60 protein-coding genes (1 of these 60 only partly in view) are annotated in these 54,438 nt (G+C 71.4%); 36 read left to right on the top strand and 24 right to left on the bottom strand.

Features of this window, described 5'->3' with window-relative positions; genetic code table 11:
* Nucleotides 1-669, bottom strand: the 5' portion of a protein-coding gene (locus BCF74_RS08745; RefSeq protein WP_245889278.1) for a carbohydrate ABC transporter permease. It extends 279 nt beyond the left edge of the window; only the first 669 of its 948 coding nucleotides appear in the window; it begins with the start codon at nt 667-669; the stop codon falls past the left edge of the window.
* Complete coding sequence (locus tag BCF74_RS08740) at nt 666-1,970, bottom strand: ABC transporter substrate-binding protein (RefSeq protein WP_170070189.1); 1,305 nt, start codon at nt 1,968-1,970, stop codon at nt 666-668. The genes BCF74_RS08745 and BCF74_RS08740 overlap by 4 nt, the downstream gene beginning before the upstream one ends.
* Before the next feature lie 180 nt (nt 1,971-2,150).
* On the opposite strand from BCF74_RS08740, the gene kduI reads away from it, so the two are divergent.
* Genes kduI through eda form a run of 4 tightly spaced genes read left to right on the top strand, consistent with a single transcriptional unit; the run spans nt 2,151 to nt 5,210 of the window.
* Nucleotides 2,151-2,978, top strand: a complete 828-nt coding sequence (kduI, locus tag BCF74_RS08735; protein ID WP_106297576.1) for a 5-dehydro-4-deoxy-D-glucuronate isomerase — start codon at nt 2,151-2,153, stop codon at nt 2,976-2,978.
* Nucleotides 2,975-3,754 (top strand): glucose 1-dehydrogenase, encoded by a 780-nt coding sequence (locus BCF74_RS08730; RefSeq protein WP_106297575.1) that lies wholly within the window; start codon nt 2,975-2,977, stop codon nt 3,752-3,754. The genes kduI and BCF74_RS08730 overlap by 4 nt, the downstream gene beginning before the upstream one ends.
* On the top strand, nt 3,751-4,536 hold the full coding sequence (locus BCF74_RS08725; RefSeq protein WP_170070188.1) for an IclR family transcriptional regulator: 786 nt from the start codon (nt 3,751-3,753) through the stop codon (nt 4,534-4,536). Before BCF74_RS08730 ends, BCF74_RS08725 begins: the two co-directional genes overlap by 4 nt.
* Nucleotides 4,533-5,210, top strand: coding sequence for a bifunctional 4-hydroxy-2-oxoglutarate aldolase/2-dehydro-3-deoxy-phosphogluconate aldolase (gene eda, locus BCF74_RS08720; RefSeq protein WP_106297573.1), 678 nt, complete (start codon nt 4,533-4,535; stop codon nt 5,208-5,210). Before BCF74_RS08725 ends, eda begins: the two co-directional genes overlap by 4 nt.
* On the opposite strand, the gene BCF74_RS08715 is transcribed toward eda, so the two are convergent.
* Nucleotides 5,196-5,561, bottom strand: a complete 366-nt coding sequence (locus tag BCF74_RS08715; protein ID WP_106297572.1) for a cupin domain-containing protein — start codon at nt 5,559-5,561, stop codon at nt 5,196-5,198. The genes eda and BCF74_RS08715 overlap by 15 nt on opposite strands.
* A 40-nt stretch (nt 5,562-5,601) precedes the next feature.
* Here BCF74_RS08715 and pyrE (BCF74_RS08710) point away from each other — a divergent pair, with 40 nt between their 5' ends.
* The 8 genes from pyrE (BCF74_RS08710) to BCF74_RS08675 all read left to right on the top strand — a co-directional run bounded on the left by pyrE (BCF74_RS08710) (nt 5,602) and on the right by BCF74_RS08675 (nt 12,524).
* Nucleotides 5,602-6,156 carry an orotate phosphoribosyltransferase gene (gene pyrE, locus BCF74_RS08710; protein WP_106297571.1) on the top strand — a complete coding sequence of 185 codons (555 nt, stop codon included), beginning with the start codon at nt 5,602-5,604 and terminating at the stop codon, nt 6,154-6,156.
* A 241-nt stretch (nt 6,157-6,397) separates the two neighbouring features.
* Nucleotides 6,398-7,219, top strand: coding sequence for a LemA family protein (locus BCF74_RS08705; RefSeq protein WP_245889277.1), 822 nt, complete (start codon nt 6,398-6,400; stop codon nt 7,217-7,219).
* Between the two features lie 11 nt (nt 7,220-7,230).
* Nucleotides 7,231-7,656 carry an FHA domain-containing protein gene (locus BCF74_RS08700; RefSeq protein ID WP_106297570.1) on the top strand — a complete coding sequence of 142 codons (426 nt, stop codon included), beginning with the start codon at nt 7,231-7,233 and terminating at the stop codon, nt 7,654-7,656.
* Between the two features lie 133 nt (nt 7,657-7,789).
* Complete coding sequence (locus BCF74_RS08695) at nt 7,790-8,866, top strand: alkaline phosphatase family protein (RefSeq protein ID WP_106297569.1); 1,077 nt, start codon at nt 7,790-7,792, stop codon at nt 8,864-8,866.
* A gap of 107 nt (nt 8,867-8,973) precedes the next feature.
* Nucleotides 8,974-9,855 carry an ABC transporter ATP-binding protein gene (locus tag BCF74_RS08690; RefSeq protein WP_106297568.1) on the top strand — a complete coding sequence of 294 codons (882 nt, stop codon included), beginning with the start codon at nt 8,974-8,976 and terminating at the stop codon, nt 9,853-9,855.
* The gene (locus tag BCF74_RS08685; protein ID WP_106297567.1) at nt 9,852-10,661 is read left to right on the top strand and encodes an ABC transporter permease; all 810 of its coding nucleotides are present in this window, start codon (nt 9,852-9,854) and stop codon (nt 10,659-10,661) included. The genes BCF74_RS08690 and BCF74_RS08685 overlap by 4 nt, the downstream gene beginning before the upstream one ends.
* A 7-nt stretch (nt 10,662-10,668) precedes the next feature.
* On the top strand, nt 10,669-11,883 hold the full coding sequence (locus BCF74_RS08680; RefSeq protein ID WP_146132911.1) for a sensor histidine kinase: 1,215 nt from the start codon (nt 10,669-10,671) through the stop codon (nt 11,881-11,883).
* Nucleotides 11,880-12,524 (top strand): response regulator, encoded by a 645-nt coding sequence (locus BCF74_RS08675; RefSeq protein WP_106297565.1) that lies wholly within the window; start codon nt 11,880-11,882, stop codon nt 12,522-12,524. Before BCF74_RS08680 ends, BCF74_RS08675 begins: the two co-directional genes overlap by 4 nt.
* Nucleotides 12,525-12,543: 19 nt before the next feature.
* Here the strand turns inward: BCF74_RS08675 and BCF74_RS08670 are convergent, their stop codons facing one another.
* A complete protein-coding gene (locus BCF74_RS08670) occupies nt 12,544-13,122 on the bottom strand; it encodes an ArsR/SmtB family transcription factor (RefSeq protein WP_106297564.1) in 579 nt (192 codons plus the stop codon).
* A 50-nt stretch (nt 13,123-13,172) separates the two neighbouring features.
* Here BCF74_RS08670 and BCF74_RS08665 point away from each other — a divergent pair, with 50 nt between their 5' ends.
* Nucleotides 13,173-14,546 (top strand): MFS transporter, encoded by a 1,374-nt coding sequence (locus tag BCF74_RS08665; RefSeq protein ID WP_106297563.1) that lies wholly within the window; start codon nt 13,173-13,175, stop codon nt 14,544-14,546.
* The gene (locus BCF74_RS08660) at nt 14,482-14,853 is read left to right on the top strand and encodes a hypothetical protein (RefSeq protein WP_170070187.1); all 372 of its coding nucleotides are present in this window, start codon (nt 14,482-14,484) and stop codon (nt 14,851-14,853) included. Before BCF74_RS08665 ends, BCF74_RS08660 begins: the two co-directional genes overlap by 65 nt.
* 19 nt (nt 14,854-14,872) lie before the next feature.
* Here the strand turns inward: BCF74_RS08660 and BCF74_RS08655 are convergent, their stop codons facing one another.
* Nucleotides 14,873-15,556: a VTT domain-containing protein gene (locus BCF74_RS08655; RefSeq protein WP_106297609.1), complete on the bottom strand. Its 684-nt coding sequence runs from the start codon at nt 15,554-15,556 to the stop codon at nt 14,873-14,875.
* A gap of 133 nt (nt 15,557-15,689) precedes the next feature.
* On the opposite strand from BCF74_RS08655, the gene BCF74_RS08650 reads away from it, so the two are divergent.
* Together BCF74_RS08650 and BCF74_RS08645 are read left to right on the top strand one after the other, a co-directional pair.
* On the top strand, nt 15,690-15,974 hold the full coding sequence (locus BCF74_RS08650; protein WP_106297561.1) for a DUF7218 family protein: 285 nt from the start codon (nt 15,690-15,692) through the stop codon (nt 15,972-15,974).
* Nucleotides 15,975-16,101: 127 nt separating this feature from the next.
* Nucleotides 16,102-16,752, top strand: coding sequence for a TrmH family RNA methyltransferase (locus tag BCF74_RS08645; protein WP_106297560.1), 651 nt, complete (start codon nt 16,102-16,104; stop codon nt 16,750-16,752).
* 23 nt (nt 16,753-16,775) lie between these two features.
* Here the strand turns inward: BCF74_RS08645 and BCF74_RS08640 are convergent, their stop codons facing one another.
* From BCF74_RS08640 to BCF74_RS08610, 8 genes are all read right to left on the bottom strand, one after another.
* Complete coding sequence (locus BCF74_RS08640; RefSeq protein WP_106297559.1) at nt 16,776-17,216, bottom strand: hypothetical protein; 441 nt, start codon at nt 17,214-17,216, stop codon at nt 16,776-16,778.
* On the bottom strand, nt 17,206-17,715 hold the full coding sequence (locus BCF74_RS08635) for a hypothetical protein (protein ID WP_218279229.1): 510 nt from the start codon (nt 17,713-17,715) through the stop codon (nt 17,206-17,208). The genes BCF74_RS08640 and BCF74_RS08635 overlap by 11 nt, the downstream gene beginning before the upstream one ends.
* Before the next feature lie 5 nt (nt 17,716-17,720).
* A complete protein-coding gene (locus tag BCF74_RS08630) occupies nt 17,721-18,344 on the bottom strand; it encodes an RNA polymerase sigma factor (RefSeq protein WP_106297557.1) in 624 nt (207 codons plus the stop codon).
* Entirely contained in the window at nt 18,341-18,955 is a 615-nt protein-coding gene (amaP, locus tag BCF74_RS08625; protein ID WP_106297556.1) for an alkaline shock response membrane anchor protein AmaP, read from the bottom strand. The genes BCF74_RS08630 and amaP overlap by 4 nt, the downstream gene beginning before the upstream one ends.
* A gap of 17 nt (nt 18,956-18,972) precedes the next feature.
* The gene (locus BCF74_RS08620) at nt 18,973-19,521 is read right to left on the bottom strand and encodes a DUF6286 domain-containing protein (protein WP_106297555.1); all 549 of its coding nucleotides are present in this window, start codon (nt 19,519-19,521) and stop codon (nt 18,973-18,975) included.
* Complete coding sequence (locus BCF74_RS08615) at nt 19,518-19,973, bottom strand: Asp23/Gls24 family envelope stress response protein (protein WP_106297554.1); 456 nt, start codon at nt 19,971-19,973, stop codon at nt 19,518-19,520. Before BCF74_RS08615 ends, BCF74_RS08620 begins: the two co-directional genes overlap by 4 nt.
* A gap of 2 nt (nt 19,974-19,975) precedes the next feature.
* A complete protein-coding gene (locus BCF74_RS17320; protein WP_170070186.1) occupies nt 19,976-20,152 on the bottom strand; it encodes a hypothetical protein in 177 nt (58 codons plus the stop codon).
* 67 nt (nt 20,153-20,219) lie between these two features.
* On the bottom strand, nt 20,220-20,771 hold the full coding sequence (locus BCF74_RS08610; RefSeq protein WP_106297553.1) for an Asp23/Gls24 family envelope stress response protein: 552 nt from the start codon (nt 20,769-20,771) through the stop codon (nt 20,220-20,222).
* A 184-nt stretch (nt 20,772-20,955) separates the two neighbouring features.
* On the opposite strand from BCF74_RS08610, the gene BCF74_RS08605 reads away from it, so the two are divergent.
* The 9 genes from BCF74_RS08605 to BCF74_RS08565 all read left to right on the top strand — a co-directional run bounded on the left by BCF74_RS08605 (nt 20,956) and on the right by BCF74_RS08565 (nt 30,847).
* Nucleotides 20,956-22,959, top strand: coding sequence for a HelD family protein (locus BCF74_RS08605; protein WP_106297552.1), 2,004 nt, complete (start codon nt 20,956-20,958; stop codon nt 22,957-22,959).
* Between the two features lie 133 nt (nt 22,960-23,092).
* Entirely contained in the window at nt 23,093-23,440 is a 348-nt protein-coding gene (locus tag BCF74_RS08600; RefSeq protein ID WP_106297551.1) for a YciI family protein, read from the top strand.
* A gap of 18 nt (nt 23,441-23,458) precedes the next feature.
* Nucleotides 23,459-23,848, top strand: coding sequence for a YciI family protein (locus BCF74_RS17465; protein WP_106297550.1), 390 nt, complete (start codon nt 23,459-23,461; stop codon nt 23,846-23,848).
* A 67-nt stretch (nt 23,849-23,915) separates the two neighbouring features.
* Nucleotides 23,916-25,148, top strand: coding sequence for an RNA polymerase sigma factor (locus BCF74_RS08590; RefSeq protein WP_106297549.1), 1,233 nt, complete (start codon nt 23,916-23,918; stop codon nt 25,146-25,148).
* A 94-nt stretch (nt 25,149-25,242) separates the two neighbouring features.
* On the top strand, nt 25,243-26,817 hold the full coding sequence (locus BCF74_RS08585) for an alkaline phosphatase D family protein (protein WP_106297548.1): 1,575 nt from the start codon (nt 25,243-25,245) through the stop codon (nt 26,815-26,817).
* A gap of 108 nt (nt 26,818-26,925) precedes the next feature.
* Nucleotides 26,926-27,954 (top strand): class II fructose-bisphosphate aldolase, encoded by a 1,029-nt coding sequence (gene fbaA, locus BCF74_RS08580; protein WP_106297547.1) that lies wholly within the window; start codon nt 26,926-26,928, stop codon nt 27,952-27,954.
* Nucleotides 27,955-27,971: 17 nt separating this feature from the next.
* On the top strand, nt 27,972-28,376 hold the full coding sequence (locus tag BCF74_RS08575) for a DUF3151 domain-containing protein (protein WP_106297546.1): 405 nt from the start codon (nt 27,972-27,974) through the stop codon (nt 28,374-28,376).
* Between the two features lie 242 nt (nt 28,377-28,618).
* Nucleotides 28,619-29,452, top strand: coding sequence for a helix-turn-helix domain-containing protein (locus tag BCF74_RS08570; RefSeq protein ID WP_146132910.1), 834 nt, complete (start codon nt 28,619-28,621; stop codon nt 29,450-29,452).
* A 96-nt stretch (nt 29,453-29,548) separates the two neighbouring features.
* The gene (locus BCF74_RS08565; protein WP_106297544.1) at nt 29,549-30,847 is read left to right on the top strand and encodes an adenylosuccinate synthase; all 1,299 of its coding nucleotides are present in this window, start codon (nt 29,549-29,551) and stop codon (nt 30,845-30,847) included.
* Between the two features lie 121 nt (nt 30,848-30,968).
* Here the strand turns inward: BCF74_RS08565 and BCF74_RS08560 are convergent, their stop codons facing one another.
* Nucleotides 30,969-33,185: a HelD family protein gene (locus BCF74_RS08560; RefSeq protein ID WP_106297543.1), complete on the bottom strand. Its 2,217-nt coding sequence runs from the start codon at nt 33,183-33,185 to the stop codon at nt 30,969-30,971.
* Nucleotides 33,186-33,276: 91 nt separating this feature from the next.
* Nucleotides 33,277-34,269: a helix-turn-helix transcriptional regulator gene (locus BCF74_RS08555; protein WP_106297542.1), complete on the bottom strand. Its 993-nt coding sequence runs from the start codon at nt 34,267-34,269 to the stop codon at nt 33,277-33,279.
* 300 nt (nt 34,270-34,569) lie between these two features.
* Between BCF74_RS08555 and purD the strand changes: the two genes are divergently transcribed.
* Complete coding sequence (purD, locus tag BCF74_RS08550; protein ID WP_106297541.1) at nt 34,570-35,850, top strand: phosphoribosylamine--glycine ligase; 1,281 nt, start codon at nt 34,570-34,572, stop codon at nt 35,848-35,850.
* A 15-nt stretch (nt 35,851-35,865) separates the two neighbouring features.
* On the opposite strand, the gene BCF74_RS08545 is transcribed toward purD, so the two are convergent.
* The 5 genes from BCF74_RS08545 to BCF74_RS08525 form a co-directional block, all read right to left on the bottom strand.
* Nucleotides 35,866-36,795, bottom strand: coding sequence for an LLM class F420-dependent oxidoreductase (locus tag BCF74_RS08545; protein ID WP_106297540.1), 930 nt, complete (start codon nt 36,793-36,795; stop codon nt 35,866-35,868).
* A gap of 25 nt (nt 36,796-36,820) precedes the next feature.
* Complete coding sequence (locus BCF74_RS08540) at nt 36,821-37,429, bottom strand: energy-coupling factor transporter transmembrane component T family protein (RefSeq protein ID WP_106297539.1); 609 nt, start codon at nt 37,427-37,429, stop codon at nt 36,821-36,823.
* Complete coding sequence (locus tag BCF74_RS08535; RefSeq protein WP_106297538.1) at nt 37,429-38,124, bottom strand: energy-coupling factor ABC transporter ATP-binding protein; 696 nt, start codon at nt 38,122-38,124, stop codon at nt 37,429-37,431. Before BCF74_RS08535 ends, BCF74_RS08540 begins: the two co-directional genes overlap by 1 nt.
* A 32-nt stretch (nt 38,125-38,156) precedes the next feature.
* Nucleotides 38,157-38,744 (bottom strand): biotin transporter BioY, encoded by a 588-nt coding sequence (locus BCF74_RS08530; RefSeq protein ID WP_106297537.1) that lies wholly within the window; start codon nt 38,742-38,744, stop codon nt 38,157-38,159.
* A gap of 84 nt (nt 38,745-38,828) precedes the next feature.
* Nucleotides 38,829-40,271 carry an MFS transporter gene (locus BCF74_RS08525; protein WP_106297536.1) on the bottom strand — a complete coding sequence of 481 codons (1,443 nt, stop codon included), beginning with the start codon at nt 40,269-40,271 and terminating at the stop codon, nt 38,829-38,831.
* Nucleotides 40,272-40,325: 54 nt separating this feature from the next.
* Between BCF74_RS08525 and soxR the strand changes: the two genes are divergently transcribed.
* From soxR to BCF74_RS08500, 5 genes are all read left to right on the top strand, one after another.
* Nucleotides 40,326-40,781, top strand: coding sequence for a redox-sensitive transcriptional activator SoxR (gene soxR / locus BCF74_RS08520; RefSeq protein WP_106297535.1), 456 nt, complete (start codon nt 40,326-40,328; stop codon nt 40,779-40,781).
* A gap of 26 nt (nt 40,782-40,807) precedes the next feature.
* A complete protein-coding gene (locus BCF74_RS08515; RefSeq protein WP_106297534.1) occupies nt 40,808-41,698 on the top strand; it encodes a phosphoribosylaminoimidazolesuccinocarboxamide synthase in 891 nt (296 codons plus the stop codon).
* Nucleotides 41,699-41,751: 53 nt separating this feature from the next.
* Nucleotides 41,752-41,943, top strand: coding sequence for a ribbon-helix-helix domain-containing protein (locus BCF74_RS08510; protein WP_106297533.1), 192 nt, complete (start codon nt 41,752-41,754; stop codon nt 41,941-41,943).
* A gap of 81 nt (nt 41,944-42,024) precedes the next feature.
* Nucleotides 42,025-45,939, top strand: coding sequence for a phosphoribosylformylglycinamidine synthase (gene purL / locus BCF74_RS08505; RefSeq protein WP_106297532.1), 3,915 nt, complete (start codon nt 42,025-42,027; stop codon nt 45,937-45,939).
* 9 nt (nt 45,940-45,948) lie between these two features.
* Nucleotides 45,949-46,689 (top strand): hypothetical protein, encoded by a 741-nt coding sequence (locus BCF74_RS08500; protein ID WP_106297531.1) that lies wholly within the window; start codon nt 45,949-45,951, stop codon nt 46,687-46,689.
* A 14-nt stretch (nt 46,690-46,703) separates the two neighbouring features.
* On the opposite strand, the gene BCF74_RS08495 is transcribed toward BCF74_RS08500, so the two are convergent.
* Entirely contained in the window at nt 46,704-47,177 is a 474-nt protein-coding gene (locus tag BCF74_RS08495; protein WP_218279231.1) for a MarR family winged helix-turn-helix transcriptional regulator, read from the bottom strand.
* A 118-nt stretch (nt 47,178-47,295) separates the two neighbouring features.
* On the opposite strand from BCF74_RS08495, the gene BCF74_RS08490 reads away from it, so the two are divergent.
* The gene (locus BCF74_RS08490) at nt 47,296-47,496 is read left to right on the top strand and encodes a hypothetical protein (protein WP_106297530.1); all 201 of its coding nucleotides are present in this window, start codon (nt 47,296-47,298) and stop codon (nt 47,494-47,496) included.
* A 3-nt stretch (nt 47,497-47,499) separates the two neighbouring features.
* Here the strand turns inward: BCF74_RS08490 and BCF74_RS08485 are convergent, their stop codons facing one another.
* Both BCF74_RS08485 and BCF74_RS08480 read right to left on the bottom strand, forming a co-directional pair.
* Complete coding sequence (locus tag BCF74_RS08485; RefSeq protein ID WP_106297529.1) at nt 47,500-48,315, bottom strand: spermidine synthase; 816 nt, start codon at nt 48,313-48,315, stop codon at nt 47,500-47,502.
* A gap of 74 nt (nt 48,316-48,389) precedes the next feature.
* Nucleotides 48,390-50,435: a bifunctional metallophosphatase/5'-nucleotidase gene (locus tag BCF74_RS08480; protein WP_106297528.1), complete on the bottom strand. Its 2,046-nt coding sequence runs from the start codon at nt 50,433-50,435 to the stop codon at nt 48,390-48,392.
* A gap of 208 nt (nt 50,436-50,643) precedes the next feature.
* On the opposite strand from BCF74_RS08480, the gene arr reads away from it, so the two are divergent.
* The 4 genes from arr to BCF74_RS08460 are packed head-to-tail and all read left to right on the top strand — an operon-like array spanning nt 50,644 to nt 53,222.
* Nucleotides 50,644-51,609 (top strand): NAD(+)--rifampin ADP-ribosyltransferase, encoded by a 966-nt coding sequence (arr, locus tag BCF74_RS17925; RefSeq protein WP_106297527.1) that lies wholly within the window; start codon nt 50,644-50,646, stop codon nt 51,607-51,609.
* 55 nt (nt 51,610-51,664) lie between these two features.
* Complete coding sequence (locus tag BCF74_RS08470) at nt 51,665-52,045, top strand: sterol carrier family protein (protein WP_106297526.1); 381 nt, start codon at nt 51,665-51,667, stop codon at nt 52,043-52,045.
* Nucleotides 52,046-52,048: 3 nt separating this feature from the next.
* A complete protein-coding gene (locus tag BCF74_RS08465) occupies nt 52,049-52,963 on the top strand; it encodes an LLM class flavin-dependent oxidoreductase (protein WP_425432815.1) in 915 nt (304 codons plus the stop codon).
* A 10-nt stretch (nt 52,964-52,973) separates the two neighbouring features.
* Complete coding sequence (locus BCF74_RS08460) at nt 52,974-53,222, top strand: hypothetical protein (protein WP_146132909.1); 249 nt, start codon at nt 52,974-52,976, stop codon at nt 53,220-53,222.
* Between the two features lie 140 nt (nt 53,223-53,362).
* Here BCF74_RS08460 and pyrE (BCF74_RS08455) read toward each other — a convergent pair whose 3' ends face one another.
* Nucleotides 53,363-53,893, bottom strand: coding sequence for an orotate phosphoribosyltransferase (gene pyrE, locus BCF74_RS08455; protein WP_106297524.1), 531 nt, complete (start codon nt 53,891-53,893; stop codon nt 53,363-53,365).
* Nucleotides 53,894-54,438: the final 545 nt, after the last annotated feature.

Below are 54,438 nucleotides of genomic sequence, written 5' to 3'. Positions count from 1 at the left end.
CGTCTGCCACGTGCTCGAGCCGTCGAGGCGGGCCGCCTCGTAGACGTTGCCGTCGATGCCCTGGAGGCCGGACAGCAGGATGAGCGCGTAGAAGCCGAGGTGGGTCCACACGCCGACGAGGACGGTGCAGGTCATCGCCAGCGTCGGGTCGATGAGCCAGCCGGGCTGCCCCAGGCCGATCGCCTCCGTGATGGTGTTGACGAGCCCCACCCGGCGCTCGAGCGCCCAACCCCAGATGAGGCCGACGACGACGGGGGAGAGGAGGACGGGCAGGAAGTAGGCCGCTCGCAGGACGCCACGGCCGCGCTGCTGTGCGTTGAGCAGGAGGGCGAGCGCCGTGGCCAGGACCATCGTCACGACGACGAAGGCGACGACGAAGACGACGGTGTGCCGGACGACCCCCCAGAACTCGTCGTCGCCGAGGATCCGGGTGTAGTTGCCCGTGCCCACGGGGGTGAAGGTGCGACCGTTGCGGCTGTCGTAGAACGAGATGTTGAAGCCGTTGATCGCCGGCCAGATCGTGAACACGAGGAAGACCAGCATGTTCGGCGCGACGAACAGCCATGGGGCCCAACGGTTGCGGGACCGGGCGGCAGTGGCTCGGGGCGGCGGTCCGGTGGGCGGGCGCCCCGTCTCGGGGGCGCCCGCGACCGCGGTCGTGGTGCTCACTTGCTGTCGGCGATGGCCTGGTCGATGCCGGCCTTGAGGTTCTTCGCCGTCGTCGCCGCGTCCTGCTGTCCCGCGACGGCCTTGGCGAACTCCTCGACGAGGACCGTCGCCGAGGCGCCGAACGCGGGCGAGGCGACCGCGTCGTAGGTGTCCTCCGGGGTCTCTCCCACGTCGGCGGTGAAGACCTCCATGTCGGCCTGCCGGTCGGGGTAGGTCACGCCCTTGCCCTCGATGAGGTCGTTACGGGTGGGCAGCCACATCGACGCGGCGTCCATCGTGGCCTGGGACTCCTTGGAGTTGAGGAACTGGACCAGGGCCGCAGCCATCTCGGGTTCCTTGGACTGGCTCAGGGCGACGGTGTACTTGCCGCCGGGGAAGCCACCGCAGCGCTCCGCGCAGGCGTTCGGGACGGCCTTCCAGCCGAACTTCGCCGCATCCGCGAACTGTGCCACTTGCCAGTTGCCGGAGATGTAGATCGGCGCCTGCTGGGCGAGGAAGATCTCGTTGGCGCCCTTGTACTTGCTGCCGGACTCGATCCAGAAGTCCTTGGGGATGGTGCCGTCCTCGATGAGCGTGACGAGACTGTCGATCGCCTTGGTGGCCTTGGCCTCGTCGAGGGTGTTCGTGAGGTCCTTGCCGACCATCGTCGTGCCGAACTGGCTGAGGATCGTCGAGAGCCGGTGGCCTGACTTGTCGATGGCGATGCCCGCCTCCGTCTTGTTCGCGGCCTGCACCTTCTTGGCCGCGGCCACCATCTCGTCCCAGGTCCACTTCGTCGGCACCGGGACCCCGGCCTTCTCGAAGAGGTCGGTGTTGACGAACGGCCCGTTCATCGTGAGGTCGTTGGGGACGGCGATGATCTTGTCGCCGTCCTTCATCGCCGTCGCCGGGCCGGCGAGGAACTGGTCGGCGTAGTCCGCGCCGACGACGCCGGAGAGGTCCATGAGCTCGTCCTTGAACGGCGCGAGGTCCGCGAGGCGCGCGACGTCCGGGGCGTTCCCTCCGGAGAGCCGCGCCTGCAGCGACTGCTGGAGGTCGGCGAACGGCACGATCTGGAGGTCGACCGTGCCGCCGGTCTTGCTCTCGAACTCCTTGAGCAGGGAGCGGGTGGCGGCCTCGTCCGGTCCGTCGGTGAAGTAGAGGTAGGTGATCTTCTTGCCCTTGAAGGAGCTGAGGTCGACCGAGCCGGAGGGCGCGGGCGCGTCGGCGCCGGAGCCCGACTCGCTCGTGCCGGGGGCGCAGGCGGCGAGGGTCGTCGCGAGGCTCACGGCGGCCAGGCCGCTGATGAGGGTGGAACGCATCGGGGTCACTCCTGAGGGTGTGGGCCGCCGACCGGAAGGGCTCTGGCGGCAACGGTGCCGTTGAGGCATAGTGGTCAGCGTTTCAGCCGCAAGGGAAGTCATTTCCGCTGGACGGGAAGGCGCCTCAGCGCTAGACGTCCGCCCGTCGCACGAGCCACCGACACCGAGGAGCCGCGCCGCATGTCCACCGACGTCCGCATCGCCACGCACCCCCACGAGTTCGCCGCGCTCACCCCCGACCAGCTGCGCGAGCGGTTCCTCGTCGAGGAGCTCTTCGCCGAGGGCGAGGTGCGCTGGATGCTCAGCCAGAGCGACCGGATCCTGCTCGGCGGCGCGCTGCCCGCGGGAGGGTCGCTCGACCTCGAGGCCCCACCGGAGATCCGCGCCAAGGGGACCCTGACGGACAGGCGGGAGCTCGGGGTCGTCTGCCTCTCCGGGTCGGGGACCGTCGCCGTCGACGGCGGCGAGTCGTATGCCGTGGACGCCGAGGACATCGTCTATGTCGGCCAGGGCAGTGGTCGGGTCACGCTGTCCGGGGACGCCGCGTTCTACCTCGTGAGCGCACCCGCGCACCTCGCCCACCCCACCACCCTGATCCGCAAGGCCGACGCGCAGGCCGTCGAGATCGGCGAGGAGGAGAAGGCGAGCCGGCGCACCCTGCGCAAGTACGTCCACGACCAGGGCGTCGCCTCGTGTGAGCTCGCCCTCGGCATCACGACGATCGAGCCCGGCAACGTCTGGAACACCATGCCGTGCCACACCCACGACCGACGCACCGAGTGCTACCTCTACTTCGACCTCCCCGAAGGCGAGCGGGTCGTCCACATCGCCGGACAGCCGGGCCGGACCAAGAGCATGATCGTGGCCGACCGCCAGGCCATCATCTCGCCGCCGTGGTCGGTCCACTTCGGTGCCGGCACCGCCTCCTACAAGTTCGTCTGGTCGACCGCCGGCGAGAACCTCGCCTACGACGACATGGACGCGGTCGCGACGACGGACCTGCGATGACGACCGACCCCGCCTGGCTCGAGGCGCAGTTCGGACTCGCCGGCCGCACCGCCCTGGTCACCGGGGCGCGCACCGGCATCGGTCGGGCCTGCGCCGTCGCGCTCGCCGCGGCAGGCGCGGACGTCGTCCTCTGGGGGCGCGAGGCCGGCGACGTGGACGAGGTGGCCGCTGAGGTGGAAGCGTTGGGGCGCAAGGCTTTTGGCGTCGCCGCCGATCTCGCCGATCGCGACGCGGTGCGTGAGCTCGCGACGCAAGTCGCCGACGAGCACCGGATCGACGTCCTCGTCAACAACGGCGGAACCATCCGCCGCAGCCCCGCGGCCGAGATGTCCATGGAGGACTGGGACCTCGTGCGGGCCGTGAACCTCGACTCCGTCTGGCTCCTCAGCCAGGTCCTCGGCGCGCGCATGGTCGAGCGCGGTGACGGTGCGGTGGTCACCATCGCCTCGCTCCTCTCCTTCCAGGGTGGGGTCACCGTTCCCGGGTATGCCGCGACCAAGCACGCCGTCGCCGGTCTCACCAAGGCCCTCGCGAACGAATGGGCCGCCTCGGGGGTCCGGGTCAACGCGGTGGCGCCGGGCTACGTCGAGACCAACAACACCGAGGCGCTGCGGGCGGACGAGGAACGCTTCGAGGCGATCTCGGGACGCATCCCCGCCGGGCGGTGGGCCAAGCCCGAGGACATCGCGCCAGCGGTGGTCTACCTCGCGAGCCCCGGCGCGGCATACGTCAACGGGCACGTGCTCACCGTCGACGGCGGATGGATGGCTCGATGACGCGAATGACCGCTCTGCAGAAGGCGATCGCCGTCACCGAGGCGCTCGCCCACGAGCGCCGGCTCAGCGACATCGCCCGTCACACCGGGCTGCCCGTCTCGACGGTGCACCGCATCCTGCAGGAGCTCGTCACCGCGGGCTGGGCGCGAGAGGAGGAGGGTCGGACCTACGTGCTCGGGGCACGGCTGCTGTCGCTGCCGTCGCGGACCACCGGGTCGGAGGACCTCGCCCGCCTCGCGCGGCCGCAACTGCGTCGGCTCTGCGAGGAGAGCGGCCGCACGGTGCACTTCGCGATGCTCGACGGCGACCAGCTCGTCTACGTCGACAAGCTCGAGGGAACCCGTGCCTACGCCATGCGCTCGCGGATCGGTATGACCCTGCCGTTGCACTGCACCGCCATCGGCAAGGCGGTCCTCGCCCAGCTGCCCGACGCCGAGGTCCGTCAGGTCGCCCGCCGGGCCGGCCTGCCCCCGCTGACCCCGCGCACGATGACCGACGCCACGGTCCTGTTGCGTCACCTCGCGAAGGTGCGCACCCGGTCCTTCGCTGTCGACGACGAGGAGAACGAGCCACACACCCGCTGCGTCGGAGCGGCTGTCGTCAACCACCGCGGGGAGCCGATCGGCGGTGTCTCGGTCTCGTCCCTCGCCTTCGACGTCACCGGGGCCGAGGTCGAGGAGCTCGGCTCCATGGTCGCTCGTACCGCGGCCGCGATCTCGACGGCCATCGGTGGTCCGGACAGTGCCCTGCCCCCCGGCCGCGCGGCCGAGGACGCCGGGTGACCGCGCCCGGCGGGGGGTCCCCGCTCGACCGGGCCCCGGTCATCCCCGTGGTGCAGCTCCCGGAGGACGTCGAGCCTGCACAGGCAGGCCGCGAGGTCGCCACAGCCCTTCTCGCGGGAGGGATCCCGGTCATCGAGATCACTCTGCGCAGTGAGGGCGCGCTCGCGGCGGTGACGGCGGTGCGCGAGCTCGTGCCCGACGTCCTCGTCGGCGCCGGCACCGTCCTCGACGTGGGCCAGCTCGAGGCGGCGGTGGAGGCCGGTGCGCAGTTCGTCGTCACCCCCGGCACGACCGCCGCCCTGCGGCAGGCACTCACGGACCTGCCCGTCCCGGCGCTGCCGGGCGCAGCGACCGTCTCCGAGGTCATGGCGCTACGGGACGCCGGCTTCGACGAGGTCAAGGTCTTCCCGGCCGAGCCCCTCGGCGGACCCGCGTTCGTGCGTTCGGTGCTCGCCCCGTTGCGCGAGGTGCGCGTCTGCCCGACGGGAGGCATCACGGCTGCCCGCGCCGCGGCATACCTGGAGATCGAGCGGGTGCCGTGTGTCGGCGGGTCGTGGCTCACGCCGGCCGAGCTGGTCCGGACCGGCGACTGGGCCGGGATCACCCGACGAGCGCAGCACGCGACCACGACCCTCGGGTCGGCCCTCGCGTCACCGGCGTCAGTCGAGCAGTGAGGTGTCCCTGGCCGCGGTGAGCTCGCCACCTGCGTCGCCGGTGTTCACCACTCCTGCCGGCTCGATGAGCATCGCACTGACGTCGCCGTCGGCGATGGGGCAGTGCTCCACACCCCTCGGGACGACGAAGAGCTGACCCGGTCCGAGCGTGACGTCGCCGTCGCGGAGCTGGATCGTGAGCCGCCCATCGATGACGAGGAAGAGCTCGTCGGTGTCCTCGTGGGTGTGCCACACGAACTCGCCCTTGAGCTTGACGAGCTTGATCTCGTAGTCGTTGAGCCGGGCCACCACCTTCGGCGACCAGTGGTCGGAGAACAGCGCGAGCTTGTCAGCGATGTCGACGACGGGCATGCGTCCAGCGTAGGTCGGAGGGGTCGGTAGATTCACGGGCGTGACTGACATCGCCGCCGACCGCGCCCGCCTGCTCGAGATCGTCAAGGACAAGGCCATCGTCCACGGCCGCGTCACCCTCTCCTCCGGCAAGGAGGCCGACTACTACGTCGACCTGCGCCGCATCACCCTCGACGGCGAGGCCAGCCCGCTCGTCGGGCGCGTCATGCGCGACCTCGCCCAGGATCTCGACTTCGACGCCGTCGGCGGTCTCACGCTCGGTGCCGACCCGGTCGCGACGTCGATGCTGCACGCCGCCGCGGCCGACGGCGAGCGGCTCGACGCGTTCGTCGTCCGCAAGGCCGGCAAGGCGCACGGACTCCAGCAGCGCATCGAGGGCCCGTCGATCGAGGGCCGCCGCGTCCTCGTCGTCGAGGACACCTCCACGACCGGCGCCTCCCCACTCGAGGCCGCGAAGGCCGCGCAGGAGGCCGGTGCGACGGTCGTCGCCGTCGCGACGATCGCCGACCGTTCCACCGGCGCCGCGCAGGTCTTCGCCGACGCCGGCCTCGAGTACCGCTACGTCTTCGGCCTCGAGGAGCTCGGCCTCGCCTGAGTCGAGGTCCATGCCCGGGCGCGCCTTCCGCGGCGCAGGTCGTGGCCCGGGGCGCACCCATGGAAGCGCCTCTCGCCCGGGTCTGCGCCCCTCGCGCGACCGGCGCAGAAGTGCGCGAGTGGCGCAGGGGGCAGGGCCGACCGGGTCCACGCACGCGCAAGGTGAGGGTGCGCGCATCCGCGAGCGGACGGCATACAGGGCCTAGGATCGCGGACGAGCCGTCACCGACAGGGGAGTCCTCATGATCACCGGCAGCATCCTGATCGTCGTCATCGTCGTCGTCGTCCTGCTCGCGCTCGTGGGCGTCGTCGTCGGGATGTACAACGGCCTCATCAAGCTGCGCAACATCGTGCAGGAGTCGTGGCGACAGATCGACGTCGAGCTGACCCGCCGGCACGACCTCATCGGCAACCTCGTCGAGACGGTCAAGGGCTACGCGGCCCACGAGCGAGGCACCCTCGAGGACGTCATGAAGGCCCGCTCGGCCGCGATGGCGCCGAACCAGTCGCCCGCGCAGCAGGCCGAGAGCGAGAACATCCTCAGCCAGGCGATGGGCCGGCTGCTCGCGGTGGCCGAGGCATACCCCGATCTCAAGGCGAACCAGAACTTCATGGCGCTGCAGGCCGAGCTGACCTCGACCGAGGACCGCATCGCGTCGGCCCGCCGCTACTACAACGCGACCGTGCGCGACCTCAACACCAAGGTCGAGACCGTGCCGACGAACTTCGTCGCGGGCATCTTCGGCATCAAGCAGGCGGAGTACTTCGAGGCCGTCGGGGAGCAGCGCGAGGCGCCCAAGGTCGACTTCGGCCAGCGCGACGCGACGATCCCGCCGCCGAGCGGCTACTCGACGCCGCAGACGCCGCAGACGCCGCCCGGCACTCAGTCGCCGGCGACGACTCCGGCAGCACCCGAAACGGCTCCGACCGCGCCCGGTGGCATGCCCCCGGAGGCCGCGCCACAGATGCCGCCGAACACCCCGAACGACCCGACCGCGCCCGGTGACGTCCCGCCGGGCGACGTGCCTCCCGCTCCGCCGGCACCTCCGGCGCCGCGCGCCTGAGCTGGGTCCGTATGCCGTTGCTCGCCGGCGCCCGGTCCGCCGTCTCCGCGCCGTGGGTCGCCGAGGTCTGGGTCGACCCCCAGTGGTACGAGTGCCAGAGCAGCCCCGACCGGCTGCCGGCGCCCACCCGACCGACGGTCGTCGAGCTGCGTGGGAGCCAGGTGCTCATCGGCCGGCACAGCGAGGCCAAGGCCGTCACGCCGCACATCGACTGCGGTGACGACGCGGGAGTGTCGCGCCGGCATGCGCAGCTGACCCGGCACGGCCTGGGCTGGGTCGTCGAGGACCTCGGCTCGGCCAACGGCACCTATGTCAGCTCGGCGATCGGCGACATTCCGGACGACCCCATCGTCGCGGGCCATCCGATCGACACCGGCGGCGTGCTCTATCTCGGGTCGTGGACCCGGATCGTGCTCCGCCGCGGCGCCCACTCCTGAGCCCGTATCACGAGGTTTGCTGACGATGTCTTGACCGACGGTCCACCCGCCGGTCACCGCTCCATCGGGAACCGGTCGATGGGGCTGCCTAGCGTCGGTGGCGTTCCTGCCGCCATCGTTGAGGAGTTCTCGCATGTCCCACCCGACCCGACGCACGACCCTGCTCGCCGGCCTCGCCGCAGGCGCCGTCGCAGCCGCACTCGCCGCCTCCCCCACCGCGACTGCCTCGCAGACCGCGACCGTCGCCGCCAACCCGGCCATCGACCGTGTCGTGGCCATCTCCATCGACGGACTGCGGCCGGACGCCATCACCTCGCTCGGCGCGAGCAAGGTTCCGAACCTCTACCGGATGATCAACGAGGGTGCCACGACCCTCAACGCTCGCACCATGGTCGAGCAGACGGTCACCCTCCCCAACCACACGTCGATGGTCACCGGCACGCGCATCGACAAGACGGCCGGCGGACACGGGGTCACGGTGAACTCCGACACCGGCACGACCGTCCAAGCGTCAGCGGGCCGCTACGTCAGCAGCATCTTCGACGTCGTCCACGACCGCGGCGGCCGGACCGGCCTCTATGTCGCCAAGGACAAGTTCAACGTCCTCGACCGCAGCTGGAATGCCACGAACGGCGCACCCGACACGACCGGCACCGACGAGGGCCGCGACAAGATCGACACCTACCGGCTCACGGACAGCCAGGGCGCGACGACGGCGCTCACCACCACGCTCGGCTCGACCTCGCCCGACACGTTCTCCTTCCTGCACATCGCCCTGCCGGACAGTGCCGGCCACTCCTACGGCTGGATGTCGTCGCGCTACCTCACCGCCGTAGAGCAGAGCGACGCGCTCCTCGGCCAGGTGCTCAAGACCATCGACGGCAACGCCGCGCGCAAGGCCGACACCGCTGTCGTCCTCACTGCCGACCACGGCGGCTCGGGCACGAGCCACAGCACGACGACGACGCGCGAGAACTACACGATCCCCTTCATGGTGTGGGGATCCGGCGTGGCGGCAGGCGCGGACCTCTACGCGCTCAACGGGACCAGCCGCGCCAACCCCGGCACGGCGAAGACGAGCTACTCCGGCACCCAGCCGGTACGCAACGGCGACCTCGCGAACCTCACGGCCGACCTGCTAGACCTGCCGAGCGTCCCGGGCAGCCAGTTCGACACGGCGCAGGACCTCACCGTCTTCCCCGCCGGCTGAGCCCAAGCGACACCTGGGCGGACAGACCCCGGGCCCACTGATCGGTGGACCCGGGGTCCGTCCGTCGGTCGGGGCGCGCGACTCGCCTGCGGCGGCACGCTGGCCGCATGACAGCGATCAGCATCAGGGGACTGGTCAAGACCTACGGTGCCACGCGGGCCGTCGACGGGCTCGACCTCGACATCGAGACCGGCGAGGTCTTCGCCCTCCTCGGGCCCAACGGCGCCGGCAAGTCGACAACGGTCGAGATCCTCGAGGGTTTCCGCGACCGGGACGCCGGGGAGGTGAGCGTCCTCGGCGCGGACCCCGCGCGCGCGGATCGCCTGTGGCGCAACCGGATCGGCATCGTCCTGCAGTCCTCGTCGGGCCTGGACCTGCTCACCCCGCGCGAGATCCTCACCTCAACCGCGAAGACGTATGCCGCCCCGCGCGCCGTCGACGATGTCGTCGCCGCCGTGGGCCTCGAGGAGAAGGCGGACTCGCGCATCGCCGGGCTGTCCGGTGGGCAGCGCCGTCGCCTCGACGTCGGGCTGGGCATCATCGGCCGGCCCGAGCTGGTCTTCCTCGACGAACCGACGACCGGCTTCGACCCGCAGGCTCGCCGTGACTTCTGGGGGCTCATCCGCGGCCTCGCCGCCGAGGGCACGACGATCCTGCTGACGACCCACTACCTCGACGAGGCCGAGCAGCTCGCCGACCGGGTCGGCGTCATCGCCGCAGGCAGGCTCCTCGCCCTCGACACCCCGGCCAACCTCGGCGGACGGGCGAGCGAGGAGGCCACGGTGACGTGGCTCGACGAGGCGAGCGGACGGCATACCGAAAAGACAAGCACCCCAACGGAACTCGTCACCAGACTGGCCGAGCAGTACCACGGCGAGGTGCCGGAGCTCGTCGTGAGCCGGCCCACGCTCGAGGACACCTACCTGCGCCTCATCGCCCCACACGTCGGACAGGGCAGTGAGCCGATCGCCGAGGAGGTGCCGGCATGAACGCGCTGGCGATCGGCCTCGACCGCACCCTGGTCGAGCTCAAGATGTACAGCCGTGAGAAGGAGGCCGTCTTCTTCGGGTTCCTCTTCCCCGTCCTCATGCTCGCGCTCTTCTCCATGATCTTCGGCGACGGTTTCACCGAGGGGAACGCCGCCGAGGACGGAGTGACGGCGGCGCGGTTCTTCCTCCCGGGCATGGCGGCTGCCGGAGTGATGCTCACGAGCTTCCAGACGATGGCGATGTCGGTCGCGACCGAGCGCGACGACGGGACGCTCAAGCGGCTACGGGCGACGCCGATGCCGCCCATGTCCTATTTCCTCGGCAAGGTGGGGCTCGTGGTGGTCACGTCGCTTGCGCAGTTCGCCCTGCTGCTCCTCGTGGCGCGTCTCGCCTTCGGCGTCGAGCTGCCGACGGACCCCGGCCGCTGGCTCACCTTCGCGTGGGTGTTCGTGCTCGGTGTCGCGGGTGGGACGGTGCTCGGCATCGCGTACTCGTCCATGGCGAGCTCGGCTCGCGCCATCGGTGCGCTCGTCATCGCGCCGACGCTCGTGCTGCAGTTCATCTCCGGCGTCTACTTCGCGTTCGCCGACCTGCCCGACTGGCTCAAGCAGGTCGCGTCGGTCTTCCCGCTGAAGTGGATCGCGCAGGGCATGCGGTCGGTGTTCTTCCCCGAGCAGTGGCAGCGCGCCGAGATGGCGGGCTCGTGGGAGCACGGTCGGACGGCGCTCGTGCTCGTCGCCTGGCTCGTCCTCGGGCTGCTCCTGTGCGCGCGAACCTTCCGCTGGACCAAGCGCGGCACGACATGATGTGTCCATGAGCGACGAGGAGGCCTGCACACCGCGCATCGGCCAGTCCTCGGTCGAGCTCGACGAGATGTGGCGGCGCCAGGTCGTGTGGTGGCACCTGCTCTTCGGGGTGCTGCTCGTCGCGACCCTCGTCGTCGTCGCGTTCGAGGCCGGCGAGCATCTGCTCTGGCAGGTCGTGTGTGTCGTCGGCATCGCTGCCGCCTATGGCATCTGGGGGTGGCGCGGCCTGGGAGACGAGAACCGCCGCGCAGCAATGACCTACGCCGTCGTCGCCTGGTCGCTCATGGTCGTGCTCACCGCTCTCGACGGGCCGGGCTCGGCCTGGGTGCTCACCTTCGGCCTCTTCCCGCAGACGTGGGCGAGCCTGCCCCGCAACCGTGCCGCCGTCACCGTCGTCGTCGCGATCATCGCCCTGGCGATCGCGCGGGTGTGGCAGGCGCCGCGCACCGAGGACGAGCTCGTCGGCATCGCCATCAGCACGATCATCATGCTCGTGCTGTCGGTGACTCTCGGCCTCTTCATCGACCGCGTCGTGCGCGAGGCCGACAGCCGCGCCCAGACGATCGACGAGCTCCATGCGACCCAGGCCAAGCTGGCCGCCGTCGAACGCGCCCAGGGGGTCGAGGAGGAGCGCAGCCGCCTCTCCCGCGAGATCCACGACACCCTCGCGCAGGGCTTCACCTCCGTCATCGCCCTGTCCCGCGCCGCGACCGCTGCCCTTGACCGCGACGACGCCGCCGCCGTCCGCGAGCGCCTGGCCATGATCGAGCGCACCGCCACCGACAACCTCGCCGAGGCCCGGGTCATCGTCGCCGAGCTCACCCCGGGTCACCTGCAGTCGCGCACCCTCGGTGAGGCGCTCACCCGGTTGGCCGAGACCGTGACGCGCGAAACCGGCATACGCGTCGACGCGGAGGTCGCCGGAGAGCCGGTGCCGCTCGGCGGCAACGCCGAGGTCGTCGTCCTCCGGGCGGCGCAGGAGGCGCTGTCGAACGTGCGACGGCACTCCGGTGCTCGCACCGCGCGGATCGTTCTCTCGTATGCCGCCCAGTCGGTCACGCTGTGCGTCACCGACGATGGTGGCGGGTTCGACCCCACTACTGCGACAACGGGATTCGGGCTCCACGGCCTGCGGGCACGTGCAGGCGAGGTCGGCGGAACCGTGTCGGTCACTCCCGGAGAACCCTGCGGCACCCGACTCGAGCTGGAGCTGTCCCGATGACCGCCACTGCGCCCGACCGCATCCGGATCCTCGTCGTCGACGACCACCCTGTCGTACGGGCCGGGATGGTCGCGCTGCTCGGTGAGGTCGACGGCTTCGACGTGGTGGGGGAGGCCGGCAACGGTGCGGAGGCGCTCGCGCTCGCGCCCCGGCTCGACCCGGACATCGTCCTCATGGACCTGCGGATGCCCGTCATGGACGGTGCCGAGGCGACGGCGCGGCTGCGGGACCAGCCGGGTGCGCCACAGGTGCTCGTCCTCACGACCTACGACACCGACGCCGACATCGTCCGGGCCGTCGAGGCCGGGGCGCGGGGCTACCTGCTCAAGGACACCGCGCCGACCGCCCTCGCCGAGGCGATCCGGCGGGCGGCCGCGGGCGAGACAGTGCTCGCCCCACCGGTCGCGGCGAAGCTGGCCGAACGGCTGCGGGCGCCGGCGCCGGTCGAGCTGACCCCGCGTGAGCTCGACGTGCTGCAGGCGGTGGCGCGCGGGCTGTCGAACGCGGAGGTCGGGCGTGAGCTCTTCATCGGCGAGGCCACGGTCAAGACGCACCTGCTGCGGATCTTCGCCAAGCTCGAGGTGACCGACCGCACGGGCGCCGTGACCGCGGCCTACAAGGCAGGGATCCTCAACCTCTGAGGTGACCAGCGGGGCCCGGTCACACGTCGCTGCCCGGCGGTGGCAGCAGCATCCAGTAGCCGTCGCGGGGAACGGCTCCCTCGGGGTGGTTCTTGAGGGTGCGCTTCTTGTAGGGCTGGAGGACGGCACGCAGCTCTTTGTCGAGCTCCTTCGCCTCCTCGGCGGTGAGCCAGAGGCGGCCGCGGCTCATCTGCGTGCGCTTGTCGGGAATGTCGTGGGCCAGTGTCCGGGCGGCCCGCTCGAGGCCCTGGCGGACCTCGTCCGCCCACGGCACGAGGAAGGTGCTGCTCGCCGCGACGCCGGCCGCGGCGTGCGCGGTGCCCGAGACGGTGATGTTGTCGGCGACGGCCCGCCATGGCCGCTCGCGACCGTCGCCACTGTCCTCGTCGCGCTCGACGATGCCCCACTTCTCCAGTGCTCTCAGGTGGTAACTCATCGCCGAGGGGGTGAGGTCGCACAGCCGCGCGGCCTCGGTCGCCGTGAGCACCTCTCCGTTGTAGAGCTCGTTGATGACGCGCTGCCGGGCGGGATGGGCGAGGGCGCGCAGGGCCTTCGGGTCATCGATGGTGAGGGTCGAACGTCGGCGACTGCGCGGCATACGGACAGGGTAGTTGACCGAGGGAGAACTGAAGCACTACCTTCACAACTATGAAGGAAGTGCTTCACGTATGGCGTGTGCGAGACGTCCGCCTCGCCGTGCCCGCGGCTGGGCTCTCCATCGCGGGCGACGCGATGGCGATGGTCGCGCTGTTGCTGCGGGTCCACGACTCCGGCGCCGGGCCGTATGCCGTGACGCTCCTGCTCGTGTGCTTCTCGCTGCCCGTCGTGGTCACGATGGGGCTCGCGGGGGAGGTGGCCGACCGGGGGGACCCTCGGCTCGTCTTCGGCCTCGGCCACGGCGCTCAGGTGACGGCGCTCGTGGGCCTCGCGCTCGTCGACGGGCTGGCCGAGACCTTCCTGCTCGTCCTGGTGCTGCAGACCGGCTTCGCGTTCACCAACCCGCTGTGGAGCTCGGTGCTGAGCCGGGCGGTCGGCGACGACCACGTCGGTCGGCTCGTGTCGATCCAGCAGGCCCTCGCCGCCGTGGCGTCCCCCGTCGGCGCCGGCGTCGGTGGTGTCCTCGTGGAGCTGCACGGCGACCGGGTCGTGTTCCTCGTCGACGCCGCGACGACCTTCGCGCTTCTCACGGCCGGCGTGCTCGTGCACAGTCGGCCGGCGCCCCATCCGAGCACTCCGGAACAGGCCGGGTCCAGGCGCTGGCTCAGCCTCGTCCCGCGCGCGGGCCTCACCGTCGTGCGCTCACACCGGGTCGTCTGGGTCCTCGTCCTCGCGCTGCTGCCCTTCGTCGTGACGCTCGAGAGCATGAACGCCGTCGAGGTCTTCCTCGCCCGCGACGCCGTCGGTGCGACGCAGTCGGAGTTCGGGTTCTGGCAGACGGCGACCGGGGCGGGTGCCTTCGTCGGTGCGGTGGCAGCGGGCTGGATGCGCCGTGACGACCTGCGGCTGCGCGCGATCGTCACCTGTCTCGCCGTCATGTCGCTGGCCCAGGTCGGTCAGGGCCTCGCGCCCAGCGTGACGTGGCTCTATGGCTGGGGTGCGACCCTCGGCCTGGCCAACGCCGTCAGCAACGCGTGTCTCTTCGCCGTCATCGTCCGCGCCGTCCCGGGTCACGAGCGGGGCAAGGCCTTGGCCTTCATCAACGGCATGGCCCGGACGTGCACCATGGCCGCCCTCGCACTCGGCGGACTGGCGGCGTCGACGCTGGGGCCGCGAGTGTCGTTCGTCGTCGCCGGGGGGCTCGGGTGCCTCGTCGCGGTGTGGGCCGGCCTCGCCCTGCACCGCGCCGGCGCCTTCACGCCCGCTGCCTCCACTCATGTCGGATTGTGGCTGACTCGGGCCCGGGGGATGCAGCCACAACTCGACACTGAGAACGTGTCAGCGTGCCACGATGACCGGCATGCCATGGCTGCTCCTCGCATCAGGTGCGACCGGCACGGTCCTCGGCGCGTTCCTCCGCGGTGAGGGCGTCGCCGGTCAGGCGCTGCTCGTGTTCGGGCTGGTGCTCCTCGCCGCAGGTGTCGGGCTCGCCTTCCGGCTGCGCGGCCGCACCCCCATGGCACAGACGACCCGCGGTCTCTGGGTCATCCTCACCGGCCTCGCGGTGGGGTGGGGACTGGGACTCGCCATCGGCACCGTCCCCCGGCTGGCGTCCGGCGACACCGACGAGCTCCTCGACCCCGCGGTCTTCCTCAGCGGTCTCGGCGCGATCTTCGGAGCCGGTGTCGGGCTGGCGGTCGTCATCGGCCTGCTCACCCGGCCGAAGGACTGACTGCGCGTACTCCAGGCCCTCAGAGGCGGTCGTCGCGCAGGTCGCGGGCGACCTCGGCGGTCTCCTCGAGCACCGTCTCAGCCGCCGTGTGCCCGCGCTTGGCCCGGATGACCTCGACGACCATCGGCAGCACCGACAGCGCGACGATGAGCAGGATCGCGGCCTCGAGGTTGTCCTTGATGACCGTGATGTTGCCGAGGAAGTAGCCGGCGAGCGTCAGCAGCGCCACCCAGAGCACCGCCCCGACCCCGGACCACACGAAGAAGTGCCGCCGCTCCATACGGCTCACTCCCGCGACGACGGTGATGTACGTCCGCACGATGGGCACGAACCGCCCGAGCACCAGCGCCTTCGCACCGTGCTTCTCGAAGAACTCGTGGGTCTGGTCGAAGTACTTCTTCTTGATGATCCGCCCGTCGCGCTCATAGAGCGGTGCACCGAGCAGCCGACCCAGCTCGTAGCCGACGACGTTGCCGAGGAATGCGGCCGCGGTCAGCGCGAGCAGCGCCACGACGAGGTTGACCTTGAGCTCGCCCCCGGCAATGAAGATGCCGACCGCGAAGAGCAGCGAGTCACCCGGCAGGATCGGGAAGAAGAGGCCGCACTCGACGAAGACGATCGCGAGCGAGATCCAGAAGAACGCGTTGCCGTACTGGTCGAAGAGCCACTGGGGGTCCATCCAGTCCGGTCCGAGCATCGGCATCATCACGGAGAGAGCGTATGCCGTCCCGCGCGGTGCGCGGCCCAGGCTCGCCTTCGTGCGGTGGGGCCTTGCGGTCGGGAAGGGCCGGGCGCACGGTGGAAGGGCAAAGCACTCCACCCCTGCAGGAGGCGTCATGCCCAAGGACACGACGGGCCAGGACGGGCCCGGACCGAGCGTCAAGGATCCCGAGCTCTACGAGGAGCTGCGCGAGGACGGTGCGAGCAAGGAGAAGGCTGCCCGCATCGCCAACGCGGCAGCGAAATCCGGTCGGTCGAAGGTCGGCGAACGCGGCGGTGAGGCCGAGAACTACGAGGACCGCACTGTCGACGAGCTGCGCGACCGGGCCAAGAAGCTCGGCATCGAGGGCCACTCGTCCATGTCCAAGGACGAGCTCATCGACGCCCTCCGCAACCACTAGGCACACATCTCCCCCCACTGATTGCGCACAGTTCGCGTGCGAGCGCCAGCGAGCATGCGAACTGTGCGCAATCAGTGGTTCGAAAAGACGACTGATTGCGCACAGTTCGCACACGTAGGTTGGGTCCGTGACTCAGGGCTCGGGCGGACACGCGACTGGTGCGGGGGACGGCGTCGTCGGTGTCGGGCCGTGGGAGGGGGCGTGGCCGGATGACGAGCGGCTTGAACCCGACCTGCTCCGTGAAGGCGACCGGCGCAACGTCGTCGACCGCTACCGCTACTGGCGGCACGACGCGATCGTCGCCGACCTCGACACGCGCCGGCACGCGTTCCACGTCGCCATCGAGAACTGGGAGCACGACTTCAACATCGGCTCCGTCGTGCGGACCGCCAACGCCATGGGCGCCGCCGCGTTCCACATCGTCGGCCGTCGCCGCTGGAACCGCCGTGGTGCGATGGTCACCGACCGCTACCAGCACGAGCACAACCACCCCACGGCAGGCGACCTCGCGACGTGGGCGCGCGCACGCGGCATACGGCTCATCGGGATCGACAACCTCCCCGGCAGCCGGCCGCTCGAGACCTATGACCTGCCGCGCGACGCAATGCTCGTGTTCGGGCAGGAGGGGCCGGGACTGTCGGAGGCGATGCGCGCCGAGTGCGAGGTGGTCCTGCACATCGAGCAGTTCGGGTCGACCCGGTCGATCAACGCCGGTGCGGCCGCGGCCATCGCCATGCATGCCTGGGTCCGGCGGCACGTCTTCGACCAAGGGGTGTGACGCAGGGGCGCGCCACGCGGGGGTCAGCCGTGGGTGATCCCCGGCGTCGTGACCGACTGCACGCGCACGTGCACCCGCAGTGGCTCATCGAGCACCCCCACCTCGGCGACCGCCGCGGCGACGGCGCGCTGGACGTCCGCGACCACCTCGCGCACCGGTCGGGTCCCGTCGAGCGCGACCTCGACCGTGGCCGTGCCCGTGTCCGCGTCGACGACGAGTCCGTAGCGCGCATACCGGTCCGGCGAACGACGCAGCCGGGCGTCGATGGCGCCGACCGTCGTGGCGATGCCGGGCTCGATCCCGCTGACGCCGGGGACGGCCGTGACGACGCCGACGAGACGGTCGCTCGTCGTCGGCTGCAGGGTGGGCTCGGCGGGGACCTGCGAGGGCACCTCGGCCGAGGTGTCGGGCGTCCCGGCGGCCGTCCGGTCGGTGGTCTGGTCGGCCGTCTCGTCAGCGCTCATGGAGGTCCTCGATGTGCACGTCGATGGCCGGGGCCGCGAGGGCGAGCTCGTCCTGGCACGCCGTCGCCACGGCGGTGCGCACGGCCTCGCCCAGCGCGGGCAGGTTCGGGGTCCGGGTGCTCGCGGAGATCCGGCAGGTGATGCGGTCCGGGCGTCCGCGGGTGCGGCCCTCGCCGTCCGCGTAGTCGAAGCTCGTCCGCAGCGACAGCGCGTCGGGAACCGCGTCGACGGCGTGACGGACGAGGGTGCGCAGCGCGAGCTCCGACGTCGTCCACGGCCCGGCGTCCGTCGGCGGCATCTCCACCTGCGGGCCGTGGCGGGCGTCGGCGCGCACGGCGTCCTTGAGCCCGGTGAGCACCTCGGCGCTCAGCTGGACCGACCGGTCGCCGGCGGCCTCGAGGTCGTTCCACTGACGGACCACGGTGTCCACCAGCTCTCGGTAACGCTTCTCGGTGGCCTCGTCCGTGATCTCGGCGTCGGTGTCGGGGTCGATCGGCATGGGGCTCACCTCCATTCGTCCATGCGTCGGATGATGAGCGAGCGTGCTCGCGCGAGCCGGCCGCGGACGGTCGGCTCGGTGATCGCCAGGGTTCGGGCGATCTCGTCGTAGGTCAGGCCGTCGATCTCCCGCAGCACCCAGCAGGCGCGCAGGTCTGGGTCGATCGACCCGAGCACGCGGGTGAGGGCGCCCAGCTGCGCATCGACGATGGCGGTGTGCTCGGGGGAGGTGCCGTATGCCGTTGCGCCCGTGGTGCCTGACGCGGCGGTGCCGTATGCCGCGGGCGCGGCGCCCGCGGCATACGGCAGCTTCTCGAGGTCCTCGGTGGCGGTGACGTCGGTCGCGCGCCGGGCACGCTGGCGACCGAGGTCGGTCGCGCGCCGGACGCAGATCCGGGTGAGCCAGCCGCCGAACGCGTCGGGCTTCTCCAGCATGTGCAGCCTCCGCCACGCCAGCAGCAGCGACTCCTGGACCGTGTCCTCGGCGTCCTGCCGGTCGCCGAGGAGCATGAACGCCGTGCGGAACAGGCGGCCCTGGGTGAGGTCCACGAGGCGTTCGAACGCCTCGACCTCACCGTCCTGGGCACGCAGCACGAGAGTGCGCAGCTCCGCCGCGGCGACCGGGTTCATGCGCGCGGGGCCGCCTCGAGCTGCGCCCGGCCCGAGCTCTTGCGCGAGCGCAGGTGGACGAGCAGGTCGACCCGGCTCGGGTCGGCGCCGAGCGTCTGCGCGAGGTCGTCGGCGATCCGCTGACGCACCTCGTCGATGACCCAGCCGGTCTCACTGTCCTCGTCGAGGGTGGCGGACGCCTGGACCCACGGGGCCCTGGACGTGCCGCCGACGCGGACGTCGGCGTCGAGGACGCCGGTGACACCCTTCGCGCGCTCTTCGAGTGCCCGCTCGAGCACGGACGGCTCGAGGCTCGCGAGGAGCGCACCGTCGTCGCCGGTGAGGCGCAGCGTCGGCGCCGCGGGCTGCCGGGGGACCTGCCGCAGGAGCAGGGTGATGCCGACGAGGAGGGCGGCGATCACGACGGCACACGCCACCGGGACCAGCCAGGGGCCGTGCCAGTCGACGAGCGACTGCGGGGTCGTGTCGCCGTGGGCGAGGACGGGCTCGCCCGCCGGCCATCGGGACGCGAGGTCGAAGCGCGGAGCCGCGAGCCACGCCGCAGCCACGAGGCTGAGCAGGCCGAAGACGGCCAGCGCGAACCGGTTGCCGCTTCCGGAGATGGAGCGCATGAGGAGACTCCCTTCGTTCAGGTGGTCTGCCGCACCCGCACGCGAGCGGGCAGCGGTCGGTCCGGCTGGAGGTCGGCGACGGCCTTCTCGGCCGCCGTGGACACGTCGTCGCGGACGCGGTCGGTGTCGTCACCGAGTGCCGTGGCGACGACGTCGATGCGGCGCGAGGTGACGCGAACCGTGGTGTCCTGCAGGCCCTCGACGTGCCGGGTCCGGCTGCGGACGAGGCGAGCGAGGTCGCGGTTGGGCACCACGGTCTCGCCGGGCACGCCGTCGCTGCGGACCTCGCTGCGAGACGGCTTGCCCGGTTTGAACGCGGCGAGCAGGAGCACGAGGCCGATGACGGCGAGCGCGATCGCCAGCAGGAGAGCCGGCGTGGAGTCGAGTCGAGTCGTCGCGACCTCGTCGATGACGTCCTGGGCCTGGGGTGGCCACTCGCCGTCGACGAGCCGGGCTCCGATGAGCCAGGCGGCGAGCCCGCCGAGCGCGAGGAGCGCCAGGGCGAGGATCGTCGTGGGGATCGCGCGGGCCGGCCGGCGGGCCAGGCCACGGGGTTCGGAGCTCATCGCAGCTGCCTCCGTCCTTCGTTCGCGGGGTTCAACCAGGAGATGTCGACGTCCACCCGAGAGACCTCGAGACCGGTGAGGTGCTCGACGCGGCTGGTGACCTGCTCGCGCAGGGTCTGCACCGTCGAACGCAGCGGGGTGGGGAAGTCCACGCCGACGTCGAGGCGCAGGACCGCCTTGCGACCGTAGAGGTCGCAGGTGGCCGTGGGGCGCGAACCGAAGTCCCGACGTGCGCCGACACCGAGGACGCCACCGGCGGCCGCTCCGATGTGCGGGCACTCGGACGCGACCTGGGCGGCGATCTTCGCGACGACGTCCGAGGGGATGGTCGTCGTGCCGCGGCTCGTGGGCTCCTCGCCCGTGGCCGTGCGGCCGGTGGTCGCCCGGCCGCTGGCCGAGTGACGGGTCGTCACCTCGGGTCCGCCGCGGACGTCAGTCGTCGTGGCGGCCATCGTCACGGCCCCCGGCGGTCGGTGAGGCCCTGGACGGAGACGCGGCCTTCGAGGAAGAGGCCGACGACGAGCCCGATGGCGCCGCAGACGACGACGAGGAAGAACTGCGTGAAGCTGCCAAAAGCCAGCGCGGCCCCGAGGAAGAGGCCGATGAACAGGGCGAGGTGGGTGGTCTTCATGGGTACTCCTTGTTCCCGGTGGGAGCCGGCCCGTCGGGGAGGGACGAGCCGGGCCCCACCGTGACGGTCACTGAAGCTCGGTCTTGGTGGGGTTGGTGCTGCCGGTGTTCGAGGACGAGCCGCCCTGGTCGTCCTGCGGCAGGTGCACGTCGACGACGTTGACGTTGACCTCGACGACCTCGAGGCCCGTCGTGCCCTCGACCTGCTCGATGACGTTGCGGCGGATGGCCTCGCCGACCTCGAGGATCGACGCGCCGTACTCGACGACGACGGTCACGTCGATGGCGGTCTGGGTCTCGCCCTTCTCGACGGTGATGCCGCCGGTGACGTTGGTCTGGGCGTTCGGGATGCGCTCCGAGATGGCCGAGAAGGCGCGACGGACGGCATTGCCCATGTCGTAGACGCCGGGGACCTCACGCGCCGCCATGCCGGCGATCTTCGCGACGACGGTGTCGTCGAGGGTGGTCGTGCCGCGGTCGGTCTTGAGCGGGCTGTTCGCCGCCTGCTGCTCTGCCTGGCGCTCCTGCGCCTTCTCCTGGGCCTTCTCCTGCTGGGCGCGCTCGCGGTCCTGCGCGCGCTCCTTCTCCTGGCCGGTCTGCGGGATCGAGGTGTTCGACATGATGCTCCTTGGGGACAGGCCCGGCGTCATCCGGGCCGAACGATCAGGACACGAGGAAGACGTCGCCAGCCGATCCTTCCTCATGCCGTATGCCGTGTGATCCGCGTCACACGTCTCGCCTCACCTAGGCTGTTCCTTCCCCCCACCCCATCCCTGAGCTCAGGAGAGGCACTTCGTCATGCCCATGAACGAGGAGCTCACGGAAGAACGACACCACCTCGAGACCGCCCGCGCCGAACTGGCCCGCATGCGCGAGCGCACACTCGCCCTCGACGTCCAGGGCGGCGACGCGGTGTCCTCCGAGCGGCTCGCCGAGAACCTCTGGCGCCGGGCCAGGTCCCTCGAGGACGACCCGACGACGGCCCTCTTCTTCGGTCGCGTCGACCTCGACACCGAGGAGCGGTGGTACGTCGGACGCCGCCACGTCACCGACGACGCGGGCGACCCGCTCGTCATCGACTGGCGTGCTCCGGTGTCGTCGACGTTCTATCGCGCGTCGCACGCGGACCCGATGGGCGTGCGACTGCGCCGAAGGTTCGGCTACGACCACGGCCAGATCACCGCGATCGAGGACGAGCACCTGCTCGATCCCGCTGAACCGGAGGCGCATTCGCAGATCCTCGCCACCGAAATCGAGCGCCCTCGCGTCGGCCCGATGCGCGACATCGTCGCGACGATCCAGCCCGAGCAGGACGCGCTCGTTCGCGTCGACGCCGCGACGACGGTCTGCATCCAGGGTGCGCCGGGCACGGGCAAGACCGCGGTCGGGCTGCATCGCGCCGCGTGGCTGCTCTACGCGTACCGCGAGCGGCTGAGTCGCAGTGGCGTCCTCGTCATCGGCCCCAACGATGCGTTCCTCGAGCACATCGGTGCGGTGCTGCCCACGCTGGGCGAGGTCGAGGTGCGGCACACGAGCATCGAGGCCCTCACGGCGTCGGTTCCGGTGCGGGCCGTGGACGAGCCCGACGTGGCCCGGCTCAAGGGCGACGCGCGCATGGCGGAGGTGCTGCACCGCGCCGTGTGGTCGCACCTCGTCCCGCCGGCCGAGGCCATGGTCGTGCCGCGCGGCTCGCGACGGTGGCGCGTACCGGCATACGACATCGCGCCGCTCGCCGACGGACTCGCCGGACGCGAGATCCGCTACGAGTCCGCGCGGCAGCTGCTGCCGCAACGGCTCGCCCACGCGGTCCTCGTCAAGATGGAGGCGCTGGGGGAGTACCCCGACGACCGCGTGCAGGACGCCGTCGCGCGCAGCGCGCCGGTCAAGGCGTATGCCGCGTCGCTGTGGCCCAAGGTCGACGCCCGGTCGCTGCTCCACCGGCTGTTGTCCGACCCGCAGGTCCTCGCGGCAGCGGCGGACGGCGTCCTCACCGGTGACGAACAGCGAATGCTGGTGTGGGACAAGCCTTCCCGCACGCCCGGCACAGCGAAGTGGTCGCTCGCCGACACGTGGCTGCTCGACGAGCTCGGTGACCTCCTCGAGCGGACCCCGGGCCTCGGGCACGTCGTGCTCGACGAGGCGCAGGACCTGTCGCCGATGCAGCTGCGGGCGGTCGGGCGGCGCTGCTCGACCGGTGCGGCGACGGTCCTGGGCGACATCGCGCAGGGGACGACGCCGTGGGCGACCGCGTCCTGGGTCGAGAGCCTGCGTCATCTCGGCAAGCCCGACGGCGTGGTCGAGGAGCTGCGGCGCGGCTTCCGGGTGCCGGCGTCCGTCATCGAGTTCGCGGCCCGGTTGCTGCCGGAGGCGGCCCCGGGGCTGGCCGCGCCGGAGTCGGTGCGCGACAACCCCGGCCGGCTCGACCTCGTGCCGGTGGCGGGGGCGGAGCTGGTCGGGGCCCTCGTGGAGCGGGTGGAGGAGGTGCGGACCCGCGAGGGGAGTGTCGGCGTCATCGTGCCGGATGCCCGCGTGGGCGAGGTGTCGACGGCGCTGACCGCCGCCGGGATCGACCACGGGACCCTCGGCGCCGGTCACGGCGACGTCGAGCACCAGGTGGACGTCGTGCCCGCGACCGTCGCCAAGGGGCTCGAGTTCGACCACGTCCTCGTGCTCGAGCCGGCCGAGATCGCCGCGGCCGAGCCGGACGAGCGCACCGGACTGCGACGGCTCTACGTCGTCCTCACCCGCGCCGTCTCGGACCTCACCGTCGTCCACGCGCAGCCCCTCCCACCCGCCCTGAGTGCCTGACAGACGTCTTCGTCTGCGTCAGGCACACAAGGCGAGGATTTTTCGGGCCCGGGTGTCGATCGGGGTGTGGTTCGCTCGTCATCGGAGTGAGGGTTGCGCCCGCGGCCCCGCCACCTGACCAGGAGGAGAACCGATGAGCCGCTACCTGATCCTGCTGCCGGCCCCCGAGGCGGAGTGGGATCGGCTGCCGCCCGAGGAGCACGCGAAGGGCCAGCAGTCGCACGAGACGTTCCACGCCGACCTCGCCGCCGGTGGTCACACCGTCGTCGCGGTCGGTCCGCTGGAGCCCTCGGCACAGGCCACCTCGATGCGGCCCGACGGCTGCGGCAACGCGCTCGTCACCGACGGCCCGTTCACCGAGTCCGCCGAGCAGGTCGTGGGGTTCTACCTCGTCGACAGCGACGACGAGGACGACCTGCGCCGCATCTGCACCGAGTTCGCCGCGCGCGGTGAGCACATCGAGTTCCGCCGAATGGTCTGAGAGACAAGGGGATTCACCATGACTGACACCAGGAACGCCCAGCAGGAGAAGGAGTACGTCGTGCTCATCGTCGGCAACACCGACCGCTGGTGGACGACGATGAGCCCGCAGGAGCGGGCGGACGGGTATGCCGTCTACGGCCGTTTCGCGCAGCAGCTCGCCGAGCGTGGCCACACTGTCACTGGAGGTGCCGAGCTGCATGGCACCGCGACGGCCAGGTCCATCCGGCTCGGCGGCGGTCCCGTCACGGACGGCCCGTTCGCCGAGTCCGCCGAGCAGGTCGGCGGCTACTTCCAGGTCCGCACGAGCGACCTCGACGACCTGCTCGACTGCTGCCAGCCGCTCGCCGAGCTCGGCGACGGCATCGAGGTCCGCCCCGTCGTCACCGACGCCGACCGCCGGCAATGAGGCGCTACGTCGTCCTCATCGCGTTGGCGCTGCGCCCCACCCTCGCCACCGACGACGAGCACGCCGGGTGACACCGCTCGAGCGTGTGGTGCGCGAGGAGTGGGGCCGGCTCGTGGCCCTGCTCCTCGCGCACTTCCGCCGGCTCGACCTCGTCGAGGACGCGCTCGGCGACGCCGTCGAGGCGGCCGCGCGCACCTGGCCCGACGCCGGCACTCCCGACAATCCGGCGGCCTGGCTGCACACCGCCGCCCGCCGCCGCATCCTCGACCGCCTCCGCACCGAGGCGACGGCCGCCCGCAAGGAGCCGCTCCTCGTCGTCCAACAGACCCACCGCAGGCAGGGCGGGACCATGGCCGACGACGGCTCACTCGTCGAGGACGACCTGCTGCGGCTCGTCCTCATGTGCGCCCACCCCGCCCTCCCTCCCGAGGGCGCCACCGCACTGTCCCTCCGCCTCGTCATGGGCGTCACCACCGCCGACATCGCTCGCCTCTTCCTCGTGAGCGAGCCGACCATGGCCGCCCGCATCACCCGCGCCAAGAAGAAGGTCGTCACGGCCGGCATCCCCTTCGCCGTCCCGGCGGCCGACGTGCTCGGTGACCGGATCGACACGGTCGCGCGGACGGCATACCTCGCCTTCACGGCCGGCTACGCACCCGGCAGCGGTCCCGACCTCGTGCGCACCGAGCTCGCCGGTGAGGCGATCCGGCTCGCGCGCGTCGCGCATGACCTGCGACCGACCGACACCCTCGCGCACCTCATCGTCCTCATGTCGCTGCAGCACTCGCGTCGTGATGCCCGGCTCGACGAAGCCGGTCGGCTCGTCCTGCTACCCGACCAGGACCGGTCGCGCTGGCGCCATGACGAGATCGACGCGGCACTGGCCCTGCAGCGCGAGTACGCCGCCACGCCACCCAGCTCGCCGCTCGCCGAGAGCCACCGACTCCAAGCGCTCATCGCGGCCGAGCACGCGGTGGCGATCGACCCCGAACAGACGCGGTGGTCGCGGATCGCCGACCTGTATGCCGCACTCGAGGGTGTCCTCCCGTCTCCCGCGGTGCGCGTGGCGCGGTCCGTCGCCGTGGCAGAGGCGGACGGGCCGCGTGCCGGACTCGCCCTGCTCGCCGACGTCGAGCTGCCGGGTCATCGGCTCCCTGCCGTGAGGGGTGAGCTCCTCGCCCGGGCCGGTGAGACCGACGCGGCCCTGGCCGAGCTGGATGCCGCGATTGCCCTGTGCGACAACGACATCGAGCGAGCACACCTCGATGAGCGACGGGCCACGGTGCAGGCCGGGAGCTAGCCGATCGTGGGGCACGCCGCGGTCAGCTGATCGCCACCGAGTCGTCGTGTCGCGTTCATCAGAGGGACAGCGACGGTCCGGTTGGGTTGACGCCATGGCCTCCCTGAACCCCATCCTCGACCGACGCCAGCTGCTCGGACTCGGTGGCACCGCAGCCACCGTCGGTGCCGTCGCCCTCGCCACCCCGCAGCCCAGCCTCGCTGCGCCGATCCGGAGCCCGTTCACGCTCAGCGTCGCCTCGGGCGACCCGCTCCCCGACGGAGTGGTCCTGTGGACGCGCCTCGCGCCGGAGCCGCTCGCGCTCGACGCGTCCGGAGGTATGCCGGCCCGTCGCGTCCCCGTGCAGTGGGAGGTCGCCGAGGACCCGAGGTTCCGACGGGTCGTGCGCCGCGGCGTCGAGCTGGCGACCCCGGAGTGGAACCACTCCGTCCACGCCGAGGTCAGCGGACTCCGTCCCGACCGCGTCTACTGGTACCGCTTCCGGACCGGCAACGACATCAGCCCGGTCGGGCGGACCCGCACCGCTCCCGCCCTCGGCACCTCGCTGGCCTCGATGACGTTCGCGTTCGCAAGCTGCCAGGCGTACTACGACGGCTACTTCACCGCGTTCGACCACATGGCCCAGGACGACCTCGACCTCGTCCTGCACCTCGGCGACTACATCTACGAGGGTGGCAACGTCGGCAAGCTCGGCCGCGCCCACCTGCCGGCCCACGAGACCTTCACCCTCGAGGACTACCGGATCCGCTACAGCCAGTACAAGCTCGACCCCGCACTCCAGGCCGCGCACGCCGCCGCGGCCTGGGTCGTCGCGCCCGACGACCACGACGTCGAGAACAACTGGGCCGGTGATCACTCGCAGCCCGACACCGAGCCAGACCAGGACCCGGCGGTCTTCCGCGCGAGGCGCGCCGCGGCATACCGCGCCTACTACGAGAACCTGCCCCTGCGGAAGACCTCGATGCCCTCGGGACCCGAGATGCAGGTCTTCCGGCGCCTCACCTTCGGTGGGCTCGCACAGGTCAACGTCCTCGACACGCGCCGCTGGCGCGACCGGCTCATCGCGTCCTGCATCGGCGACTGCCGGGAGCGGTGGGACACCAGCCGCACCATGCTCGGCGCGGAGCAGGAGGCATGGCTGCTCGGCGGCCTCGCCAGCTCCACCGCGACGTGGAACGTCCTCGCCAACCAGGTCTTCATGATGGAGGCCGACCACACCGCGGGCGACGACGAGCGGTACGGCATGGACCCGTGGGACGGGTATGCCGCCGCGCGCCAGCGTCTCTTCGACGGTGTCCACGAGCGTGGCGTCGAGAACTTCGTCGTCGTGACCGGGGACGCGCACCGCAGCGTCGCGGCCGACCTCAAGCTCGACTTCACGGACGCGGCATCGGCGACGGTGGGGACCGAGTTCCTCGGCACGTCCATCTCCTCAGGGGGCGACGGTCTGGACCAGGACTCGCTGGGCAACGTGTGGCTCGCGGAGAACCCGCACATGCGCTTCCACAACAGCCAGCGCGGCTACCAGCGGGTGCACCTCACGCGTGACGAGCTCCGGTGCGACTACGTCGTCACGCCGGTCGTGACGCGGCCGGGTGGGTCGGCGTTCACGCGCGCCTCGATCTTCGTCGAGGAAGGTCGTGCCGGCATCGCCGACGTCCGGGCCTGAACCGTCCCGGGCCGGTTACCCGCCGGTCGTGGGACGGCCCTGTTGACGCGGGGAACGCGCGTGGAAGGATCGAACGCGATCCACCTCACACCGCCACCAGGAGAGTTCATGCCCATCGCCACCCCCGAGGTCTACGCCGACATGCTCGACCGGGCCAAGCGCGACGCCTTCGCCTACCCGGCCATCAACATCACCTCGAGCCAGACGATCACCGCGGCCATCCGCGGCTTCGCCGAGGCCGGCAGCGACGGCATCATCCAGGTCTCGACCGGCGGAGGCGAGTACGCCTCCGGCTCGACGATCAAGGACATGGTCACCGGCGCCAAGGCTCTCGCCGCCTACGCCGAAGAGGTCGCGAAGAACTACCCCGTCAACATCGCCCTGCACACCGACCACTGCCCGAAGGACAAGCTCGACGGCTTCATCCGCCCGCTGCTCGCCGCGAGCGCCGAGCGTGTCAAGGCCGGCGGTCTGCCGATCTTCCAGTCGCACATGTGGGACGGGTCGGCCGTGCCGCTCGAGGAGAACCTCCAGATCGCCGAGGAGCTGCTCGAGCTCTGCCGCGCGGCCAAGGTCATCCTCGAGATCGAGGTCGGGGTCGTCGGTGGCGAGGAGGACGGCGTCGCCAACGAGATCAACGACAAGCTCTACTCCACCCCCGAGGACGCCATCGCCACCGCCCGTGCCCTCGGCACCGGAGACCGCGGCTACTACATGACCGCCCTCACCTTCGGCAACGTCCACGGCGTCTACAAGCCGGGCAACGTCAAGCTCAAGCCGGAGGTCCTCAAGGCCGCGCAGGACGCCGTGCACCAGGAGTTCACGACCGAGGACGACAAGCCGTTCCACCTCGTCTTCCACGGCGGCTCGGGCTCCACGCCCGAGGAGATCGCCGCCGCCGTCGACTACGGCGTCGTGAAGATGAACGTCGACACGGACACCCAGTATGCCTTCACCCGCCCCGTGGTCGGCTACATGATGACCAAGTACGACGGCGTCCTCAAGATCGACGGCGAGGTCGGCAACAAGAAGGACTACGACCCGCGCGCCTGGGGCAAGGAGGCCGAGGCGGGGATGGCGGCCCGCGTCGTCGAGGCCTGCGAGAACCTCCGCTCGGCCGGCACCCACCAGTCCTGAACGGCGGGAGTGACCCGATGAGCGAGAACCTGCTCGGCATCCCCGAGACCCGGCTGCCGGAGGACCCGGCGGCGACCCGGCTGGAAGCCGGCGTCGCCGCGGACCAGGTCGCGGCGGCATACCCCACGTCGTCGCTGGCGTGGGCGACCCTCGCCGAGGACGCCCTCGCGGACGGACGCACGATCGAGGGCTACGCCTACGCCCGCACCGGCTACCACCGCGGGCTCGACGCGCTGCGGCGGGCCGGCTGGCGCGGCCAAGGGCCGGTGCCGTGGGAGCACGAGCCGAACCGCGGCTTCCTGCGGGCGCTCGCGGCGTTGTCCCGGGCGGCCGGCGCCATCGGTGAGACCGACGAGGAGCGGCGCTGCGCCGACTTCCTGCGCGACTCGTCGGCCACGGGAGCCCGCGAGCTCGGTCTCTGAGCCGAACGCGACGGCACGCATGCGAGAAGGGCCCGGACGGTGTCCGGGCCCTTCTGCTGCCCCTGCCAGGGCGCCTCGCGCCGAAGCGCGAACGTCCGTTGTGTCCCCTGCCACCTCGGACGTGATGGACCCATCATGCACGGTCCTCACAGGTTTCTCGGGCACTCAGATGCCATTGGCAGTATCCTGCCAACAACTGTTCGGGAGTACCCGGCAGTAGACCCCTCGGAAGGGTGGAGACGATGCCCAGCGTCGACACGATGTCGCCCGCGCGGATGCTCGAGGAGTACATCGACCGCGAGGACGCCCGCATCGAGGAACGGCTGCGTGACCTGCGCCAGGTGCGCGGCCTCATCGAGACCCTGACCCCCGGCGAGACGGTCCAGCGCGAGGGGGTCGAGCCGATCGCCGACGACATCGCCCCGACCGTCGTCCAGCGGCTCATCCACGAGGCGAGCGGGGTGCTCCGCACCCTGATCATGGCGCTCGACACCGGCCCCGGCGTCGACGAGGCGACCGTGCGTGACAACAAGCAGTGGATGGCCGAGGGCAACGAGCAGCGCGCGATCTACCCCGCAGGGGCCCTCGACGCCCCGCCCAGCCTGCAGTGGCTGCGCTCGTGGGCCTCGATCGGCGAGCAGCAGCGTCTCCTCCCGACCGTCGCCACGGAGTTCGCCGTCTTCGGCACGACCGGCGCGGTCGCCCTCGCGAAGTGGGGCGACCTCTCCTCCGGCTACGTGCTCGTCCGGGACCCGCTCCTCATCGCCGGCCTCACGGCCTACTTCGACCTCGCCTGGGAGCACGCGCACGCGGTGCCGTTCGCCGCGAGCCTGCCCGGCGACGAACGCCTCGTCGAGCTGCTCGGCATGGGCCTCAAGGACGAGGCGATCGCGCGCTTCCTCGGCATCGGACTGCGCACGGTCCGGCGCCGCATCGCCGCCCTCATGGCGGTGCACGGCGTCGACACCCGGTTCCAGCTCGGCGTCGCGATCGCCGAGCAACGGCTGTCGAACGCGCAGTCAGCGAACGGCCACCGGCGCCCGCAGGCGACGGTGGGCACCCGGCATACCCGTTAGTCTTGGTGCGACCGGGGCCCGCCGCGATCCACGCGTCGGGCTCCTCGCATGTCACGCAGCCGCGGGCCGTCCGCGCAGGGAAGGAACCGAAGACGTATGCCGGCAATCGTGCTCGTCGGAGCCCAGTGGGGCGACGAAGGCAAGGGCAAGGCGACCGACCTCATGGGCGAGGACGTCGACTACGTCGTGAAGTTCAACGGCGGCAACAACGCCGGCCACACCGTCGTCATCGAGGGCGAGGACGGCCAGCGCGAGAAGTACGCCCTGCACCTGCTGCCCTCCGGCATCCTCACGCCGAGTGTCACGCCCGTCATCGGCAACGGCGTCGTCGTCGACCTCGAGGTGCTCTTCCAGGAGCTCGACGGGCTCGAGGCGCGCGGCGTCGACACGAGCAAGCTGCTCATCAGCGCCAACGCGCACGTCATCGCCCCCTACAACCGCACCCTCGACAAGGTGACCGAGCGCTTCCTCGGCAAGCGCAAGATCGGCACGACCGGCCGCGGCATCGGCCCGACCTACGCCGACAAGATGAACCGCGTCGGCATCCGCATCCAGGACATCTTCGACGAGGGCATCCTGCGCCAGAAGGTCGAGGCGGCGCTCGCGTTCAAGAACCAGGTGCTCGTCAAGATCTACAACACGCGCGCGGCCGAGGTGGACCGGGTCGTCGAGGAGCTTTTGTCGTATGCCGACCGGTTGCGTCCCATGGTCGCGGACACCGCGCTGGAGCTCGAGAAGGCCCTCAACGACGACAAGAACGTGCTGCTCGAGGCCGGGCAGGCGACGCTGCTCGACGTCGACCACGGCACCTACCCGTTCGTGACGTCGTCGTCGGCGACGGCCGGCGGTGCGTGCACCGGCTCGGGCATCCCACCGACGCGGGTGTCGCGGGTCATCGCGATCCTCAAGGCGTACACGACCCGCGTCGGTGAGGGGCCGTTCCCGACCGAGCTCTTCGACGACTTCGGCGAGCACCTGCGCAAGGTCGGCGCGGAGTACGGCACGACGACCGGGCGGCCGCGGCGCTGTGGCTGGCTCGACGTCGTCATCGGCCGGTACGCCACGCGCATCAACGGTGTCACCGACTTCGTCATCACCAAGCTCGACGTGCTCACCGGGCTCGAGACGGTGCCGATCTGCGTCGCCTACGACGTCGACGGCGTCCGGCACGACGAGATGCCGGTCGACCAGAGCGACTTCCACCACGCGACGCCGATCTACGAGGAGCTGCCCGGCTGGTGGGAGGACATCTCGGGTGCCCGGACGTTCGAGGAGCTGCCCGAGAACGCGCAGAAGTACGTCCTGCGGGTCGAGGAGCTCATCGGCGCCCGCGTCTCGGCGATCGGCGTCGGCCCGGGCCGGCACGAGATCATCGAGCGCCACCCGCTCATCTGACCCGCAGCGTCACCCGTACATCTGACCCGCAACGGTTCGTGAACCACGGCGTGCTTCGTAAACTGGATCGATCCGGACTGCGAAGGAGGCCATGGTTCGCGAACCGGATCGGGTAGACAGGTCAGCCGACGCGCAGGACCGTCATGCGGTGCGCGGCGCGGGTGAGGACGACGTAGAGCACACGCACCCCACCCGGTGACTCCTCGACGATGCCGTCCGGGTCCACGACGACCGTCGCATCCCATTCGAGCCCCTTGGTCGACAGCGGGTCGATGACCTGGACCCGGCCGTCCCCGGCGCCGTCGAGGTGGGCAAGCCGGTCCACCCAGCGCGCCGGGGTGATGACCGCGATGGAGCCCTCGACCTCACCGAGCAGCTCGTCGACGGCCAGCTCGACCGCCGTGGTCGGTGGCGCCTCGACCACGCGCTCCACCGGGTCGACACCGGTGTCGCGCACCGCCTCCGGGATGTCGGCGTCCGGCACGAGCGGCAGGATGACGTCGCGCGCGTAGTCGAAGATCTCGCGGGCGTTGCGGTAGTTCGTGTCCATGTGGAAGCTGCGCACCTGCTGCGAGCCGTAGGCCTCGCGCCGTGCCTCTGCCGCCTCGTCGAGGTCGGCCCACGACGCCTGCGCCGCGTCGCCGACCACGGTCCACGACGCGCCCCGACCGCGCCGGGCGAGCATCCGCCACTGCATGGGGGAGAGGTCCTGCGCCTCGTCGACGAGGACGTGCGCGCTGCTCGACGGTCGGTCGATCCGCCCGTGCAGCAGGCGTTCCCGGGCATCGCTCGGCGCGACGACCGAGCCGCCGGCGCGTTGCGCACGCGACTCGCGGGCCACCGCCTCGGGCCCCCCGAGAGCCTGCGCCGCCGCCCGCTCGTCGAGCTCCTCGATCTCGTAGAAGCCGCGCTCCTCGGGTTCGGTCTCCTGCACCGGTCCGAGTCGGGCGGCGAGGTCGTCGATGAGGGCGACGTCCGCGACGGACCACGTGCCGCGCTCGAGCGCTTCGCGGATCGACCCGGCGAACGCCGCCGCCTCCTCGTGGTCGAGCACGCCGCGCGCGAGCGTCACGACGTCGTCGGTGTCGCCGAGGGCGAGCAGGACCTCGCGCGGGTCGAGCTGTCGCCACCACGTCGCCATGAACTCGTCGACGTCGCGTGAGGAGTCGAAGGCGTCGAAGAACGCGTCGCGGTCTCCCTGCCCCACGCTCTCCCATGCGGCACGCGCCAGCTCCTCACGGGCCTGTGCCGTGGCGAGGTTGTGCTGGGCGGAGCGCAGGACGCGACGCCGGATCCGTTGCAGGACAGGCCCATCCACGCGCACGGCCGCACCAGCAACGAACGCGCGGAACTGCTCCGGCGCGCCCTCCGGCGCACGTCCCGCTGCCCGCGACAGCAGCCGCCGGATGCGCAGCGACCCCTTGATCGCGGCCACCTCGGGCTGGTCCGTGCGCGTCGCGGTCACCCCGTCGACGAGGTCGCCGAGAGCGCGCAGCGCCACGGACTCCTCACCGAGCGAGGGCAGGACGCGTTCGATGTATGCCGTGTAGGCGGCCGACGGCCCCACGACGAGGATGCCGCCGCTCTCGAAGCGTCGCCGTTCGGAGTAGAGCAGGTATGCCGCCCGGTGCAGTGCGACGACCGTCTTGCCCGTGCCGGGACCGCCGGTGATCTCGGTGACGCCGCGGGAGGGCGCGCGGATCGCCTCGTCCTGGTGGCGCTGGATCGTCGCGACGATGTCGCGCATCCGCCGCCCGCGGCTGCGGGTCAGGGCGGCGATGAGGGCGCCGTCTCCGACGACGACGATGTCGTCCGGTGCCTCGGGGACCATGAGGTCGTCCTCGACGCCGATGACGGTCGCGCCGGACGAGCGCAGGACCCGGCGACGGATGACACCCATCGGGTCCACCGGCGTCGCCCGGTAGAACGCTGCCGCGGCCGGCGCCCGCCAGTCGATGACGAGCGGCTCGTAGTCGTCGTCGCGGACACCGAGCCGGCCGATGTGCCGGATCTCCCGCTCGGCGGCCGGGGTCTCCACCGAGCCGAGGTCCAGCCGCCCGAAGACGAGCCCCTCGTACTGCTTCTCGATCGCAGACCGGCGCTTCGCGGCGGCATACACGAGCGCGTCGCGCTCGAAGAGGCCGGTGAGCTCCTCGTCGCGGACGTCGCCGGTGCGGCTCGTCCGACCACGCGCGAGGCCATCGGCCTCGACGTCGGCGGCACGGGTGGCTGCCTTCTCCAGCTCCGCGTAGACGCGGTCGACGTGCGCCTGCTCGAGCTCGATCTCGCGGGCAACCTCCGCCGACGTCTCGGCGGAACCGGCGCGCGTGGCCGTCACGGTCGTCAGCCCTCCCTGCGAGGCGTGTCGGGTGCGCCGGGTGCGAGCGCACGGAACTCCCGAGTCTACGGGGCCTTGGCTGGGAGAAACCTCAGAGGTAGCCGCGTCGCACAGCGGTCGTGCCGGCCTGGAACCGGGTCGTCGCGCCGAGCTCCTCCATGATGGCGCGCACCCGCCGTTCGACGGTGCGCTGGGAGATGGACAGCTGGCGCGCGATGGTCTGGTCACTGGCACCGGCCGCGAGCAGCGCCAGCACCTGCCCGTCGCGCTCGCTGAGCCGTCCGAGCGCGGCACCCTGTGGGGAACGCGGTAGGGGCGTGGCCAGCGAGAAGAGGCCGATGCACATGTCCATGAGCGCGCTCGCGAGCTGCCGCTGCCGGACGAAGAGCGACCCTCCGCCCTGCGGTTCGAGGTGGCTGATGTCGATGACCGCCGACGCCCGGTCGACGGCGAGCACCGAGAACGCGAGGTGCGGGGTGAGTCGGACGTCGACGCCGTCTGCGCGGATCGCCTCGAGCGCGGCGAACGCGCCCTCCACCTCGAGAATGGACTGTTCGAAGACCGCCATCCGCTCGAGCCCGCCGGCCCGGGCGGTCGGCTTCGCCACGATCGACTCGGCGTGCCGGATGACGACCTGGTCCATCCGCTCGCTGCGGGCGACGAGGCGGACGATCCGGCTCTCCGCACCGCGAGCCGCGCGGAAGAAGGCGTTCTCGATGTCGTCGACGGTGTCGAGCAGCCGGATCTCACGACTCGCGTCCGTGGAGCCGTCGCCGGCCCGTGCCGCGCTGTACATGTGTGCCAGACCCTCGATCGCCGACCGCGTCGCCCTGGCCTGCCGTTCGAGGTCGGCGGCGTAGGCCGGCAGGGTCGTCTCGGGTGGCGCGACGTCGATGGCGTCACGCCGTGATGCGTCGACGAGACCGCGCGCCTGCAGCGTGGTCAGGGCGGCGACGATCTCGGGCTCGCTGAAGCCCTCCTTCGCGAGGTGGCTGCGCCGCGGGGAGGGATCGCGCAGCAGATGCATGTAGACCCGCGTCGAAAGCTGGTCCCCGGGCGCGCGGGGCTCCGGCTGCTCGGTCACGCCCCCACGATATGGCGGAATCGCGACATTGTCAGGAACCCGCCGCCATTCGGTTTGGATGAACGGTGAACGACGTGTCATGGTTGGCGAGTCGACATCGTCGACGTTCACGCAGAGCGCCGGTTCCCCCCAACCGTGAGCGCCGCGTGGACGGGCGCGGTGCACCTGGGGGTACCCCCCTGCTCCCCGGGCGCACCGCGCCCACCTTTTTCTCCCGAAGGTGGGCCTCTCACGAGCAGGTATGCCGTCCGCTCGCCCTGCCGTTCGCGGTCACCTGCCGCGCCTCTAGGCTGGGCGACCATGAAGGTCCTCGTCGTCGGCTCTGGTGCCCGGGAGCACGCCATCGTCCGCAGCCTCGCCGCCGACCACGCCGTCGACGCGGTCATCGTGGCGCCCGGCAACCCCGGCATGGACGTCATCGCCCTGTGCGAGCCCCTGTCGGACGCCACCGATGCCGGTGCCGTTGTCGAGCTCGCGCGCCGTCATGAGGTCGACCTCGTCGTCGTCGGACCTGAGGCCCCGCTCGTTGCCGGGGTCGCGGATGCGTTGCGGGACAACGGGTTCGACGTCTTCGGTCCGTCCGCCGAGGCTGCGCGGCTCGAGGGCAGCAAGGCCTTCGCCAAGGAGGTCATGTCGGCTGCCGACGTGCCGACCGGCATGGCGCACCTCGCCACGACGCTCGACGAGGTGGCCGAGTCGATGGACGCCTTTGGTGCGCCGTACGTCATCAAGGACGACGGGCTCGCCGCCGGCAAGGGCGTCGTCGTCACCGAGGACCGTGAGGCGGCGCTCGCGCACGCGCAGGCGTGCCTGGCCAAGGAGGGTGGTCGCGTCGTCGTCGAGGAGTTCCTCGACGGCCCAGAGGTGTCGCTCTTCGTCGTCAGTGACGGAGTGAGCGTCGTGCCGCTGTCGCCGGCGCAGGACTTCAAGCGCGTCGGCGACGACGACGCCGGCCCAAACACCGGCGGCATGGGCGCCTACACACCGCTCGACTGGGCGCCGGACGACCTGGTCGAAGACCTCGTGGCGCGCGTCGCCCAGCCGACCATCGACGAGATGCGGCGGCGGGGCACGCCGTTCGTCGGGGTGCTCTTCATCGGGCTCGCCCTCACCTCGCGCGGGCCGAGGGTCATCGAGTTCAACGCCCGCTTCGGCGACCCCGAGACCCAGGTCGTCCTCGCCCGGTTGCTCACCCCGCTCGGTGGGCTGCTCAAGGCCGCCGCCACGGGCCGCCTCGACGACTACGAGGCACTGCGCTGGTCCGACGAGAGCGCCGTTGTGGTCGTCGTGGCAGCCGAGAACTACCCCGGCACACCCCGCACGGGCGACCCGATTACCGGCGTCGACGAGGTCGACGCCGTCCCGTCGGCCTACGTCTTGCACGCCGGCACGGCCCGCGACGCTGACGGCCAGCTCGTCTCTGCGGGTGGGCGCGTGCTCTCCGTCGTCGCGACGGGGGCGGACCTCGCCGAGGCGCGCGAGCGGGCCTATGCCGCAACGGATCTCGTCAAGCTCGATGGCTCGCACCACCGCCGCGACATCGCACTCAAGGCGTCCCGCGGGGAGATCAGCGTCGGCTGATCCGGGCGTGCGGCGTCAGCTGAGTTGGGGCACGACCGTCGCGGCGAACTCCTCGATGTGGTCGAGGTCGGACAGATCGAGCACCTGCAGGTAGAACCGCGTCGTGCCGACCTCGGCGAACCGGCCGATGCGGTCGACGATCTCGTCCGGCGAGCCGGCAAAGCCGTTCTCGCGCAGCTCGTCCACCTCCCGTCCGATGGCGTCGGCGCGCCGCCGCAGGGTGGCCTCGTCGGCGCCGAGGCACAGCACCTGCGCTGCTGACAGCACCAGCGTCGCGGGGTCGCGGCGGCGGTCCTCGCAGGCCGCGCGCACCCCGGCATACAGCTCGGCCGTCCGCTCGGGTGAGGTGAACGCGGAGTTGAACTCCGCGGCATACCGCGCGGCGAGGGCGGGCGTGCGGCGCTTGCCGGAGCCGCCGATGATGATCGGGATCCCACCGGCCTGGGCCGGCTGCACGAGGCCGGGCGCGTCGACGATCGGGTAGTGCGACCCGTCGTGGCTCCACGTCTCACCGGGCGGGGTCGCCCACAGGCCGGTGATGACCGCAAGCTGCTCCTCGAGCAGGTCGAAGCGGTCCTTCACGTCGGGGAAGGGGATGCCGTAGGCCGCGTGCTCCGCCTCGAACCAGCCCGCCCCGAGACCGAGCTCGACGCGCCCACCGGACATCTGGTCGACACCTGCGACCGCGACGGCGAGCGGTCCCGGCAGCCGGAACGTCGCGGCCGTGACGAGCGTCCCGAGCCGGATCCGCGAGGTGTCGCGTGCGAGCCCCGCGAGGGTGATCCACGCATCCGTCGGCCCCGGCACCCCGTCACCGCTCATGTGCAGGTAGTGGTCGGACCGGAAGAACCCGTCGTACCCGGCACTCTCGGTCACCCGCGCGACGGCGAGGAGGTCGTCGTAGGTTGCGCCCTGCTGTGGCTCGGTGAAGATCCGGAAGTCCATGACCCCCAGCCTAGGAACCGCCTCGTCAGTCGTCGATGCCGCGGGCGGCGAGGGCCTCGCCGAGCCGGTCGGCGTGCCGCAGCGAACGCACGATGAGCGGCACCGCGAACGCCCGCGGGCTCGCGCGCAGCCCCCGCGCGTACTGCGCGTCGCGCACCTCCTCGGCCAGCCCGAGCACGACGTGCACCGACCGGATGCCGAGCGCGAGCATGAGCCCCACCCGCTCCGGGTCGACCCCGAACCGGCGCAGCCACCCCGCGACGCGGACCACGACGTCGACCATCGCCGTCGTCCGTGTCGTGAGCGTCACGAGACCCGCGAGCAGCACGAGCGCCACGAACGAGCCGACGACGCCGACCGCCGCCTGCCAGGACGCGAGCAACAGCTGGATCGCGAACAGCGGCACCGCGATCCACGCCAACCGCACCACCTGGCGCAGCAGCAGCCGCACCGGAAGGCGCGCCACGGCATACGCCGCGAGAACCACCACGAAGGCCACGGCGATCTGCCACGGCGCCCGCCACACCGTGAGTGCGACACCCGCGACGAGGAGCGACAGCAGCTTGGTGCCGGCGCCGAGCCGGTGCACCAGCGACGTGCCCGGGTGGAAGAGCGGGACGGCCTGCCCGGCCATCAGCGCATCGCCAGATCGCGGTAGGCCGCGACCGCTTCCGCCGGAGCGCCGTCGTGGACGACGCGGCCGTCGTCGAAGACGAGCACCCGGTCGAACCCGTCGAGCAGGTCGAGGTGGTGAGTCACGAGGATCACCTGCTGGCGCAGCCCGTCGACGAGCCGGCGCACCATCGCTGCGTTGCGCAGGTCGAGCAGCGTCGTCGGCTCGTCGAGGACGAGCACGTCCGGGTCGGTGACGAGGACGCTCGCGAGGGCGAGGAGCTGCTTCTGTCCGCCGGAGAGCAGGTGTGCCGGGTGGTCGGCGTGGTTCTCCAGGCCGTATGCCGTGAGCGCGGCTCGGGTGCGCTCCTCGCGTTCCGCGGTGGACAGGCCGCGACGCCGCAGACCGAAGGCGATGTCCTCGGCGACGGTCGGCATGACGATCTGGGCGTCGGGGTCGGTGAAGCAGAAGCCCACGCGCCGCCGCACCTCGCGCCCGTCGCGGACGGTGTCGAGCCCGTCGACTGTGACCCTGCCCTCGTCGGGGTGGATGAGGCCGTTGAGCAGCCGGACGAAGGTCGACTTGCCCGAGCCGTTGCCGCCGACGACGCCGATGCGATCCTCGACCAGGGTGAGGTCGACGTCGCGCAGGACCTGTCGCCGCGTCGCGCCGTCACCGAAGGCGTGGCTGACAGCGTCGACGCGGATCTCGGGCACGGTTGCGGCAGTAGGGCGTTCGGGAAGTGCGCTCAGGCGGAGACGCGGTCCGGCGCTGCTGACCGGTCGCGGCGGGCCGGGATGAGGCCCGGGTAGGCCGCGTGGACGCCACCGGCGATGACAGCGGCGAGGACCGCCTTGGCGAGGTCGCCGGGGATGAAGACGGCGGACGTCGTCGTGGCCTCGATGAGGCCGAGGCCGCCGACGACGGACATGCCGATGATGCCGGGGACGTAGAGCGCGAGGATGCCGCCGAGGATGTTGGCGATCGCGCCCTGCACGACGCGGTAGGGGCGGCCGATCCGCTCGGTGAGGAGGCCGACGACCCAGGCCGCGATCGGCCAGCCGATGAGGAAGCCGACGCTCGGCCCGACGAAGACGCCGAGACCCCCACGGCCGCCGGCGAGCAGTGGCAGGCCGACGGCGACGAGCGCGAGGAGCAGCAGCACCGAGAGCGCACCGCGCTTCGCGCCGAGGATCGCGCCGGCGAGCATGATGCCCATCGACTGGGCGGTGATCGGCACGGCGATCCCGAACGGCGACACCGCCGGCACGAGGCCGAGGGCGGCGATGATCCCGGCGAAGATGGCGATGAGCGCGAGGTCTCTGGACTTCAGCATGCCCCGTACTGTGCCAGTACCCGAGGTGGTCGCGGAACCGGCTCTCGGCTGGGGGACACCGCCGCACCGCGCGCGGACGACGTCCTACGCACGCATCCGCGACGTCACGGTGAGCGCGATCACGGCGGCCGCGAGCGACATACCCATGATGAGGGCGAAGACGCCGCCGTCGAGGCTGTCGTGGCGAGCCGCGACGAGGGCTCCACCACCGACGGTTGTCAGGGCGCTGCCGAGGCTGGCGCCGACCTGCGAGGCTGCGGTCGCCCGTCCCTGCTCGTGCTCCGGGGCGAGGACGAAGATCTCCGTCGCGAGACTCGGCGACGCCAGTCCCATGCCGGTCGCGGCGAGCGCCCAGCCGACCATGCCCGGGACGAGCCCGACGATCCCGAGCGAGAGCAGGACCGGGCCGACGCCCCCGACGGTGATGAAGGTGAGGCCGAGCCGCACCCGCGCGGCGGCGTCGAGTCGCCGTTGCACCGCGTCGAGGCTGTGCACGGCGGACCCGACCGCCCAGAACACCCCGGTGATCGTGAGGCTGATGCCCGCCACTGCGGGCCCGACGCCCTGGGTGACGTCGAGCATGAGCGGCAGGAAGCCGCCGATCCCGCCGAACGCGATGACGAGCAGCGTCCGCAGCGCGACGACGGCCGGTATGCCGCGTGCGGCCGTGAGCGTGCCGGCGGGCAGTGCGGAGCGCACCGTCGCGACGAGGGCGAGGGAGCCGATGGTGAGCGTGGCCAGCCCAGCGGTGTGGTGTGGTCCGCCGTCGAAGGCGAGCGGGCCACCGACGCTGAGCAGCGCCACCGCAGCGGCGAGACCCACCGCGGGTGCCAGCGGCGCGGCCCCGGCGTCGGTGCCCTCGGCCGGGCGGGCGCTGCCCACCCGGCGCAGTCCCGGCAGCAGGACCGCGAAGAGCGGGGCGACGAGCAGGGACGGCAGGAGGAAGACGAGCCGCCATCCGACGAGCGACTCCGCGACCCCGGCCACACCGGGCCCGACGAGGCTCGGCACGATCCACGCCGCCGCGAACGTCGCAAAAACCTTGGCGCGCAGGTGTTCTGGCAAGGCGCGTGCCGCGAAGACCAGCGTCGACACGTCGATGAGGCCCTCGGCCACGCCCGATATCGCGCGCCCGAGGACGAACACCGCCATGCTCGGTGCCGCCGCCGTGACGAGCTGCGCAGCAACGAAGGTCACGAGACCCGTGACGAGGACGGTGCGTGCCCCGGCCCGGTCGACCCAGCGCCCCGCGACGACGACCGCGACCATGAACGTCACCATCGGCGCGGCGTTCGCCGGTCCGAACCACGCGAGCCCGTCGAGCGCCCGCGCCGCCGTCGGGAGGATGGCGATCGTCGCGCGGTTCTCGAACGCGCCGAGGGTGACGAGTGCGACGATCCCAGCCGCCACAGGGAGGTGCTTGGCGCTGAAGAGCCGTTCCCGCTCGGTGCGTGCCCCGTCCGCGTGAGTGGGTATGCCGTCCGGTCCCGTCCCGGGTTCTGTCGCCGCGTGGCTGGTCGTGGTCATGACGAGCAGCCTGAACTCTCAAGTGCGCTTGAGATCAAGCCGTAGGCTACGGGAGTGGACAAGAACGACGCCCTGCCCATCGGCGAGATCGCGGCACGCAGTGGTGTGAGCGTGCCGACCGTCCGGTTCTACGAGGAACGCGGACTGCTCCACAGCGTGAGGAATGCCGGCAACCACCGCCGGTACCCACGGCATACGCTGCGCCGGATCGCGGTCATCCGCGCGGGCCAACGGTTCGGGCTGAGCTTGGCGGAGATCGGCGAGGCGCTCGCGACGCTGCCCGACGACACGCCACCGACGAAGCGGGACTGGGCGCGGCTCTCGCGGACGTGGCACGACGCGCTGACCGAGCGCATCGAGGCGCTCATCGAGGTGCGCGACGGCATGACCGGCTGCATCGGGTGTGGCTGCCTCTCGGTGTCGTCGTGCCCGATCTACAACGCGGGGGACCAGCTCGCGGCCGACGGTCCCGGCGCCCGACGCTGGCCCCGCGCCGCCCGTGCACAGTGAGCCCGCGCGGCTGACACAATCGCGGCATGACGACGACGCCCGACCAGGCGCCCCTGGCCATCCCCGGCTTCACCCACCTCTACTCGGGCAAGGTGCGCGACCTCTACGTGCCCGACGGGCGTGAGGACGAGCTGCTCCTCGTCGCGTCGGACCGCATCTCGGCGTTCGACTTCGCCCTCGAACCGCCGATCCCGGACAAGGGTGCGGTGCTGACGCAGCTGTCGCTGTGGTGGTTCGAGCAGCTCGAGGACATCGTCCCGAACCACGTGCTGTCGACCGAGGTGCCCGAGGTGGTGGCCGGTCGAGCCGTGCTCGTCAAGCGACTCGACATGGTGCCCGTGGAGTGCGTCGCGCGTGCCTACCTCACCGGCGGCGGGCTGCGCGAGTATGCCGTGTCCGGCACCGTGAGCGGGCTGGAGCTGCCCGAGGGGCTCGTCGACGGCGACCGGTTCGACTGGCCGATCTTCACGCCCTCGACGAAGGCGCCGGAGGGGGAGCATGACGAGCCGATGTCCTTCGAGGCAGTGGAGGAGGCCGTCGGGGCGGGCCTCGCCGCCGATCTGCGCGACCTCACGACGCGCATCCTCGCCCGCGGGAACGAGATCGCGGCCGAGCGCGGCATCCTCATCGCGGACACCAAGGTCGAGTTCGGGCGCGACGCCGACGGGACTCTCGTCCTCGCCGACGAGGTGCTCACGCCGGACTCGTCGCGGTTCTGGCCGGCCGACCAGTGGGAGCCGGGGCACCCGCAGCCGAGCTTCGACAAGGAGTTCGTGCGCGAGTGGCTCATGTCGGCGGAGTCGGGTTGGGACAAGGCGTCGGGCGAGGCCCCGCCGCCGCTGCCCGAGCGGGTCGTCGAGCAGACGCGGGCGAAGTACGTCGAGGCCTACGAGCGCCTCACCGGACGCACCTTCTGAGCCGGACGGGGAAGGCTCGGTGCTCTGTCCGACCGCGGGCGTAGCCTGCTTGCATGAGGACGACGATCACGCTTCCGATCGCAGATCACCTCGTCGAGTTCATGGACCAGGAGATTTCCGCTGGTCGTGCGGAGTCACGAGATGACCTCGTTGAACGAGCCGTATCAGCCGAGCTCCAGCGACGCCGCGGCGACAACCCGGGGATCGCCACCCCGGAGGAGAACCCGGTCCAGGACGCGGACTGACGCCCGACCAGGGCAGTGGACGTGACCCGGGCCACCGTTAGGCTGTCCGGCGTCCGTCCAGCTGCGCCCAGAGAGTCCCACATGCCCTCAACGGCTCCCTCGCACGACTTGGTGCTGACCGTGTTCGAGGGCGGTTCGGCTCTCTCGGACTTCCGCGCCCGCGCCCTCCTCGCCCGGCTGCAGGCGGTGGCGCCGAGCATCACCGGGGTCAGCGCCCGCCACGTCCACTGGGTCGCAAGCGAGCAGCCGCTCATCGACGAGGACGCGGCGAAGCTCGCGCAGCTGCTCACCTACGGCGACCCGTATGCCGGTGAGCCCGCTTCCAGCACTGCGGAGACGCTCGTGGTGGCACCCCGCCTCGGCACGATCTCCCCGTGGGCGAGCAAGGCGACCGACATCGTCCACAACTGCGGCATCGACATCCACCGCGTCGAGCGGGTCACCGAGTTCACCCTCCACGGCCTGGCCGACGCCGACGCGCCCCTCACCGACGCGGACCGCGCCGCGATCGCGGCTCTCCTCCACGACCGGATGACGGAGACCGCGCTGCCGTCCCGCGAGGACGCTGCCCACCTCTTCGACGAGCGCGACGCCGAGCCGATGGAGCACGTCGACGTCCTCGGCGGTGGGCGTGCCGCGCTGGAAGGCGCGAACGCGGCATACGGACTGGCCCTCTCGGACGACGAGATCGACTACCTCGAGAAGTCGTTCACCGGACTCGGCCGCAACCCCACCGATGTCGAGCTCATGATGTTCGCGCAGGCCAACAGCGAGCACTGCCGGCACAAGATCTTCAACGCCGACTTCATCGTCGACGGGGAGGCTCAGACGTCCAGCCTGTTCGGGATGATCCGGCACACCGAGAAGGTCGCGGGCGCCGGCACCGTCGTCGCCTACAAGGACAACGCGTCCGTCATCGAGGGACACCGCATCGAGCGCTGGCGACCCGGACGCGGTGACGGCCCCACGGCATACGAGGCCCGCGAGGAGGACGTCCACGTCCTCATGAAGGTCGAGACGCACAACCACCCGACCGCGATCTCGCCGTTCCCCGGCGCCGCGACGGGTGCCGGAGGCGAGATCCGCGACGAGGGTGCGACCGGACGGGGCTCGGCGCCGAAGGCCGGGCTCACCGGGTTCGTCGTCTCCAACCTCAACCTGCCCGGGACCGAAGAGCCTTGGGAGAGTGAGGAATACGGCGCGCCCGACCACATCGCGTCCCCGCTCGACATCATGATCGAGGGCCCGATCGGTGCGGCGGCGTTCAACAACGAGTTCGGTCGGCCGGGGCTCGGCGGCTTCTTCCGCGTCTACGAGCAGACCGTCGATGGAGTCCGTCGCGGCTACCACAAGCCGATCATGAGCGCCGGCGGGCTCGGCTCGATCAGTGCCGACCAGACCGAGAAGGTGCGCTTCCCCGCGGGGACGCTGCTCGTGCAGATCGGCGGCCCGGGCATGCGCATCGGCATGGGCGGTGGCGCGGCCTCGTCGATGGCCGCCGGTGCCAACGCTGCCGACCTCGACTTCGACTCCGTGCAGCGCGGCAACCCCGAGATGGAGCGGCGCGCGCAGGAGGTCATCAACCACTGCTGGTCGCTCGGCGCCGACAACCCCGTCCTCGCGATCCACGACGTCGGCGCGGGCGGTCTGTCCAACGCCTTCCCCGAGCTCGTCGACGACGCTGGTCTCGGTGCGCGCTTCGACCTGTCGGCAGTGCCGCTCGAGGAGTCCGGCCTCGCGCCCAAGGAGATCTGGGTCAACGAGAGCCAGGAGCGCTACGTCCTCGCGATCGCACCGGAGTCGCTCGAGCTGCTCGAGTCGTTCGCGGCACGCGAGCGGTGCCCGCTGTCGGTCATCGGCGTCGCGGCCGACGACGCGCAGCTCTACGTTGCGGGCGAGTCCGACGCTCCCGAGGACGTGCCGATCGACATGCCGATGGCGATCCTGCTCGGCAAACCGCCGCGGATGACCCGGGACGTGGGCCGGGTCGCGCGCACTGGCGACGACCTCGAGGTGAGCCGAATCTCGTTGCGAGACACGGCATACGCGATCCTGCGGCACCCCACGGTCGCGAGCAAGCGGTTCCTCATCACCATCGGCGACCGCACGGTCGGCGGCCTCACCCACCGTGACCAGATGGTCGGGCCGTGGCAGGTGCCCGTCGCCGACGTCGCGGTCACCCTCGCGGACCACGTCGGCTTCGCGGGTGAGGCCATGTCGTCGGGGGAGCGTATGCCGCTCGCCGCGGTCGACGCTCCCGCGTCCGGTCGGATGGCGGTCGGGGAGGCGCTGACGAACCTGCTCGCCGCGCCCATCGCGTCGCTGTCGTCGGTGAAGCTCTCGTGCAACTGGATGGCCGCAGCCGGTGAGGCGGGCGAGGACGCCGCGCTCTTCGACACGGTGCAGGCCGTCGCGATGGAGCTGTGCCCGGCGCTCGGGATCTCGGTGCCGGTGGGCAAGGACTCGCTGTCGATGCGCACGCGCTGGACCGATGCCGAGTCGGGGGAGGCGCGTCAGGTGACGTCGCCGGTGTCGCTCGTCGTGTCGGCGTTCGCGGCCCTACCGGACATCCGCGGCACGCTCACGCCACAGCTCGCGCCCGAGTCGGCGCTCGTGCTCATCGACCTCGGGGCGGGCGCGAACCGACTCGGCGGGTCGATGCTCGCGCAGGTCAACGGCGCCTTCGGCGGGGAGGTGCCGGATCTCGACGACCCCGGCCGGCTCATCGCGCTCGTCGAGGCAGTGACCGAGCTGCGCTCTCGCGGGCTGGTGACGGCCTACCACGACCGCTCCGATGGCGGGCTCTGGGCGACCGTGTGCGAGATGGCGTTCGCGAGTGGGCTGGGCGTGGAGATCGCGGTCGAGTCCGTCGAGGCACTGTTCACGGAGGAGCTCGGCGTGGTCCTCGGCGTGCGCGGCGACTCGGTGAGCGAGGTGCGCGACGTCCTCGTCAAGGCCGGGGTCGCGGAGTTCGCCTCGGTCATCGGTGGGACCCAGCCCGAGCGGCGGGTGCAGGTGTCGGTCGACGGCGATGGTGCCATCGACGAGACGGTGCACGACCTGGCGCAGGCGTGGGACGAGGTGTCGTGGCGGATCGCGTCGCTGCGCGACAACCCCGAGTGCGCCGACCAGGAACACGCGTCCGTCGGCGCGGACGACGACCCGGGTCTCATCGTCAACACGACGTTCGACCCGGTCGAGGACGTGGCCGCGCCGTTCGTGAACGTCGGAGCGAAGCCGCGGGTGGCGATCCTGCGCGAGCAGGGCGTCAACAGCCACGTCGAGACGGCGTACGCCTTCCATCGCGCGGGGTTCGAGGCGCTCGACGTACACATGACCGACCTGCAGAGCGGGCGCGCCTCGCTGTCCGACGTCGTCGGACTCGTCGCCTGCGGCGGCTTCTCCTACGGCGACACCCTCGGCGCCGGCGAGGGGTGGGCGCGGTCGGTGCTCTTCAACAGCGCGCTGACCGAGGAGTTCTCCGAGTTCTTCTCGCGCGGCGACACCTTCGGCCTCGGCATCTGCAACGGCTGCCAGATGTTCGCTGCGTTGGCCGACCTCATCCCCGGCGCGGAGGCGTGGCCGCGGTTCACCCGCAACGTCTCCGAGCAGTACGAGGCACGGCTCTCGCTCGTCGAGGTCCTCGACTCGCCGTCGATCTTCACACCCGGCATGGCCGGTTCGCTCATCCCGATCGCCGTCGCGCACGGCGAGGGCTTCGCGAACTTCGCTGCCCGGGGCGACGAGGCGGCCGTGCACCGGGTCGCGAGGTTCGTCGACAACCGCGGTAGCGTCGCGGCGGCATACCCTGCGAACCCCAACGGCTCGCCGGACGGGCTCACCGCGGTGACCACCCCGGACGGCCGCTTCACCGCGATGATGCCGCACCCCGAGCGGGTGCAGCGCAACGCGCAGCTGTCGTGGACGAGCGGTCGGCTCGAGGACGTCTCGCCGTGGATGCGGATGTTCCGCAACGCCCGGACCCACGTGGGCTGAGGCGCCGTCGTGAGCGGGGTGGACATGTCGAACGACCGGAGGGCTGTCGTGACGGTGCGGCTGCTCGCGGCGGCATCGGCCCTCACCGCGATCGGGGCCTCCGTGAGCCTCTGGCTGTCCTGGCGCATGTCACTCCCGCAGGTGGCACCGGACGGCACGACGGCGGACATCGACGTCCCGTTCGCCCAGCGTGCGCTGTCGTTCATGTACGACGTGAGCTTCCGCCAGGTCGGGGTGGCCGTGCTGGTCGGCGCGGCCCTGGTGGTGATCGCAGCGATGGCCCTGCGCCGGGTCCATCCACGCGTGGCCCCGAGACGGCTTCGCTGGGAGGTTCTGGGAGCCGGTGCGCTCGTGAGCGTCCCTCTCGGGGTGCTGGTTGCTGGCCACCTCTACATCCTGACGGCTCCCCCCGACCCGGTTGACGGTGGCTGGATCGGTGTTCAGCCCTACTCGCAGATGGCGCTCGCCAACCTGGCCTTCCTCGGCGCAGCAGTGCTTCTCCTGGCGGCTGCAGGGGTGTCGTCGGTGCCGGCGGCGGACGACACGAAAGCCGACGAGGGCGAGGCCGACCAGGAGGAGGCTGAGGGCCTCGGGGCACTGGTATCGGGCGAGCGGGTCGATGCGGACGGGCCCCCCTCGAGCGTCGTCACGTCACCCACCGCGGACACTGCCCGCGACGAGGTGGTGACGGACGACCCGCCGAACCGGGGGCGGGAGTGGTCGCCGGAGGACTTCCGCCGGCCCAGCTGACCCAGGGCCGGGCGTCAGGCGGTACGGGTCTCGTCCGGGGTGGTGCGTGCGGCGTCGATGAGGCGGGTCAGGCCGTCGCGCAGCTCCTCGAGCTCGGGAAGGTCCATGCCGAGCCGCTCCAGGATCGCCGGCGGCACCTTGAGCGCGCGCTGGCGCAGGCGGCGCCCCTTGGGCGTGAGCGAGACCGCGAGCGCTCGGTCGTCCTGGGGGTCGCGGTCGCGGGTGACGAGGCCGCTCGCCTCGAGCCGCTTGAGCAGCGGGGACAGGGTGGCCGGTTCGAGGCTCACCCGGCGGCCGAGCTCGTTGACCTTGAGCGGCGCCTCCTCCCAGAGAGCGAGCATGACGAGGTACTGCGGGTGGGTGATCCCCATCGGGTCGAGCAGCGGTCGGTACAGCGCGATGACGTTGCGCGCCGCCACCGCGAGGGCGAAGCAGACCTGCCGGTCGAGTGCCAGCAGGTCCTCGGCGTCGACGCTCTCGCCAGCCACGGGTGCGGAGGGGCGCGGTTCGGGGGTGCTGCTCTCGGTGCTCACGGATGGCAGTCTACGCCGGACCCTGCTATCGTGTGTACACAAATGGTTAGTACACTAACGAAAGGGTGCGACGATGAGCAAGCCAGAGAACGAGGGCCTGTCCCTCGCCTACCGCTTCGGCTACCGCTTCCAGCTCATGACCATGGAGATCTTCGGCCCGGCACAGCTCGGCAGCCAGGACGACCCCAAGGAGCGGCTCAAGCGTCAGCGCGCCGCGAAGGTCGAGGCTGCCCGCCGCGCCCGCCTCGAGCGCGAGGGCCTCGCGTCGACCTGACCGTCAGTCCGGCGGCGCCGGTGACCACGAGACGTCACCCAGCTCGGCACTGAACGGGTAGGCCCCACCTGAGCGAGCCAGCACCTCGTCCGGAGCCACGACGCCCGTCGGGATGGCGAGGCGGGCCGTGGCCCGGCGCATCTCGAAGAGGGGTAGCGGACGCCGGGACGCGACGAGGACGACGTTGCCGAACCCCTTCCCCTTGAGTGTGTGGTGCAACCCGACGTATGCCGTCCGCGCGCCCTTCCCGTCGGCGACCGGTCCCAGCGCCGCCCGCACGCCCGAGGCGACGCGCGCGGCATACCGCAGCCCGGGACGATCACCGAGGTTCGCGAGGAAGACACCCTCCGGCACGAGCACCCGCGACACCTCACCCAGCCACTCGACCGTGGTGAGACCGGGAGGCACGCGCGCACCGGCATACGCATCGAGGACGACGAGATCCGCACTGGCAGAACGTAACCCGGCCACCCCCTCCTCGCCGCTGACCGGACGCACGCGGATGCGGTGACCCCGCGGCAGCGGCAGCTCCCGGCGGACGAGCTCGGTCATGGCGACGTCCGGCTCGAGGACGATCTGGGGCGACCCGGGGCGTGTGGCGTGCACCCACCGAGCGAGAGTGAGGCCCGCGCCGCCGACGTGGGTCACGCGCAGCGGTGTCGGGCGGGGGAACAGCGCGTCGACGGCGAGGGCGAGGTGCTGGACGTACTCGAAGACGAGCAGCTCGGGGTCGTCCAGCGACACCGCGGACTGGGCGTGCCCGCCCACGCGGATCCAGGTGACGTCGCCGTCGTGGGTGAGCTCCGGTTCGGCCTTCACCCGGACAGCCAAGCACCCCCTGCGCCATGGGGCGAAGGGGGTGCTTGGCTGCGCGGGGGTGAGCCCACTCGGGGTCAGCGCTTGCTGAGCGTCACCGGGACGTACGCCACGGTGCCCGTGTCGGTCGCCGTGACCGTGATCGTGAGGTCGACCGGCGTGGGCTTGCCCTTGGGCAGCAGCGCCTTCAGCTGCTTCTTGGTCAGCGTGATGGTCGCGTCCATGACGCCGGTGCGGGTGGGCACCGGCGACTCGACCCGGACCGTGCGGATCGGTGCGGTCGTCGTCGGGAGTCCCGGGGCCGAGATCGTCGCCGTCGTGTTCGCGATCGCGCCGGTGCTGGCCAGGTCGAAGCCCTCGAGGCGCAGCGTGATCATGGCGTCGCCCTGCTTGCTCATGGTGACCGACGAGTTGAGCACACCGACACCGTGCTGGACGATGGGCGGCGAGACCGGCGAGTTCGCCTTGAACCAGTCGACGAACGCGTTCTGGTCGACGAGACCGGAGTCGCGGTAGTTCGTCCCCTGGAGGAAGGTGGCGAAGTTGTCCGGCGCCGAGCCCGTGTTGGTGATGAGGAACGACGACGACGTCAGCGTGTACGTCGCGGCCAGGTCGATCGGCGCGCCATTGACGTAGATCTCGAGGATGCGGTCACCGCGGGCCCGGGTCGGGTCGTAGGTGTAGTTGACGTTCTCGGACAGGCCGAGCGCGAGGAACGGACGCGACGCGCCGTCCGGCTGCCATTGCTCCTCGAGGATCTGCTTGAACTGCGCACCGGTGTAGTCGGCCGTCTTGATCGTGTTGCCGAACGGGAGCACGGCCGCCGCCTGGGCGAAGGTCACCGTGCCGTCGGTGCCGTAGAGCAGGTCGGCGCGCACGCCGCCGGGGTTCATGACGCCGATGTCGGCGCCCATGTCACGACCGGCCGCGTTAACCGAGTCGACGTACTGCTGCGCGACGAGGTTCGACAGCGACGACTCGCGGCCACGGTCCTCGGCGCCGTTGTTCTTCGCACGGGTGATGTCCGCGGTGACCTTGCCGACCGGCTGGGCGGCGATCGGCGCGGCATACGCGATGGCCGCGTCGATGATCTGCGCCGCGGAGATGTAGGCCGGGTTGGCGAGGCAGGCCGCGGACGGCGCGATCGCGGGCACGTTCTCGGCGTTGTATGCCGTGACCTTGCGTTGCGCGGCGTCGTAGCCGAGCTGGATCTTGCCGACCTTGGCGGCGTACTGGCCCGTCTGCAGGACCGGACGCGTCTGGCCCGCAGCGGCGCCCGGGATCTGCACGTCGTAGACGTACTCCTGGTGCGTGTGGCCCTGAAGGATCGCGGCGACCTTCGGCGAGGTGTCGTTGACGAGGTGCGCGAAGACCGGGACCTTCATCTGGTCCTCGAGGGTGCCCGTCGTGGAGGAGTAGGGGCCGCCCTCGTGGTACTCGGCGATGAGGACGTCGGCCTCGCCGTTCGCCTCGTTGCCGTCGGTGAGCTGGTTCGCGACGCGGTTGACGCCCTCGACGGGGTCGATGAAGTCGAGCATGTTGACGCCCTCGCCGGCGACGAGGTTCGGGGTGTCCTTCGTGACGCCGCCGATGACGGCGACGCGCACGCCCGCGACGTCGTAGGTCTGGTACTGCTTGAGCGCCGGCGTCTGCGTGCCCTTGAGGAAGACGTTGGCCGCGACGTACTCGTAGTCGGCGCGCGGCTCGACCCGGTTGGTCAGGTCGTCGTAGCCCTTGTCGAACTCGTGGTTGCCCGTCGCGGAGGCGTTGAGGCCGATGGCGTCGAGGTAGTCGATCGTCGGGTTGTCGTCCTGGATCGCCGAGGTGAAGGGCGAGGCGCCGATGAGGTCGCCGGCACCGAGGGTCAGGGTGTTCGCGGCGCCGAGGGCCTCACGCTGGGTGAGGATCGTGCAGGCGAAGTTCTTGCCCAGCGTTCCCTTGCCGTCGGTGTCGATGCGGCCGTGGAAGTCGTTGAGGTTGAGGATGTTGATCGGGGTGGTGCCCGCGGGGAGCGGGGCGCCGTTCATGTTCGTCGCGGCCGAGGCCGTCGGGCTGGTGAGCAGCGCCGAGCCGGTGAGTGCCGCGCCAGCCGCGAGCGCGACCAGCCTTCTCTTCTGCTTCATGCTTCCTCCGGGGTGACGCGCGGGCCGTCCGCACCGTCATCGAGGCCGGGCAGGGGCCCCGGCGCTGCCCTCCATGCTGCCTCACGGAGCGAACGCCGTCACCGGGTCCGCACAACAATCTCTGAATTCCGTGTGACATCTCGCCGAGTTCTCGGGTCGGCCGAGGCGATGGGTCGTCGGCCGGTTCGCGCCCCGCGATGATGGAGGGGTGAAGCAGACGCCCGGCGACTTCGAGCTGACCGAGGACGAGCTGCGGGCGGTGGCCGCGTATGCCGTCGCGTGCGCCGAACCCGTGCTGTCCATCTTCACCCGGGCGGTCCCGGAGGACCCCAGACCCCGGGCCGCCCTTGATGCCGCCCGCACCTTCGCCGACGGCGCACCCCGATCCCGCCTCCAGCGGGTCACCGCTGCCGACGCCCACCGCGCCGCTCGCGACGTCGCCGGCACGTCCGGCAACGAGGCCGCCGCCCACGCGGCGAACGCCGCAGGAGATGCCGCTGCCGCGGCATACCTGCATCCGCTCGAGAAGGCGAGCCAGGTGCGCCACATCCTCGGCGCGGCGGCCCACGCCGCCCGCGCTGCCGAGCTCGACCGCGGTGACGACCCGGTGGTCGCCGAGTACCTGCTCGACGGCGCCGCGAAGCGTGCCGACGAGACCGTTCGCGGCGTGCTGTCGCGCTACCCGCGCCTGCCCGAGGGTCGGACCCGCGTCGCCCAGCACCTGTCCCGCCTCGAGTCCCTGCTGCGCGACCCGCCGTCTCCGAAGCGTGTCGTCGACGACCCGGGCCCGTTCTTCCACGGCACCCGCGCCGCTCTGCGCCCAGGTGACCTGCTCACGCCCGGGTGGCGCTCCAACTACGGCTCGGGACGAGCGGCGAACCATCTCTACGTCACCGCCTCGGAGGTCGGGGCGCCGCTGGCCGCGGAGCTCGCGCGCGGTGACGGGCCGCCGCGGGTCTACCGCGTCGAGCCGACCGGTCCCATCGAGGACGACCCGAACGTCACCGACAAGCGTTTCCCCGGCAACCCGACCCGGTCCTACCGCACCCGCGAACCGGTGCGCGTCGTCGAGGAGGTCCGCGGCTGGACGCCAGCGCCGGCCGAGCAGGTCGAGCACATCCGGGCGCGGATGGGTGAGCTCGCCGAGCTCGGCATCGAGGCCATGGACGACTGAGCGGGGTGTGGCGGCTTGAGTCAGCGGGCAGCTCCCGCGACCTACGATGAGCCGTATGCCGTCCCGTCGCCGCGTGCCCGTCGACGCCGGTCGCGCTGCCCTCACCTCGTGGGCGGCCGACCCCGACGGGACCGACCGGTCGACGACGGCGCTCGCGGTCCGCTTCACCCTCGAGGAGCTCGGGGCGCGCGCGCCCGGGCGCAGCGTCGAGGTCCGGGTCCCGCCGTTCGGCGTCGTCCAGTGCATCGAGGGCCTGACCCACCGCCGAGGGACCCCGCCCAACGTCATCGAGACCGACGCCGCGACCTGGCTCGAGCTGGCGCTCGGGCACCTCACCGCCGCCGACGCGCAGGCGAGCGGACGACTCCGGGTGAGTGGCACGCGCGCCGACCTCACGGCATACCTGCCACTGTTCGACGACCACGACGGAAGCTGAGCCATGACGAAAAGCCTTCTGCGACATGGGATTTCGATCCTCCCGGACCTGCCGTGGCGCGAGGCCGAGCCGCGGTGGCGGGCCGTCGAGGAGATGGGGTTCGCGCACGCGTGGGTCTACGACCACCTGGTCTGGGGTGGGCTGCCCGACGCGACGTGGTTTCCCGCCGTGCCGACCCTCGCCGCGGCTGCAGGGGTGACGTCGCGGATCGGGCTCGGCACGTTCGTCACGTCGCCGAACTTCCGCCACCCCTATGTCTTCGCGCGTGACGTGCTCGCCCTCGACGACCTGTCGGGTGGCCGCGTCATCTGCGGGCTCGGGACCGGCGGCGACCTCGACTCGGCGATCCTCGGTGAGTCGCACACGGTGAAGGAGCGGGTCGACCGGTTCCACGAGTACGTCCCGCTGCTCGACCGGCTGCTGCGCGAGGACCATGTCGACCACGAGGGGGAGTGGTATGCCGTCCGCGACGCCCGGACGCTGCCCGGTCCCGTGCGCGACCGGGTGCCGTTCGTCGTCGCCGCCAACGGGCCGCGCTCGCTGCGGCTCGCGGCGAAGTACGGCGACGGGTGGGTGACGACCGGACCGTCCGTGGAGTCGCTCGACGAGTGGTGGGCTCGGGTGGGGGAGCTGGCGGAGCGGTTCTCGGCTCTCGAGGATTCGGCGGGGAAGGCGCGCTATCTCCTGCTCGACGCGTCGCCGCAGTTCTCGCTCTCGTCGGTCGGGGTCTACGAGGAGATGACCGGGCGCGCCGCCGAGCTCGGCTTCACCGACACGATCACCCACTGGCCGCGGTCGTCGGAGCCGTATGCCGGGTCCGAGGCGACGCTGGAGGAGGTCGCCGCACGCTTCGGGACCGGGGGTGGCGCGGGCGGTGATGTGGCGTCCGATGGTGCCGGGGCGTCGCCATCGTCGTAGCGTGTCCTGCGTGAACGACCCGGTCCGCCGCCCCAACCACATCCGTGTGCTCCTCATCGGAGCCGTCGTCGGCTTCGCTGTTGGCGGGGCGCTCGGGCTGTTCCGCGGGTTCGAGGACTCGACGCGGGTGCAGCAGGGGCAGTACTCGACGGCGACGGCGGTCGGCTATCTCGGCATCCTCGGGGCGCTCACCATCGGGCTGCTCGCGGCCGGCGTCTCGGTGCTCATCGAGGTCCTGTCCGAGCGCCGCAACCGCTGACCCGGCTCCCCCGACTTATTGCTGATTCCGTTCGCTCCCCACCCCGACTGATTGCGCACAGTTCGCATCGCCCATGCGAACTGTGCGCAATCAGTGGCCCGTCCACCCGACTGATTGCCGATTCCGTTCGGCGCCGCGGCTCAGTTCGGGGTGGCCTCGAGCTCTGCCCGGGTCAGCACCGCCCGCACGTCGAGCTGCAGGTCGGCCAACGGTCGTGCGTCCTCGGGTGACCGATCGATCGCGCACACCACGGCCTCGACGACCGCGCCGCGCTCGCGCAGGGCGATGGTCGCGTCACGGACTGCGCCACCGGACGTGATGACGTCCTCGATGAGGGTCACGCGCCGGTCCGTCGCGTCGGGCCCCTCGGCGAGTTTGGCGGTTCCGTACGTCTTCGCCTGCTTGCGCACGAACAGGGTCGGGATCCCTGTCTTCGCAGACACCATGGTCGCTATCGGGATGCCGCCGAGCTCGAGTCCGCCCAGGAGGTCCGTGTCCTCTGGGATGAGAGCGACCATCGCAGCCGCCATCCGTTGGAGGAGGACGGGCTGGGCCTCGAAGAGGTACTTGTCGAAATAGGTGTCGGACACCGTCCCCGACCGCAGGATGAACGTGCCGGTGAGGCGGCACGCTGCGGCGATGTCGGCCGCCAGGCTCGGGTCGTCGACCATGGTTCGCAGGGTAGACCCCCGTCACCTGGTCGACCCCTGCCACTGATTGCGCACAGTTCGCATGAGGGTGGCGAACTGTGCGCAATCAGTGGGGGAGGGGAGCGGACGGAATCGGCAATCAGTGGGGGAGGTGGCGAACTGTGCGCAATCAGTGGGGGAGGTGGCGAACAGAATCGGCAATCAGTGGGGGAGGTGGCGAACGGAATCGGCAATCAGTTCTGTGCGCCCGTTCCGGGCGGCCCGTTCCGGGGAGAAAATGGGCATGCGGGTGCCTGTTCACGTCGGCCGACATTGACCCTTGAGGTCGTCAATCAGTTTGGCGCGGGAGCGGACTTGTGGGCCCTTCACTGTTGCTTCGAGCACGCGGATCAGATTCAGTTCCTTCCCTGACCGCTCCTACAGGCACCCGGCCTTTGAGGTCACGTCCCAAGTTGGAGGTGATGACGATGAACCTCGACAACGACGTCGATGACGACGTCACCCTGGACAGCGCACCGCTGGTGGAGCGGGTGGCTGCTCTGGACATCGGCAAGGCCGAAATCTGC

The sequence above is a fragment of the Knoellia remsis genome (assembly GCF_003002895.1).
GTDB classification, from domain to species: Bacteria; Actinomycetota; Actinomycetes; order Actinomycetales; family Dermatophilaceae; genus Knoellia; species Knoellia remsis.
The sequence above is the reverse complement of the archived record's forward strand: the minus strand, read 5'-3'. Positions and strand labels throughout refer to the sequence as shown.

Coding starts and splice junctions, on each gene's coding strand:
- BCF74_RS08740 (WP_170070189.1), bottom strand. CDS start 1,970: ATGCGTTCCACCCTCATCAGCGGCCTGGCCGCCGTGAGCCTCGCGACG.
- kduI (WP_106297576.1), top strand. CDS start 2,151: ATGTCCACCGACGTCCGCATCGCCACGCACCCCCACGAGTTCGCCGCG.
- BCF74_RS08730 (WP_106297575.1), top strand. CDS start 2,975: ATGACGACCGACCCCGCCTGGCTCGAGGCGCAGTTCGGACTCGCCGGC.
- BCF74_RS08725 (WP_170070188.1), top strand. CDS start 3,751: ATGACGCGAATGACCGCTCTGCAGAAGGCGATCGCCGTCACCGAGGCG.
- BCF74_RS08715 (WP_106297572.1), bottom strand. CDS start 5,561: ATGCCCGTCGTCGACATCGCTGACAAGCTCGCGCTGTTCTCCGACCAC.
- BCF74_RS08705 (WP_245889277.1), top strand. CDS start 6,398: ATGATCACCGGCAGCATCCTGATCGTCGTCATCGTCGTCGTCGTCCTG.
- BCF74_RS08700 (WP_106297570.1), top strand. CDS start 7,231: ATGCCGTTGCTCGCCGGCGCCCGGTCCGCCGTCTCCGCGCCGTGGGTC.
- BCF74_RS08695 (WP_106297569.1), top strand. CDS start 7,790: ATGTCCCACCCGACCCGACGCACGACCCTGCTCGCCGGCCTCGCCGCA.
- BCF74_RS08690 (WP_106297568.1), top strand. CDS start 8,974: ATGACAGCGATCAGCATCAGGGGACTGGTCAAGACCTACGGTGCCACG.
- BCF74_RS08685 (WP_106297567.1), top strand. CDS start 9,852: ATGAACGCGCTGGCGATCGGCCTCGACCGCACCCTGGTCGAGCTCAAG.
- BCF74_RS08680 (WP_146132911.1), top strand. CDS start 10,669: ATGAGCGACGAGGAGGCCTGCACACCGCGCATCGGCCAGTCCTCGGTC.
- BCF74_RS08675 (WP_106297565.1), top strand. CDS start 11,880: ATGACCGCCACTGCGCCCGACCGCATCCGGATCCTCGTCGTCGACGAC.
- BCF74_RS08670 (WP_106297564.1), bottom strand. CDS start 13,122: ATGCCGCGCAGTCGCCGACGTTCGACCCTCACCATCGATGACCCGAAG.
- BCF74_RS08665 (WP_106297563.1), top strand. CDS start 13,173: ATGAAGGAAGTGCTTCACGTATGGCGTGTGCGAGACGTCCGCCTCGCC.
- BCF74_RS08660 (WP_170070187.1), top strand. CDS start 14,482: ATGCCATGGCTGCTCCTCGCATCAGGTGCGACCGGCACGGTCCTCGGC.
- BCF74_RS08655 (WP_106297609.1), bottom strand. CDS start 15,556: ATGCCGATGCTCGGACCGGACTGGATGGACCCCCAGTGGCTCTTCGAC.
- BCF74_RS08650 (WP_106297561.1), top strand. CDS start 15,690: ATGCCCAAGGACACGACGGGCCAGGACGGGCCCGGACCGAGCGTCAAG.
- BCF74_RS08640 (WP_106297559.1), bottom strand. CDS start 17,216: ATGAGCGCTGACGAGACGGCCGACCAGACCACCGACCGGACGGCCGCC.
- BCF74_RS08635 (WP_218279229.1), bottom strand. CDS start 17,715: ATGCCGATCGACCCCGACACCGACGCCGAGATCACGGACGAGGCCACC.
- BCF74_RS08630 (WP_106297557.1), bottom strand. CDS start 18,344: ATGAACCCGGTCGCCGCGGCGGAGCTGCGCACTCTCGTGCTGCGTGCC.
- amaP (WP_106297556.1), bottom strand. CDS start 18,955: ATGCGCTCCATCTCCGGAAGCGGCAACCGGTTCGCGCTGGCCGTCTTC.
- BCF74_RS08620 (WP_106297555.1), bottom strand. CDS start 19,521: ATGAGCTCCGAACCCCGTGGCCTGGCCCGCCGGCCGGCCCGCGCGATC.
- BCF74_RS08615 (WP_106297554.1), bottom strand. CDS start 19,973: ATGGCCGCCACGACGACTGACGTCCGCGGCGGACCCGAGGTGACGACC.
- BCF74_RS17320 (WP_170070186.1), bottom strand. CDS start 20,152: ATGAAGACCACCCACCTCGCCCTGTTCATCGGCCTCTTCCTCGGGGCC.
- BCF74_RS08610 (WP_106297553.1), bottom strand. CDS start 20,771: ATGTCGAACACCTCGATCCCGCAGACCGGCCAGGAGAAGGAGCGCGCG.
- BCF74_RS08605 (WP_106297552.1), top strand. CDS start 20,956: ATGAACGAGGAGCTCACGGAAGAACGACACCACCTCGAGACCGCCCGC.
- BCF74_RS08600 (WP_106297551.1), top strand. CDS start 23,093: ATGAGCCGCTACCTGATCCTGCTGCCGGCCCCCGAGGCGGAGTGGGAT.
- BCF74_RS17465 (WP_106297550.1), top strand. CDS start 23,459: ATGACTGACACCAGGAACGCCCAGCAGGAGAAGGAGTACGTCGTGCTC.
- BCF74_RS08585 (WP_106297548.1), top strand. CDS start 25,243: ATGGCCTCCCTGAACCCCATCCTCGACCGACGCCAGCTGCTCGGACTC.
- fbaA (WP_106297547.1), top strand. CDS start 26,926: ATGCCCATCGCCACCCCCGAGGTCTACGCCGACATGCTCGACCGGGCC.
- BCF74_RS08575 (WP_106297546.1), top strand. CDS start 27,972: ATGAGCGAGAACCTGCTCGGCATCCCCGAGACCCGGCTGCCGGAGGAC.
- BCF74_RS08570 (WP_146132910.1), top strand. CDS start 28,619: ATGCCCAGCGTCGACACGATGTCGCCCGCGCGGATGCTCGAGGAGTAC.
- BCF74_RS08565 (WP_106297544.1), top strand. CDS start 29,549: ATGCCGGCAATCGTGCTCGTCGGAGCCCAGTGGGGCGACGAAGGCAAG.
- purD (WP_106297541.1), top strand. CDS start 34,570: ATGAAGGTCCTCGTCGTCGGCTCTGGTGCCCGGGAGCACGCCATCGTC.
- BCF74_RS08545 (WP_106297540.1), bottom strand. CDS start 36,795: ATGGACTTCCGGATCTTCACCGAGCCACAGCAGGGCGCAACCTACGAC.
- BCF74_RS08540 (WP_106297539.1), bottom strand. CDS start 37,429: ATGGCCGGGCAGGCCGTCCCGCTCTTCCACCCGGGCACGTCGCTGGTG.
- BCF74_RS08530 (WP_106297537.1), bottom strand. CDS start 38,744: ATGCTGAAGTCCAGAGACCTCGCGCTCATCGCCATCTTCGCCGGGATC.
- BCF74_RS08525 (WP_106297536.1), bottom strand. CDS start 40,271: ATGACCACGACCAGCCACGCGGCGACAGAACCCGGGACGGGACCGGAC.
- BCF74_RS08515 (WP_106297534.1), top strand. CDS start 40,808: ATGACGACGACGCCCGACCAGGCGCCCCTGGCCATCCCCGGCTTCACC.
- BCF74_RS08510 (WP_106297533.1), top strand. CDS start 41,752: ATGAGGACGACGATCACGCTTCCGATCGCAGATCACCTCGTCGAGTTC.
- purL (WP_106297532.1), top strand. CDS start 42,025: ATGCCCTCAACGGCTCCCTCGCACGACTTGGTGCTGACCGTGTTCGAG.
- BCF74_RS08490 (WP_106297530.1), top strand. CDS start 47,296: ATGAGCAAGCCAGAGAACGAGGGCCTGTCCCTCGCCTACCGCTTCGGC.
- BCF74_RS08480 (WP_106297528.1), bottom strand. CDS start 50,435: ATGAAGCAGAAGAGAAGGCTGGTCGCGCTCGCGGCTGGCGCGGCACTC.
- BCF74_RS08470 (WP_106297526.1), top strand. CDS start 51,665: ATGCCGTCCCGTCGCCGCGTGCCCGTCGACGCCGGTCGCGCTGCCCTC.
- BCF74_RS08465 (WP_425432815.1), top strand. CDS start 52,049: ATGACGAAAAGCCTTCTGCGACATGGGATTTCGATCCTCCCGGACCTG.
- pyrE (WP_106297524.1), bottom strand. CDS start 53,893: ATGGTCGACGACCCGAGCCTGGCGGCCGACATCGCCGCAGCGTGCCGC.